Source organism: Kitasatospora sp. NPDC097605, from assembly GCF_040302725.1.
Lineage (GTDB): Bacteria > Actinomycetota > Actinomycetes > Streptomycetales > Streptomycetaceae > Kitasatospora.
The window spans coordinates 52,705-93,908 of record NZ_JBEOSF010000036.1; the positions used below are offsets into that span (position 1 = coordinate 52,705).

The following is a 41,204-nucleotide window of genomic DNA, read 5'->3' on the forward strand; positions in this document are numbered from 1 at the left end:
GACCTGCTCTCCGACGGCAAGTTCACCCTGAACGGCGAGAACGGCATCGTCGTCGAAGTCGACTTCCAGGTGCCGGCCGCGAACCGCCCGACCGCGGCGGTGCCGTGGACCGACCCGACGGCGGACATCCTGCGCGACGAGATGACGTGGATCGCCCACCTGCGGTCCATCGGCGCGCCTCTGCCCACCCGCGTGCTCACCTCCTACAAGGCGGCTGCGCTCATGGCGGGCAACAACTCCTACCGCAACGCCTTCTACAACCCGCAGGGGGCGAACATCCCCAGCGCCGTGCTGGCGCCCGACCAGGTAACGGCGGTCCGCGCCCGCTACGGCCTGCCGCCGATCACCGTCTACGACCTCCAGCTCCCGACCCTGGGCGGCGGCAACGCCCGGGTCCTGCCGGAGAACCAGTACTTCCTCCTGCCCCCGGACAGCCGGGAGTGGGCGGAGACCCAGTACGGCATCACCGCCGACGGCCTGGTGCTCTCCAGTGGCAGCAACCCTGCGATCCTGCGCTCGGAGGCCCCGGGCATCATCGTCACCCACGGCTACAGCGACGACCCGGCGCAGGTCTACACCAAGGCCTCCGCCGTCGCCATGCCGGTGATGTACGTCCCGGACATCTACATGGCTGCGACGGTCTGGTGATGGCCGAGCTGATCAGCAGCGTCTTCCTGGTCGACCCGGACAGCCACGAGCAGATCGTGCTGGCGGCCGGCAGCACGCCGGAGCCCCGTCTGGCCTGCCTGGTCACCAACCCGTCCGCCTGGGCCGGCGGTGTGGTGCCGGACTTCGACCTGGAGCCGGGCCCCGACACGGCGGCCAAGGGCGGTGAGCCGCCGGAGGAACCGGCGGGTGCCGGCGAAGGCAACGGGCCCGGCGCCGAAGCGGGCCCCGAGGCCGAAGGCGCGGAGCAGGGCGAACTCGTCGAGACCGAAGTGCAGCCCGAGGCGGCCGAGGTCGAGGCCGCGCCCGAGGCCGCTGAGACCGAGGAGCAGCCCGCCGAGGCCGCTCCCGAGGAGAAGCCGGCCGCCCGCCGCGGCCGGAAGTCCGCCACCGCGGAGTGAGCCCCTCGGTGGCCGGGCCGGGCCGTCCTCCCCGGCCCGGCCACCGAGGCTCCCGCGCATCCCCCTCACCCTGACCGCCCTTCGACGGGAGGCACCATGGACGACGCCACCCGGGCCTGGCTGCTCGCCGAACTCGGAACGACCACCGACCCGGCCGACCTGGACGCTCGGTACCTTCGCCTGCGGTCCGCCCGCGCCGTTGCCCTCGAAGTCTTGCGCGAGCGGCGCCAGGCGCTGCTCGCCCAGCCCGTCAAGGTCACCATCAGCGGCGTCATCGCCGTCGATTACGGCGCGAACATCGCCGCCCTGGAACGCCAGATCGCGGCCCTCGCCGACCCGGCGGCCGCGCCGGCCCCCGACGAGACCCCGCCGCCCGGCCCCGATGGCGCCAACACCGACCCGGGCATTCTGCAGTTCCATGCCCGGCCCCGCCGATGACCACGCCCACCGCGTGGCGCAACCAGGAGCTCCGGGCCGGCATCGACACCGCGGCCGCCGACCTCGCCGCCGCCTGGAGTGCGCTCGTCCTTGCGCAGCGCGCCCTGCTGGCCGCGCTGCGCCGCTCCACCCGCGGCCCCGTACCCGGGCGCGCCACCGTGCTGCGTGCCGCGATCGCCGCGTTCAACCGTGCTGTCGCCGAGTTCGATCAGGCCGCCGTGGGCGTCGCCGAGCGGTGGGCCAGCCTGGAGCTGCCGATCGCCTACCGCCACGGCGCCGAGGCCGCCCTGCGTACTGCCGTGCTGCGCCCCGGGCAGGTGTGGCCGGCCTTCACCTGGACGCCCGGCCACCAGGGTGCGGTCCAGGTGCTCAGCGCTGGCGCCTACCAGGCGCTGGTGACCCGCATCAACGAGACGGTCCGCCGCGCCCGCGTCTTCGTGCGCGCGGCCTCCGCCGGCACCCTGCGTGCGGCCGCCGTCGACCCCGACCAGCTTGAGCGGGAGCACCGCCTGGAGGCCGTGATCTACGGGGACTCCACCCGCTACCCGGCCGCCGCGTGGGCCCGCAGCGCCCTCGCCGCGCAGGCCGTCACCGCCGCCAACACCGCCGCCGCCCGGACCGCGCTGGACGACCTCGGCACGGAGTGGGTGGAGGTCAGCGACGGTCCGGAGTGCGGGTGGACCGGTCACTCCGACCCCGACCGGGCCGACGGCACCCTGCGCGAAGCCGCCGACGCCGCGGTCCACCCGATCGCGCACCCCGGGTGCATCCGCTCCCTCACCCCCCGCCCCGACCTGGCGGGCCGTGACGACATCGAACCCGGCCAGCCGGCCACCGACGAGGAGGACGACGCCTGATGGCGCTCACCACCATGGGGCTCGGCGTGCCCCTTTACCAGCATCCCGGCCTCGACTCCGCCGCCTGGGACGCCCTGGCCGTCCAAAACGTGCCGCTGCGCTGGGTCGTCCTCAACCAGGCCTCCGGACCCGGCGCGGCCGAGGACAGCGTGCTGTACGACGCCGCCCGCTCGGTCAAGGCCGCCGGCGTGCCGGTGCTCGGGTACCTCAACTACGGGTACGGCGCCGTCGTCGACTTCACCACCTTCGCCGACGCCGACAAGTACGTGGCGCGCGGCATCACCGACGGCATCTTCCTGGACCAGGTGCCCACCGCGGCCGCGAACGTCCAGGCCCTCGGCACGACGCTCCAGGGCCTGCGCAAGCGCGGCGCCCGGCACATCGTCCTCAACTGCGGGACCGTGCCGCTCGACGAGCGCTACCTGGCCATGGCCGACCAGGTCGTCACCTTCGAGGGCACGCTGCCGGAGTACCGGACCGCGATGGCGAACCGGCCGGCCTGGCTGCGCGAGTGGAAGCCGGAGAAGGTGGTGCACCTGCTGCACGGCGTCACCACCTGGGCCGACGCCCGCGATGCCGTCCTCCTCGCCCGCGCGTCCGGCTGCCACACGATCTTCATGCACACCACCCCGTACACCGGGCCGAGCAGCAACCCCTGGGACGGGATTCCCAACGCGTACTGGCAGGACCTCACCGACCTCGTCGCCTCCTTCCCCGCCCGCCCCGCTCCCGGGTGGCCGAAGTGACCCACGACGACATCGACACCTCCACCTACGGCGCCGACGACAGCCCGCTGCCTGAGGCGGTGCGCTCCCTCACCGCCCGCAACCAGCAGCCCGCCACCCTGACCGGCAGCACGGCGGCCCGGACCGACGGCCCGTTCCACATCAGCGAAGGGCGGTTCACCATGACGTTCGGCATCGAGACCACCGACGACACAGCTCCCGGTGCGGTCGCCGAAGCCGTCCGCTACGCGATGAGGGCCCCTGGACGGGCGGCGCCGCCCGCAGTTCCCGCCCGGCTGCGGATCGGCCACCTCACCTACACCGTGCTGCTCGACACCGCCGTAGTGGACGAGGCGTCTGTCCGGGGGCAGGTGGCACTTCACGGCTTCTCCTCCAGCGGTGAGCAGCGGATCGGGGTGCGCGCCGACCTGCCGTCCGACCGTGAGGCGGAGGTGGTGCTGCACGAGGTGCTGCACCAGTGCCTGCGCGTCGCCGGAGTCGACCCCGACGCGGACGCGGCCGCCGGCCTCAAGGACGTCGAGGAACGGGCCGTGAACTCCATCGCCGGGGTGCTGCTCGCCGTGCTGCGCGACAACCCCGCCCTGACTGCCTACCTCACCCACCAGGAGCCCCAGTGAGCAGCTTCGGCGACCCGGACCAGCACCACCTCGTCATCACCAGCGAGGGCCTCCACGGAACCGTGCACCTGGACGGCGAGGACATCAGCAAGCAGATCCGCGGCTACGGTCTGCGCGGCTTCGCCGGCGAGCCGGTGCAGGCCGTCCTCTACCTCGCCGAGGGCCGGGGTACCACGGCGTTCGACGGCCTGGCGCGCGTCGTCGTCGCCGACGAGCAGCCCAACACCGCCGACCTGGTCGCCGAGTTCCTCGGCGGGATCGACGCGGACCTGCTCGCGGCCGCCGTGCTGAAGCGCGACGACCTCGACGGCAAGGCCAACGAGCTCACCCGCGCCGCGCTGCGCCAGCTCACCGAGTGGGCCCGGGGAGACGGCTGATGCTCAACCTCGGCCCGCTGACCGGCCTCGTCCGCGAACTGGTGCTCGGCGACACGATCCGCCTCGAGAAGCCCAGCCCGGGGAAGGTGCTGGACGAGGCGACGGGCACGCTGATCGACGCCCCCGGCATCGTGGTCTACGAGGGGCCGGGGGCGGTCATCGGCCCAGGGTCCCAGCCGATCGGCCTGGTCGTGCCCACCGACCTCCTGGAGCACGTCGACGACCCCAAGGCCGGCTACAAACTGCTCACCCTGCCCGACGCGCCCGTCCCGCCCCGGGACGCCGTCCTCACCGTCACAGCGGTCCACGAGGGCGGCGACCAGTCGCTGCTCACCCGCAGCTGGCGCGTCGCCCGGCCCGGACACGCCAACACCCTCCTCGTCGTCCGGATGTCCTGGTGCGACGAGATCCAGAGCAAGGACCTGGCGGCACCGTGACCCGATCCCGTACCTTCACGGACGCCGACCAGCTCGCCGCCGTCCTTGAGGCCGCCGCCGAGCGCGTCGGCCCGGCCGTCACCGCGCTGGTGCGCCACCAGGCGACGCTGCTGCGCCAGCAGATCCGCGCCAACGCCTCCGGCCGGCCCGGCCCGAACGTCATCACCGGCGCCTACCGGGACTCCTGGACCGTCGCGGTCGACGCGGGCGCCCCAGGCGTCGTTGAGGGCCTGGTCGGCACCACGGCCCCGCAGGGCCGGCGCCTGGAGTTCGGATTCGTCGGCGCCGACAAGCTCGGCCGGCGCTACAACCAGCCGCCGTTCCCGCACGTCGCTCCTGCGCTGGACTCCTTCGGCCGCCAGGTCGAGGGCCAGCTCAAGGCCGTGGGCGAGAAGGTGATCGGATGATCGCCCGGCTTCCCGTCACCCGCTCGGTCCGTGCGCTGTTGGCCTCGGCGACCGGCAAGCCGTGCGGCCTCGGCGCGCTTCCGCGCATGCCCGACGGCAGTCCGGCGCTGCCGCCCTACACGGTCCTGCACCCGCTGCCCTGGCAGGTCGGCGGCGCGCCGTTCAGCGACCTCTCCGAGGACGCCTCAGGCCTCTACCAGGCAGTGGCTGTCGCGGAGAGCGTCGAGCAGGCGGAGTGGCTGGCCGACCGGATCCGCGCCGGGGTCCTGGAGCGCGACCCGGTCACCGGCCGGTGGCTCCACCAGCTGAACGACCTGCCGGCCGGGGTGGTCTGCAAGACCCGGGAAGTGGACACCGACGCGGGGACCGACCCGGTCCCCGCGGACGGTATCGTTAACTACATGATCAGGTTCCGGCTCGGGTTCTCCAGCCGGGGCTGACGCAGCCTCACGAGCTGTGCACCATCCGCACCGCGGCGGCAAGCGCGGACGCTGCCCCTCGGGGCGGCCTGGAGCCCGTACCGCGGCGGCACAGCGCGGACGCTGCCCATCATGGCGGCCACCCCTTCACCGTCCCACCGGGGCCCGGCCGCCCAGGAGCAGAGCCGACCCCTGACCAGACACCTGGGGTCCACATGCCTCTGCCCCCGCTCGTCCCCGTGGAGAAGTACTCCCGGCGCGGCGTCTCCCAGTTCCTGTTCGTGCCGACCATCGCCGCCCCCAGCATGATTCCCACCCGCGCGGAGCTGGTGGCCGGAACCAACCTGACCGCCGGAATCGCCGAGCTGGACGGCTGGAACAGCGAGAACCAGGCGATCGAAGTCCCGGACATGTCCGACACGTTCGACGGCACGATCCCCGGTTCGGACAAGGCCGCCGACTCGTCGCTCACCTTCTATGAGGACTCCACGACCAACGTCACGGAGGAGCTGCTCAAGAAGGGCACGGTCGGCTACATCGTCATCCTCCGCAAGGGTGATGTGCCCACGAACAAGAGCATGGACGTGTTCCCGATCCGGGTCGGCAGCGTCCAGCCGGCCTACACCGCCGACAACGAGGCGGCGAAGTTCACGGTCAACTTCAGCGTGACCAGCAGGCCGGTACAGGGCGCGGCCGTGCCCGCCGCCGCCCCCTGACCGGCCCGGCCCCTTCTGACTCCCGGTCGGGCGTCCTCGCGCGCACGAGGGGACGCGCGAGACGCCCGGCCGGGCCCCATCCCCTCACCGCTCCTCCTGGAGGAACCCCATGCCGCCCAAGACCACCACCACCACCCCCACCGCCGGGACCGTTGACCCGGAGCCGCCGGCCGCCGCCGTCGCCGCCGACGCGCACTGGGCCGCCACGCTGGAGAAGCTGCGCAACCGCAAGCTCGCCGAGAAGGTTCTGCGGCTGTGGGACGACTCCGAGCTCAAGCGGGCGTTCAACGACATCGAGGCGCGGGCCGCCGAGGCGGCGCTGCTCGCCGCCGCCGACCCTGCGGACAAGGTCCGTCGGGCTGCGGCCGTCGCTGCCGAGGCCACCCTCGCCGACGCCGTGAAGGGCGCCGACGCGGTCACCATCAAGCTGCGGTTCCGTGCCCTGCCCGGTGACGCCTTCGTGAAGCTGATCGAGGAGCACCCGCCCACCCCGGAGCAGCTCGACAAGGACTCCGACACGGAGTGGAACCCCGAGACGTTCCCGCCGGTGCTCATCGCCGCCGCCAGCGTCGACGGCATCACCGAGGAGCAGGCCCAGGGGTTCATGACCACCTGGGGGCACCGCGACCGCCAGGACCTGTTCAGCGCCGCGCTCGCCCCGCAGGTCGACCGGCGCGGGGACCTGGGAAAAGGCTGATCGCTGAGCCGCGGTTCCGCCTGGAGCTGGAGTTGTGCGACCGCTGGGGCATTCCGCACAGCCAGTTTCTCGGAGGCGAGCCGGGCCGGTGGACGTCGTACGACCGGGCCAAGGCCATCGCGTACGCCGAGTACGCGCGGACCGTCTGCTCGGGCTGCGGCACCCGCCCAGAGGAGTGGGACCCGGAGGCCGGCGGCGACCGGCACGCCTACACCGCCTCCGACAGCCGGTGCCCGGGCTGCCAGGCGATCGAGCACAAGCAGTCCGAGCTGCCGGAGGGCCGGGCTGGCGCCGGGTTGAAGGTCGGCCTCGTCCCCACCGGCCCGTACCTGGCCTGGCTCGACCGGCGCGAACGCGAACGCGAAGAGCAGCGGCGCCGCCGCGAGAGCACGACCTGACGACCTGACGAAGGAGGCCCAGGGTGGGTGCGGAGTGGAACCTGCTCCTGCGGCTGAAGGGCGACGGCCGCGACATGGCCAACGCCCTCCAGCAGGCAGGGCGGGACGCGCGCGCCCTCGGCCGGGATACGGCGAGCGGCCAGCGCGGTGTACGTGCGCTGGGGGAGGAGTCCCAGCGCTCGTCCCGCCGGGTCCGGGACTTGGGCACGGACGCCCAGTACGCCGGCACCCAGCAGCGCCGCGCGGGGGATCTGGCCCGGCAGTCCGGCAGCGACCTGCGGGCGATGGGCCGGGACGCCCAGTACGCCGGTACCCAGCAACGCCGGGCCGGTGACTACGCCCGACAGGCCGGCACCGACGTCCGGGCCTTCGGCCAGGCCGCCGCCACCGGCCAGCGCGGAGTCCGCTCCCTGGGGGACGAGTCCCAGCGCTCGTCCCGCCGGGTCCGGGACCTGGGCACGGACGCCCAGTACGCCGGCACCCAGCAGCGCCGAGCGGGGGATCTGGCCCGGCAGTCCGGCAGCGACCTGCGGGCCATGGGCCGGGACGCCCAGTACGCCGGCACCCAGCAGCGCCAGGCCGGGGAGGCCGCGAACACGGCGGCCGCCCGGGTGCGCGAGCACGGCCAGGCCGCGAACACCGCCGCCACCCATCTGCGGGAGACGGCGGCCGCCGGTCAGTCCTCCGCCCGCTCTCAGCGCTCCGTCGCCACCAGCGCCCAGGCTGCGAACGCTGAACTGCGGGGCCTGGTCGGGGCGCTGCGCAGCGCCACCCGGGAGGTGCGCAGCCTCGACTCTGCGGCCTCCAGTTCCACCAGCGGCCTGCGGCGGATCGGAGATGCTGGGGACGAGCACCTCGGCCGGGTCGGCAAGGCGGTCGACCGGGTTAAGGACGGCCTGCTGAGCATGGGCTCGATGCTCGCCGGCGGGGCGCTGATCATGGGTGCGCACGACGTTCTGGAGGCCGGGAACGAGTACCAGCAGGGCCTGAACACGTTCGGTGCGGTGACCAACGCCAACAGGGTCCAGATGGTCCGGGCGGCGGCCGCTGCGACCCAGCTCGGCGGGGACCTCAAGCTGCCGACCGCGACGTCCGCCGACGCCGCCGAGTCGATGGTGGAACTGGCCAAAGCCGGCTTCAGGACTGAGCAGGCGATCGACGCGTCGCGCGCGTCCCTGCAGCTGTCGGCCGCCGCGAACCTCAATGCCGCTGACACCGCCAAGTATCTCGGCGACATGATGGACCAGTTCGGTCTCGGCGCCGACCAGGCGTCCCGGGCCGCCGACATCCTCGCGGCGACGGCGAACAACGCATCCGGCGACATTGTCGACATTTACTACAGCATGAAGTACGCCGGGCCGGTCGCCCACTCGCTCGGCATCGGCATGGAGGAAGCCGCCTCCGCTGTCGGCATGATGGGCAAGGCCGGCATCCTCGGCTCCACCGCCGGCACCGCGCTGCGCGGCATCCTCACCAACATGGCGAAGCCGTCGAAGGCGGCCGCCGCCGGCCTCAAGACGCTCGGCATCGAGGCCTGGGACACCGAGGGCCGGTTCAAGGGCCTGCGGTACGTCGTCGAGCGGCTCCAGGACTCCGCGCACACCCTCTCTGAGAAGGACTTCACGGCCGCGATCGGCGCCGCCTTCGGCAAGCCCGCCATGGGCGGGGCCATGGCGCTCGCGCACCAGGGCCTCGACAGCTTCGACGCGCTCAACGAAGCCGTGCGCCAGTCCGGCGCGGCCGCGCAGATCGCCGAGGCCAAGGGCAAGGGCCTGGCCGGCGCCATGACCCAGCTCAAGACGCAGGTCAAGCAGACCGGCATCGAGCTGTACACCGAGATGTCGCCCGGCCTGGAGTGGGCGACCCGCGGCATGACGCGCATGCTGTCCGAGGGCACCCCGGCGCTGCGCGGCGTCATCGCCTACGGCCACGACCTCGTCACCCTGTACGGGCCTGAGGTCGCCGCACAGTTCCGCTCCGGACTCGGCAAGGCTTCCGGGTACGTGAACGGGCTCGGCAGCGCCTTCAAGGACGCAGCGTTCGACGTGGCCGCGTCCGTGCTCCACGCGCTGTTCACCGCCGCTCGGGCCGGCGCGGACGTGCTGCGCAACGTCGGCCGGGCGGTCGAGCCGATCGTTCGCGCCCTTGGCTCGTTCAACCGCGACGGCCAGCAGAGCGTTGGCGTCCTGGACCTTCTCGTCACCGGCTTCGACTACGCCGCCGACGGCATCGTCCAGGTCTCCCGGGTCCTGGTGCCCATCGGTCAGGGCATCGGGCACGTCATCAGCCTGCTCGGTGAACTGCCGTGGTGGGCACAGGGCGCCATCGCCTCCATGCTGCTCGCCCGCCGGGTCGGTCCGGTCCTGGATGACGTGGGCAACCGGGTCGGCGGCCACGTGACCGGCGCCTGGCGAGGCCTTGGCGATGCCATCGCCTACCAACGTCGGCTCGCCGACGACGCGGGGCAGAGCCTCGGCCGTTTCGGCGGAGCCATGGCCGCCCTGGAGAGCCGGATCCCGATCGTCGGGCAGATGGGCGCCGCATTCCGTGACGCGCACGGGCGGGTCGGTGGCTTCACGGGCGGTGTGCTCGGTGCCGGCTCGGCGATCACCACCGGGCTCGTCGGCGCCGGCAAGGGCCTGGTGAACTTCCTCGGCGGGCCGTGGGGCGTGGTCATGCTCGGCGCGGGGCTCGCCCTGTCGATGCTGGCGCGCCACCAGCAGCAGGCCGCGCAGGCCGCGCAGGAGCACCAGCAGCGCGTCAAGTCGCTGACCAGCGCACTGCGGGACTCCGGCGGTGTCGTCGACGACAACGTCCGCAAGCAGGCGGCGATGGTGCTGATGGACACCAAGGTCAAGGACGGGAAACAGAAGCTGGTCGAGACGCTGGAGAAGGCCGGCGTGTCGATGGGCCAGCTGACCGACGCCTACCTCGGGCAGGGCGGCAGCCTCCAGGCGCTCCAGGACCGGCTCAAGGCGACCGCCGAAGCCAACAAGACGATGGTCACCACGTCGGCCGGCGCCACGTACGTGTACAACGACATCGGCCTCAACGCCAAGCGCGCCTCCGACGCGCTCGGCGACGTGAAAGGCGATCTGCAGGAGTCGATCGACAACGTCAAGCGACTGGCAGAGGCCCAGCGCAACGGTGCCAGCGACGGCAGCACCGCGTTCGACAAGCTGAAGAAGTCGGTCCAGGGGCTGGCGGACAAGACCGGTGACGCCGACCAGCGCACCCGCTCGCTCAAGGAAGCGCTGGACATCCTGAACGGCGGGCAGGTCAGCATGCAGGCCGCCGAGGCCCGGCTGAACGCGGCGATCCTGGCCGGCACCGACGCGATCAAGGACGGCATCGAGTCGACCGAAGGGTGGGGCAAGTCCCTCATCGACGCCTCCGGCGCGCTCACCACGACCAGCCGCAACGGCCAGACGCTGTACAACAACCTGAACTCGATCACCGACGCCACCACCTCGGCCTCCGTGCAGGCATTCGAGTTCGCGAAGGCCCACGGCGAGAACGTCACCAAGTCGATCCAGGCAGCCGCGGATCAGATGGCGAAGGGGCGCAGTGCGGCGATCGACCTGGCCCGCTCCTACGGGCTCACGGAGGAGGAGGCCGGGAAGGTCGCCGACAGCCTGGGGCTGATTCCGAACCAGGTGGCCCTGCTGCTGAAGACGGAAGGTGTCGACTCCACCCTCGCTGACCTGCTGGCGGTGCAGTCGCAGGTCAAGGCGCAGCCGAAGGCCGTGGAGATCAAGGTGGAGGCGCTCTCGGAACAGGCGCAGGTGATGCTGCGTTCGCTCGGGCTGACGGTGGAGACGATCCCCGGCACGCGGCAGGTGAAGATCAGCGCGATCACCGACAAGGCGCGCGCGGATCTGGAGCAGGTCATCGTCACGCAGTCCGGCATTGCGGACAAGACGATCACCATGGACGCCAAGACGTTCAACGCGATCAGCGGACTCACCGAGGTTCAGAGGCAACTCCGGGCCACCAACGACAAGAGCGTCACGGTCCACGCGCTGACCGCCGAGGCGCAGCAGGCGCTGAAGGATCTCGGGTTCAAGGTGACCACGCTGCCCGGCGGGGAGGTCAAGGTCACCGCGAAGACCGACAACGCCCAGGACAACATCGACAAGATCCAGGGCGCGCTGAACGGCCTGCGGAACAAGACCGTCACCGTGACCGTGAACGAGGTGGCCGGCACCCGCATGCGCATGACCCAGGCCAACCGCGACATCGAGGCGGACGGCGGGATCCGCGAGGCCTTCGCCAACGGCGGTATCCGGGCCAAGGCGTTCGCCGGCGGCGGCCTCGACGCGGCGGCCGGGCGCCGGCTCGCTCAGGGCGCGAACCGGGAGCGGCACATTGCCCAGATCGCCCGGCCCGGTACCTGGAGGGTGTGGGCGGAGGACGAGACCGGTGGCGAGGCTTACATCCCGCTCGCCGCGTCGAAGCGCGGCCGGTCGGAGAAGATCCTGGACGAGGTCGCCCGCCGGTTCGGCGGCCAGGTCGTCTACGGCCTCGGTGCCCGGCCTCGCGCGTACGCGGACGGCGGCCTGGCCGGGCAGGCGCCGCGCTCCTACGCCACCGCCCGGCCGACGATGCCGCAGCTCCCGGCACCGCTCGCCGCCAAGCTCGTCGCCCGGCCGACGTCGACCACGGTCGTCGTCGTCCGGGACCAGGCGCAGGGGCAGCCGCTGATCGGCCAGCAGACCATCAACGTCCAGCGCCCGGGCGCCTCCGAGCGGGAGATCGCCTCCGCGGTCTCCTACCAGGTCCGCCGGGCCCAGCGGGCAGGAGGCACCCGCCGATGACCGAGCTGATCGACTGGCAGCACGACCTCGCCGGCGTGCGGATCGGCGCCGGCACCAACGTGGTGATCCGCGACATGGTGGCGGCGGGCCTGCCGGAGAAGCGCACCAACGACGTGGAGCCCGCAGGGGAGGACGGCCTGCGGCCGGGTGCCGACCAGTACGGCGGGCGCCTGGTGCGGATCGACTGCGGGATCCGCTGCGTCGGCGACGCGGCGGCCGCGCTGGACCTGCTCGCCGAGCTCCAGGAGCACGCCGATCCGGACGGTGTGCGCCTGCTCGCCGGGGAGACGGTGGAGCTGACGCTGAAGTACCCGGGCCGGGAACCGCGCACCCTGCGCGGCCGGCTGCGGAAGTGCGAGGAGACGCAGGAGGACGCGGTCCACGGCTGGATCCCGCTGGACATCGAGTTCCTCGCCACCGACCCCCTCTTCTACGGCGAGATGGAGCAGCGGCAGATCCCGCTGGGGGCTCTCAGCCGCGGCGGGTTCGTCGCGCCCGTCGTCGCCCCGGTGGTCACTGCGGCCGTGCCGACCGATCAGCTCCCGAAGTCGGTCGCCAACCCGGGCACGGCGCCGACGTGGCCTGTGCTGCGCGTCAACGGGCCGTGCGTCAACCCCGTGATCACCCACATGGAGAGCGACCGCTCCCTCGCGCTGGACGTGGCGCTGCTGGCCGGGCAGTGGATCGAGATCGACACCCGGCCCGGCTGGCGGACTGTCCTGGACGACGCCGGCGCCTCCCGGGCCGTGCTGCTGCGCTGGGGCGACCGCATCGACGAGTTCGACCTTCCGCCCGGCATCAACCACCTGAAGTTCGAAGCCACCGACCCGACGAACACCGCGCAGCTGACCGTCACCTGGTGGCCGGCCTGGAAGACGCTGAAGAAGGAGAGCCTCTGATGGCGCTGGCGAAGACCCCGCTCATGGTCAACGGGGCGACCCACCCCGCGCAGACCTTCAGATTGATGATCCGCGACCTGGCGCAGGGCAACGAAGGCGTCGGCGGCGGCGGCGATCTGAAGGTCAGCGCGCTCGGCGTGCCGGGCGCCCAGGTTCAGGTGGCCGCCGGCTCCGGCATCGCCAAGGGCCGCATGGACACCTGGCAGGGCCACTACAGCTTCTACAACACCGCCGTCGCGAACGTCCCGGTCGCTCCGACCGGTTCCACCGCCCGCTCCGACATGCTGTGTGTGCGCGTTCTCGACCCGGAGTACGAGGGCGGGCGCAACCCGGCGACGGACGCCACGGTGGAGTTCCAGGTCGCCTCGAACGTCGGCTCGGCCGCGACGGTGCCGCCGGCCGGGTGGACGGCGATTCCGCTGGCCCGCTTCGACATGCCGGCCGGGACCTCCGTGATCACGGCCGGGATGGTGAAGGACCTGCGCTCCATCGCCAACCCCCGCCGGGAGCGGCGCCTGATGCCGCACGTCGGCTTCCCCTACGACCCCATCGTCGACACGGGCGGTGCGTGGGTGAACTGGCCGGCCGCCGCGCTGTGGCAGCTTGCCGTCCCGTCCTGGGCGACCACCGCCAACCTCGTCACCACCCTTGCGGGCCTGCGGCTGTCGGGCGGCAATGTGTTCGCCGAGATGCGGCACGTCCTGGGCACGACGGTCGGCGCGTCCGCGCAGATCGATGACGACGGCGGCGCCGGCTTCCGACGCGCGCACCAGATCATCGCCGACGTCCTGGACATCCCCCAGGCGATGCGCGGCACCACCCAGAACCTCAAGCTGCAGACGCTGGTGTACCCGGACCCGGGAACGATCGACACCAACGGCGCCACCGCCGCGGTGCTGGACATCGAGTGGGTGGAGGGCCTGCTGTGACGACCGCGCTGTGGCGGTACGTGCTGGCCGACACCCTGACCGACGAGCTGCTGCACCCGGCCGTGCCCTTCCAGGACGTCGAGTTCGGCCCGGGCCTCAACTCGGCGGGATCCTTCCGGGCCGTCCTCAAGCCGCGGTTCGTGCGCGCCAACCCGGCCCTGTTCACCGATCGGGCGACGACCGTCTACATCGAACGCGACCACCAGCTGCGCGACGGGTACATGTTGTGGCGCCTGGCCCCGGAGGGCGAGGCGTTCGCGGTCGAGGGAGCCGGCTGGCCCAGCTACCTCGAACACCGGCACGACCTGCACGGCGACCTCGCCGGCCGCGGCCCCTACATCGAGGCCGATCCGTGCCGATTGATCCGGGACGCGTGGGACTACTCCCGGGCCGCGCCGGAGGGCGACATCCGGGTGGTCGTCGACGAGGCGTCCAGCCCGGCGAAGATCGGCACCGCCGAGCAGCCCCTCACCTACCCCTGGTGGAACTACGTCAAGCTCGCCGAGGTCGTCTCCACTGCCGTGCAGGTCGCCGACCACCCCGAGTACACCCACGGCGTCGACACCGGGCCGGACGGGCGGCCGATCCGGCGCGTGCGCCTGGCCTACCCGCGGCTCGGCCGCCGCCGCTTCGACATCGCCTTCGCGACCGGCGTGAACATCGTGGAGAACCCCACCGTCGTCTACGACTTCGACAGCTACTCGAACACGGTCATCGGCATCGGCGCGGGGGAGGGCGCCACCGCGGTCCGGGCCGGCGACATCGTCAGCGACGGCCGGCTGCGCCTGGAGAGCGTCCTCACCCGCCCGGACGTCTCGGACCAGGCGCTGCTGAACTCCCTGACCCGCTCCGCCCGGATCGGCCGCCAGCAGTTCGGCACCGTCGAGCAGATCGTCGTGCGCCATCACAAGGCGGCGCCCGCCCTGTCCTGGCAGGTCGGCGACGACGTGCGCGTGATCGTGCACAACAGGTGGGCGGACATCGACACCTGGATGCGCATCGTCGGCTGGACCACCCGCACCGCCACCGACACCTACGTCATCGACCTGGAGCCATCCGGGTCCTTCACCTACGGGAGCACCGTTGCCTGACAACCTCGGCAGGACCCTCGCCGACATCATCCGCCGCCTGGACGTCCTGGAGCGCGCACCCCGCGGCTTCGCCGGCCGGACCGAGTTCGCCCTGGAGGCCGCCACCGGCACCGACCTGACCGGCTCCGCGACCCTCACTGGCAACGCCGCCACCGGCGGTCAGCAGGGCGGCATCGCGCTGGACGTCCGCGACAAGGACAACCCGGCGAAGCACGGCCGGCTCGCGATCGGCCCGGACGGCCTCACCGCCCAGGTCGGGGACGCCCTGCTCACCATCGACCCGGTGGACGGGCTGTTCACCAACCGGCCGGCCAAGTTCCAGCGGGACGTGCAGGTCGGCCCCGGCGGCGACCTCGTACTCGGCGGCGGCTCCCGGATCACCTCCGGCGAGACCTGGCAGAACGTCACCTTCAACCCCGGGTTCGCGAACCTGGCCGGCTACAAGCCGGTGCAGGTCAAGCGGCAGGCCGACGGCTCGGTCAAGATGCGCGGCGCGGCCAGCCTGCCCGCCGGCTTCGCCAGCGGCGTGATCGGCCTCGTGCCCGACGGCTACCAGCCGCTGGCCAATCCCGAGATCTTCCCCCTCGCGGCCGGCCGGACCGGGGCCGTGCAGGCCTTCATCCACCCGGACCGACGCATCGAGGTCGTCGCCCCGAGCACCATCACGGACGGGTTCGTGTCCTTCGGCCGGGTGGTCTGGGACCAGGACTGACCGCCCGGCCGGCAGGGGTTGACGCGAACCGCCGGACCCCTGCCACACCTTATGATTGATCATGGCGGGCGACCCTCCGTCCGCCGCCGCCCTACCGCGGCCGCTCCATCCCCCGAGGGACGCCCGGGCCTTGCCCCGGGCCACCACCAAGCCGTCCGCTTCGGTCCCCGGGGGAGCACACCAGCATGACCACCACGCACGGCGTCCACGTGCGCCTGTACGACCACCACCCCGCGCTCGGCCGCCACCAGGTCCTCGACGCCCGCTCTTTGCGCCACCTGGAGCTGGGCTGCAACGTCCGGCCCGAGGTCGTGCACTGGCAGCCGAAGGTGCCGGTCCTGGACCAGCAGCACCTGCACCAGCAGGGCATCCGCACCAGCCTGCTGGCCGACACCCCCGAGGACGTCGACGCGCTCGGCTCCTGCACCGCCAACGCCGCCACTGCCGCCCTGTCCGCGGTCATCGGCGCCGAGATGTGCGAGACCATCGGCCTCGACCTCACCGACGCCGTCGCCGCCGAGGAGTGGGCGATCCGCCTCTACTCCGAGGCGACCCGCCAGGACGAGTGGCTGGCCCGCCAGTGGCCCGAAGACGACTGCGGCTCGAGCGGCCTCGGCGTCGCCCGCGCCCTGCACGCACGCGGCCTCATCAACTCCTACCGGCACGCCACCGGCGTCTCCGGTCTCCTGGAGCTGCTGCAGCACGGGCCGGTGCTGATGGGCATGCCCTGGCACGACGCGTTCTTCACCCCGCCGTCGAACGGCAACCTCGGCGAGCTCCCCGACTGGCAGCGCTCCCCGGTCGCCGGCGGACACGAGGTCTGCGTGCTCGGGATCGAACAGATCGCCTGGGACGACGTCCCGCACCGCATCCCCGTCCTGGAGCGCACCCTGCTGCGCGTGCGCAACTCCTGGGGCGCCTCCTGGGGCCTGGACGGGGACTTCCTGATGCCGCTGTCGCTCTACGCCGAGCTGCGCCGCGAGATCGACGTCATCCAGCTCCAGCTCCCCGGCGCGGCCTGACCGGCCCGCCGCCGGCCGCACCCCGCTCTCCTCCCGCCTGCCCCTCACCCGCGAAGGGGGACCCCGTGTCCGACCTCCACGCCGCCGTCATCCACCCCGACGGCACCACCACCTACTGCGGCACCGTCGACCAGGCGCACGCCGACACCGTCAGGGCGATCGCCGAAGCCTCCTGGGAGACCGACGAGCCGCGCCCGCTCAAGGAGCACCCGCGGCTGGCCGGCGCCTGGTACGTGCTGCGTCCGGACGGCGACCTCGACTACTACGTGCCGGTCGACGCCGCCCCGTACGAGGTCCGCGAGCCGGCCGATCCGGGCCCGGCCGCCACGACCCGGCGGCCGCGCAAGCTCGCCGGCCCGGCGTACATCGACGGCGCCGAGCGGCTCGGCGGGCAGGCGATCGGCGGCGCCATGGACCACCCGGAGTCCGGGCCGCGCGTCACCTGGCACACCACCGAGTGCCCGTCGGGATCCGGGTACTTCACCTCGATGGGGTCCTACCTGATCTCGGCCGGCACCGAGCCCCAGGTGCTCTACGACCCCGCCTCCGACCGGCTCGGCCAGTTCGGGCCGCTCACCCGCTCCGGCCGGGCGCTGCGCAACGACGGAACCCGGCGCACGAACCGCGAAGGCGCGGTCAACATCCAGGTCGAGGTGGTCGCCCGTGCCGGCCAGCCGTGGACCGACGGCTTCGACCCCAGCCAGAAACCCAACTTCCAGCGGCTGCTCGCGGCCGCGCGGGCGCACGGCGTGCCGGACGACTGGCCGGCCGGGCCGCCCGTCGGCTCGCCGTCCGCGCCGTCCAACCGCTCCCGCCAGGTCTGGCAGACCAAGGCCGGGCACTACGGGCACTGCCACGTCCCGGGCAACGACCACTGGGACCCGGGCGCCCTGGACATCGCGAAGGTCCCCGGCGGCGCGGCCGCGCCCGCGCCGGAGCCGCAGCAGCCGGCCGACCCCAACGCCTACCCCGGCGCAGGGCAGTTCGGCGACGGCGCGAACAACGCACACGTCACCCGGCTCGGCGAGCTCCTGGTCGCCCGCGGCGGCGGCCGCTTCTACAGCGAGGGCCCCGGCCCGCGCTGGAGCGACGCGGACCGGGCGGCGTGCCGCGCCTTCCAGGAGGCCCAGGGCTGGTCCGGCCCGGACGCGGACGGCCTGCCCGGCCCCACCACCTGGGACTACCTCGTCAACCGCAAGGGCAACGACATCCCCGCCCCGGCCCCGGAGCCGCAGCCGGCCCCGGACCCCAACGCCTACCCGGGCGCCGACCAGTTCGGGCCCGGCGCGAACAACTGGCACGTCACCCAGCTCGGCCAGATGCTCGTGCGGCGCGGCGGCGCCCGCTTCTACAGCGAGGGCCCCGGCCCCGCCTGGTCGGAGGCCGACCGGTCCGCCACCGAGGCGTTCCAGAAGGCCCAGGGCTGGTACGGAGCCGACGCCGACGGCATCCCCGGCCCCACCACCTGGGACTACCTCGTCAACGGCAAGGGCGAGAACATCCGCGCCCCGTACGGGGAGCGCGGCACCCTCGGCGCCTGGCCCGGCTCCCCGCCGGTCCGCTACGGCTACACCACCGACGCCATCACCCGCCTGCAGCTGCGCCTGCGCTACGCCGTCGGCGCGGCGAAGGCCGGCGAGCTCAACCCGAACGGCGCGACCGGCTACTACGGCGAGGAGACCCGCGCCCTGGTCCGGTACGCGCTGCGCAACAACCCGGAGACCTGGGACGCCGGCGAGAACGGCCACGACGGCCTGGTCGGCGCCCGCTCCTGGGCGGTCATCGACCAGCTCTGACCCCACCCCTGGGGGCGGCCGGGCCTGCTGAACCCGGCCGGGCCGCCCCAGGGCCCCGCCCAATCCGATCCTCATCCCGCCACGGAGGTACCTGTCATGGACTCGCTGTTCCAGCTCACCGACGCCCAGCTCTGGGCCGCGATCGTCGCCTTCTTCTCCCCGCTGGCCACCTCCGTGGTCCAGCAGCCGACCTGGCCGAAGCCGGCCCGCACCAGCGTCGCCATCGGCACCAGCGCCCTCATCGGCATCGGCATCGCCTACTTCGCCGGCGCCTTCACCGGCCGCGGCGTCCTGTCCACCGTGCTGCTGACCGTGCTGGTGTCCGCGACCGCCTACAGCACGGTGTTCAAGCCGTCCGGCATCGCGCCGGCGCTCGAGCGCGCCACCAGCGCCCGCTCCCGCCGGTAACGCCGGCCTGACTCCGAGGAAGACACCATGCCCACCGTTGCCGAGATCGCCACCGTGGTCGGTTCAGCGGGTGCGGGCGGTCTCCTGACGGCGGTGGGCGACTTCTTCATCCGCCGCCGCACGACCGTCCAGGACGGCTACCGCCTGCTGACCGACGACCTCCAGGAGGAACGCGCCGCCCTCCAGGAGGAGCGGCGCCAGCTCCAGGCGGAGTTCACCGCCGAGCGGGCCCGCCTCAGCCAGCAGCTGGGAGAGGTGCAGCAGCAGCTCGCCGCATCCCTGGCCGAGTCCGCGCGCCTTCGCGAGGAACGGCGGCTCCTGAACGAGCAGCACGCCGAAGCGCAGCGCCAGCTCGTCCAGACCGAACACCAACTGGCGGCCGCTCAGGTCCAGCTCGCCGAGCACCAGCAGTTGCTCGCTGCAGCGCAGGCCCAGCTGGTCGAGGCTGGCCGCCAGGTCGTCGACGCCGTACAGGCCGCGAACGCGATGCGCGGAGAGGTCGTCCGGCTGCGCGAAGAGGTTTCCCGCCTGCGGCCCGACGGTTCCGCTGCAGTCTGAGCAGATGCCGTCAGGCTGTACGGAGCGGGCTCACGGGTTCGACGGGTGCGTTGGCCCTGCCATCTGGCTGCGCAACCCATGCACCGACGCGGCGGAAGTGCATCCGGGCCAGGACGGCGTCCCGCTGAGCATCCGTCAACGTGACCTCCGGGTGATCGCGTACCTCAACGTCGTCCGCGATGACGTCCGCATCGTCGGTGTGGATCTCCACGGTCTCGCTCTGCCCAGTGATCTCATCAGCGGTCGAGGGGTAGAAGTGCGCGGTCAGCATGGGGTGCTCCGTTCGTCGGGAGTCGCAGCGATCCTGACGCTACCGGGCTACCAAGGCCTCTCCCCCACCCCCATGGTTCACACAACCTTGCGGAGCTGCTCGATCGGGGGGATTCGGGCGGCTGTGGTGTTGAACTGGCGGGCGCGGTCGGCGGCGATTCTGTGGGCGGCGCGGATCAGAGCCCGGCGGAACCCCTGCGCTTCGAGCGGCATGCCGGCCGGGCGCAGGGGGGTCCCGCCTTCGGGTGATGGCGTCCCGCCGGTGTGGTTCGGCTTGAGGCTGACGAACAGGAAGTCGTGGTGTGGGTCGACGTCCTGGTCCGGGTGTTGGCGGTGCCAGGCACGCAGTTCGGCGACCAGGCGCTCGCGTTCGGGTAGCCAGCGGCTCAGCGAGTCGCGGGTGTAGGGGTGGAGATCGATCGGGGTGGTGGGGATCCGCTCGGGGCTCGGGCGGCGCTGCGGGTTGAGGCGCAGGATGGCGGTGGCGATCGGCGGCCGGCTGTCGGTGCCGGGCTTCTCGTCGAGGTCGCTTGTGAGCATGGCGGCGAGCTCGCCCGATCGCGCCTTGGTGTCGAGGACCAGACCGAAGGCCAGGACGATCCGGCGGTGGTCCGGGTCCAGGTGGTCGTTCTGGTTCTGCCGGTCGGTGTAGGCGCGCAGGGCCCTGGCCTGGTGCGGGGTCAGGCCGGGCCGGGCTGCGGGTGCTGCCGAGCGGTGCGCGAGGGCTAGCGGGCGGCCGGCGAGGTCGGAGAGGGCGTTGATGCAGCCGATCCGGACCCGGTTGGTGACCTTGGCGGTCTCTCCTTCGCCCCGCGGCGCGGTGCGGTACTGCCCGTCCTCGGCAGCGGCGAAGAAGGCGTCGAGGGCGTCGTCGGTCAGTGCCGCCCGCGCTGGGAGGGTTCTGCCCGCGCCCTGGACGGCCCGGCGCACCTCGTTCATGACGGCGGTGTACTGCCGGGCGCGCTCGGGGGTGAGGTCCGGCGTGCTGAGCAGGGCGGTGTACGCGGCTTCGAGGTCGCGAACGGTGGGGCGTTGGCGGGGCGGGGTGGCCGGCACGCGGGACTCCTTGGGTGTGTCCGATGGCACTGTTCCAATATTAACGGGCCCGGTATATGCATCTTGAGCTGCTGAAATGCCAAGAACTGGGCTGACTGGGGCCGGGGGCCGCGCCGTGTGGGCGGCCCCCGGCGGGGTTCTACCGGCCGTTGCCGAAAGTGCCGGCCGGCTCGGTGGGGCCGGGGTTGGCACAGGACGGGCAGAGGATGCGGGAGTACACCACGGCGGGACCGCGGACCACGGACTCGATGCCGCCGTGCAGCGACTGTGTTCCGGCGGGCGCCTTGCAGAGGTGGCACCGGCGGACGGGGCGGCTCTGCTCGTAGCAGTTCCAGCAGAGCAGCTTGTCCGGCTGCTCTGCGAGCAAGGCCGTGGGCTGGGGGTGCGCGAGGTGGGGGCACTTGCTGGCGGTTCCGTCCCGGCCGGCCTGTTGGAGGGCGGCGAGCGTGTCCTGGTACCAGCGGGGGCTGTCCTGCGGGGTGTTGTGGGAGGTGACGCGGGTGCCGGCCTTGAGGAGCAGGGCCTCGGCGTGCTGGCTGCCGGCGTGCACCCGGTCGATGCGGGCCTGTTCGGCGGGGCCGTGGGCCATGGTTGGGCTCCTTTCCGGGTGGTGGCCTACGGCTGGTCCGCGAGGGCGACCAGGCCCTGGCGGATGAGGAGGGCTGTCAGCTGGGCGGTCCGGGCGAGCGGGATCTGGGCGGCGTCCGCGAGTTCGGCGATGGTGGCGCTGTCGCGTTTCTTCAGCGGCTCGATGATGCGGACGAGCAGGGCGGGGGGTTCGTAGCCGATGCCGTTGGCGTGGAGCTGGGTCTGGCCGGTGGGGGTGATGTTGGTGCGCAGGCGGGTGGCCAGCAGGGTGACCGGGGTGGCGGGGTCGAGGGGGATGGAGGGGACGATGTGGGGCAGGCTCAGGGCCGTTCGGACGGGGGCGGCGCGGTCGGCGGCCGCGGTGAAGCGGCGGACGACGGCCGGGTCTCGGAGGGCTTCGCCGAGTTGGGTGTGGAGGGCCTGGAGGTAGTCGGCGGTGTCCTGGTCGCCGGCGGCGGGCAGGTCGGCGCGCAGCGCGGAGAGGTCGGGGTCGGAGGCGAGCCAGGTGATGAGGTCGAGCCCGGTGTGCGGGGTGAGGCCGCAGGTCAGGTGGAGGCTGGGCCCGTTGGAGGCGCTGACGAGGTGCCACCAGCCGCGCGGGACGTAGAGGGCGTCGCCCGGGCGCAGGGTGAGGTCGAGTTCCTCGTCGCCGTCGGGGCGCGGGGCGAGGGAGCGGGTGGCGGCGGTGGGGTTGGGGAGGGTGGGGCCGTGGATCGTCCAGCGCTTGGTGCCGGCGAGCTGAAGCACCAGGACGGCGTGGTCGTCCCAGTGCTGGCCGAAGGAGGGGTCGGGCTGGATGGAGGCGTAGGCGCTGACGGTGACGTTGGTGCGGAGCTGGGCCTCCAGGCCGGCGGCGAAGTGGTGCAGGCCGGGGTGGAGGTGGTCGACGGCGTCGAGGACGAGCGTGGCGCCGGCGGTGAGGCGCTCGTAGAACGCGGCGGGGTCGATGCGGTGCTGGGTGACGCCGGGACGCAGGGTGACGGGCCGGGTGTAGGTGTCGGCCGGCAGGTAGCGGCCGTCCTTGGCGAGTTGGAGCTGCGGTGGCTCCAGGTGCTGGTGGCCGAGGATGGTGTTGAGCGCGTCCCAGCCGAAGAGGCTGTCGGGCTGGAGGAGGCCGGGGTGGTGCTGGGGACGGTTGCGGTCGTGGGCGGCGAGGAGACGGGGCAGGTCGGCGAGGAACGGCCACCGGGCGGCCCGGGAGAGGGGGGGCCGGTTGGTGTCGGTGGTGAGCACGGCGGGGTCTCCGGTGGTCATCGGGCGCAGGCCGGGCAGGCGGTGTCGCGCGGGTGGGTGATGGTGCGCTGGGTGTTGGTGATCAGGTTGTGCTGCAGCACGGCGCCGGCGGGCCAGGGGGAGGTGCCGGTGAGGTGGGCGAGGGCGGCGTGCGCGGCGTAGGTGCCGGCGAGCATCGCGGTGATGGCGGTGGCCGGGGCGTTCTGGCCGAGGGGGCGCGGGAGCGCGCGGACCAGGTCCTCGCCGGTGAGGTCGCCGAGGCCGCTCTGGGTGGCGTCGGCGCGGCGCAGGCACTCCCAGCAGGCGGTGGCGGTGTCGGGCGCGTAGAGGGTGGTGCTGACGACGGGTCCGTGGTAGCCGGTGTCGATCCACACGGAGCGGGATTCGACGGCGGCGCGGTTGGCGGCCGGGAGGAGGGTGTGCGGTTCGACGCCGGCCAGGATCGTCAGGTCCGAGGTGATCATGTTGTTCTTGAACCCGTCGCCGTGGGTGACGCTGCCGTCGGCGCAGGTGATGGTGACGCCGGGGTTGAGCCGGCGCAGGTGGTCGACGGCGGCTCGGGTCTTGAACTGGCCGATGTCGCGTCGGGTGAAGAGGAGCTGGCGGGAGAGGTTGCTCAGTTCGACGAGGTCGGGGTCGATGAGGTGCAGGCCGACGCCGCTGGCGGCGAGCGCGTAGGCGGCGGCCACCCCGGCGCCGCCGACACCGATGATGGTGACGACCCTCTTGCTGAGGCTCTGCTGGACCTGCCAGGCGGAGCGGTCGTCGTGGGGCTTGACCATCCGCCAGTACTGGATCTGGCGGTCGTAGCGCTCGGAGTCGGTGCCGGGGACGGCGGGTCCCGGGTCGTCGGCGGCGTCCTCGAGGTGGCCGGCCCAGGTGAGTTCCTCGATCGCCTTGGCGATGAGGTCGGCGGGGACCTCGGGGTGGTGGTTGCGGACGCGGTCGATGGCCTGGTCGGGGGTGCGGGTGCCGTCGAGGGCCTCCAGCAGGGTCCAGAGCCACGGGTCGTCGGGGTAGGCGTCGGCGAGCGGCGGGATCGAGGCGAGGCGGATCTCCCCGCGGTGCCGGTAGGGGGCGTGCTCGGTGCGGACGCGGGGCTGCTGGTAGGGCGGCACGTGGTGCTCCTGGGGGGTGGGGCTGTTGGGTGGGCCCGGGCCCGGCCACTACGGCCGGGCCCGGGGCCGAGGTCAGCCGGAAACGTTGCTGAGCGCCGGCAGTTCCTCGGCGGTGAGGGGGCGCAGCGCGGGGGCCGCGGTCTCCTCGTCGGTGTCGTCGTCGTTGGGGGTGGGGTTGACGGCGGGGGTCGTGCTGGTGCGCATGTGCGCTCCTTTCGTAGGCGGGTATTTCCTGGTTTCATGAAATCACCTTCGCGTGCTCTCCGCAGGAGTTTCTTGCAGAACGGCGGAAATTTTCTTGCGGGCATTTTTTGGGCATTGCGAATAGCGCTTCCGCGTTTTGCGGAGCGTTTTTCAGGTCGGCTGGAATGGGAGGGAATATGTTCGGTCTGGTGGGTCCTTCGGAGCGGGTGCCGATGGCGGACGAGGCGGTCATGGAGCTGTACGCGCTGGAGCGCCAGCGTCCGGACCTGTGCCGTGTGCGACGTATCGGCAGGTCACGGCAGGGGCGGGACATGGAGGTGCTGTCGGTGGGCACCGGGCGGCGGGCCGCGCTGGTGGTCGGCGGGGCGCACCCCAACGAGCCGGTCGGGTATGCCACCGTTCGGTGCCTGGCGCAGCTGGTGGTGGAGAACGACACTTTGCGCAGGGACTGGTCGTGGCATTTCCTGCCGTGCACGGACCCGGACGGCGCGGCCCTCAACAGCGGCTGGGCGGGCCGTCCGCTGACCCTGCTGGAGCAGCACCGGCATTTCTTCCGCCCGGCGCTCGCCGAGCAGCCGGAGTGGACGTTCCCGGTGCGATGGAAGGGGCGGGTGCACCGGTTCGGCCTGCCGGAGAACGACGCGCTCGCCGGCCTGGTCGACGAGCTGAAGCCGGCATTGGTGGTGTCCCTGCACAACGCGGACTTCGGGGCGCCGTTCCACATCGTCGACCGGGAGGTGCCGGGGCTGGCCGAGTGCCTGGAGCTGAACGTGCGCCGGCACGGCTTGCCCGGTGGCGGGTGGACGACCGACGTCGAAGGCTGGGCCAGCCTGGGGCCCGGGGTGTACGTCATGCCGCGGGTGGAGGAGCTGGTCGTTCGCGACCACCAGGACGTGCCGGCGCACGGGGCGCACCTGGCGCACTACGCGGCCCGGTACGGCGCGGTGACCCTGCTGCCGGAGGTCCCTCTCTACCAGGTCCGGGCCCGCTTCGACGCCGCCCCCGGCGAGGTGCTGTTGGGCGTCGCGGACCGGCTGGAGGAGTCGATCGCCCTGGTGCGGGCGGTGGCCGCAGCGGCTCCCCGCAGTCCCGGAGGGCTGTTCGGGCGCGCCTTCGCGGACACCGTGGCGATCGCCGAGCACGTCGTGCGGTCGTGGCGGCAGCAGGCCGGGCAGGACGGCGGGCTGCTGACCGCCTCGGCGGTCGCCGAGGCGCACTTCACCCGGGTGCAGCTGGCGTTGCGCGCGGCCGGCATGCTCGCCCGCGCCCTGGAGGAGCAGGGGGAGCGGCACGAGGGGTGGAAGGCCGGGCAGCTGCTGGAGACCTGGGCGGCGGAGGCCGAGAACGAACTGCGGGTGGTGCCGTACCCGCTGCAGCAGCTCGTTGCGGTCCAGGCCGGTGCCGCCCTCGCGGCCGCCGCGGTGCTCGGGTAGGACGGCGTGCTCCCGCCCGGCGCCGGGCGGGAGCTGTTCGGCGCTCACCAGCCGGCCTTCGAGCCGGAGTGCCAGCAGCGGCAGGGGTGCCACGGCCGCAGCAGCCGCATGCCGTGCAGGAGGTAGACGGCCCGGGCCCGGGGCGCCGCGCCACCGGCGCCGATCGCCTGGTAGAAGGTGCCCAGCCACTGGCGCAGGCTGGCCGGCTGCAGGGGGCTGCGGAGCCTCTGCGCGGCTTCGCCGAGGGTGGCGCCGCCGGCGACGAGCTGCATGGCGTCGAGGTCGCGCGCACGGACCCGGTCGGCCTGGTCACGCAGGTCCGGCGGGTCCAGGAGGCCGGTACGGCAGCCGAGGTCGACCGCCTGCGCGCGGGAGGTTGCCCCGGTCAGGGAGAGCACCCGGGCGACCTGGCGGCTGCCGCTGGAGGCCCCCTTGCCGAAGCGCGCGCCGATCTCCCGGTCCGACCTGCCCTCCGCCATGAGGACGAGCGAGTCGTGGTCGTCCAGGCGCATGGAGAAGCCGCGGCCGCAGCGCCGGCAGGGATCGGAGGAGATGAACAGGCCGTGGCCGCACTGGGGGCAGGGCCTGTCGAACAGCAGATGCCGGCTCATGCCGGTGCCGCCGTCTCCCCGGCCGGTGCGCACGGGCAGGGGTGGCTGTCGGGCAGGATGTCGCCGAGGGCGTGCAGGAGGTAGACGGCCTGGGGGTTCAGGTGGCCGTCGGTGATGCCGAGGCGCCGGTTGATGGTGGCCAGCCGGGCGCCCATGCCGCCGTTCGTCAGCTGCACGGATGCCGCCGCGCCCCGGGTGTCCCAGCCGTCGGCGATCCGGATGAGCGCGTCCCTGTCGCGCTGGTCGCTCACCGCCAGCGGCGCCGGAAGGGGTTCGGGCAGGGGGAGGAGGCGGTAGCGCCACCCGACGCTGACGAGCTGGGACCGGTGGGCGGCACCCAGCTTCTTGCGGAGGCTCCTGACACGGTCACCGCCGGAGATCTTGGTGCCGAAGTGCGCGTCGATCTCCGCGTTCGTCCGGCCCCGGGCCACCATGGTCAGCACCTGGTGCTCCTCGGTGGTCAACCGGATGCGGGAGTCGCACCGCGGGCACGGCGCGCCCTGCACGGCGGTCTTGGCCTCTTCGGTCCGGTGGAATGCCTCTTCGGTCAGCCGGACGAGTTCGTCCGGCGAGGGCAGCGGCTCGTCGGGGGTGCACGGGCAGGCGAGGCTCGTGGGCAGGGCCTGCGCGCTGTGCAGCAGGCGGAGCACATGCCTGAACGGAGGCCGGCCGCTGGGAAGCCCCAGGATCCGGTTGACCTGCCGTAGAGCCGTCGTGAGATCCCTGGGGCTGATCCCCAGAATCGTCACGGTCTGCGAGCGGGTGGCGCCGCGGGCGAGGCAGACCACCACGTACGCCTGCAGCGGCGTCAGCGGGGCGGGCAGGCGCGTGTCCGGCTGGAGCTCCACCAGGCCGGCGCGGCACCCGATGTCGACCGCGTGCACGCGGTTGCGGGCGTCCAGGCGAGCCAGGAGCACCGCGGTCTGCTCGTGGACCTGATACCTGGTGAGCGGTGGTACGTGGCGCTGGCCGATCTCGTGGATGGCCAGGCCGTGGGCGTTGTAGGTCAGCAGCGTGTGCTGTGCCGGGGTGAGGTTCAGGCGGTTCCGGCACAGCGGGCACGGGGTACCCGGCCCGGCGGGTCCGCTGGCGGCCCGCTGAGCGGCCTCGGCGGGTGGCCGCTCGGTCTGGGCGTCATCGTGGGTGGTCACGGTTTCGGGTGGCCGTTCGTCGTCGCGATGGTGGACTGAACGTGGGGGTGCCGGCGGGGGCCTGCACGAAAGGCCCCCGCCGGCGGGTTGTCCGCCCGTCTTCCCCGGCGGGCTGGACAGGTGCCGGTTCGCGAAGCCGGCACCGAGGGCCGGCCCTTGCCCCCGGAGGCCGGAGGGGTGCGGGCCGCAGCGGTGAGCTTGACGGTGGGGTGCGCTGCTCTCCCGCTGTCCCCGCCCGTACGCGGCAGCGCGGGGCGAGGACGTTGGTTCCCCGGTGGCGGGAGCAGCGTGCGCTGCTGGTCCCGCCACCCGGGTGATCGAGTGGCCGGTGCTAAGCGGCCGAGGTGGGGCGCAGCCGGGCCAGGCCCCGGTGGTGCGGCGGTATCGCCTCGGGCTGGTCGGGGACGCGACGGGGCCTGGGCCCCAGGCCGTGGGCGCGCAGAACGGCCTGGGGGACCTCGACGTTCGCCAGCGCGGCCTCGATGGACGGGCGGGCGGCGGGCTCCTCCTGGAGCAGCGTGAACCACACCGTCTTGCCGCCGTCGGGCTCGGGGTACCAGCCCGAGTTGGTGGCGAGGCGGCGGACGATGTCGAGGCCGCGGCCATGTTCGTCGCACTGGCCAGCGGTCTCCAAGTGCGGCATGGTGCGGCTCTGGTCGGTCACCAAAACCTTCAGCATGCCGCCCGGCAGCGCGCTCCACACGATCCGCAGCTCGCCGCCGGCCTCCGGGCTGCCGTGCAAGATCGCGTTGGTCACCACCTCGGACACCAGCAGCTTGGCCGTCTCAACCAGGTCCTCGGGGAAGGCCAGACGAAGTTCGGTGAGGGCACGTTCGGTATCCCGGCGGATCGCTCCGACGTTGCTCCTGTCGGCTGCGGTGGTGGTGGTGACGGACGGCATGACACTCCTCGGCGTGGGACTTGGTGCGCTGCTCTCAGGGGTGGTGTGGTGAGGACTCAGCGCGCCACGGAGGCAAGGGCCGGGCGGGGTGGGAGGTGCCCGCCTTGTAGTCCAATCAGACTTGCCCACAAGTCCTGTGACGGTCCGTTGGGTACTTCTCCGTGGCGCACAGGCAGTTCAACACCGCAGGTACATCTCTCGGTACAGTCAGCACCACGGAAAGTGGTTTTCCCGGTTTTCAGCCGAGCACGGGGTGGGACTCATGACGGCATCCACGCAGCCCAAGACCGCACTGCAGCGCTTCATCTCCGAGCACAGCCTGATGCTCGATGCCGTGGCCCGGGCCCACTGCCAGCAGGCCGCCATCAACGGCGATCCGGACATCCGGACGACGAAGTCGACCGTGGCGAACTGGTGCAGCGGCCGGCGCCCGAAGGGGCGCTCCGCAGAGTTTCTGGCTCAGGCGCTCGCTCAGCTCACCGGGCAGGTAGTCACACTGGAGGAGATCGGGTACGGCAGCCAGCCGCAGGATGTCCCCGTGCTGGCGGCGGATCCGATCGCCGCGACCACCGACCTGGGGAGAACCCTGATGGACACCAGCCGCCGCACCTTCCTGCAACGCGCCGTCTACGTCTCCGCCGCTGCCGCGCTTCCCCTGGGCTACGACCATGAGGCCGTCGCCCGGACCCTGCGCGCCAACGAGGGGCGGTCCCGGGTCGGCCGCGCCGACATCGCAGCCGTACGACAGACAGTTCGCGCGTTCCGCGCCGCCGACGAACAGCTCGGCGGCGGGCACGGCCTGACGGCCGCGACCTTCTACCTCACCGACGCTGCGATTCCTCTCCTGCGCGGCCACTTCAGCGACGACACGGTGCGCCGGGACGCCTACGGTGTCACGGCCGAACTCGCCTACCTGCTCGCCTGGAAGCACCACGACCTCGGCCAGGAAGGCGCTGCTCAGCGCTACTACCTGCTCGGCTACCAACTGGCCTGCGAATCCGACTACCACGGGCACGGCGCATGGATGCTCCGTGCCCTCGCCCACCAGGCACTGAACCTCAAGCAGCCCGAGTTCTGCGTCGACCTCGCCGAGGAGTCCCTGCGCCGCTCGGCCGGCCGCATCGACCAGCAGACCCGGGCCCTGCTGCTCATCACCAGTGCCCGTGCCTACGGAGCGACTCGCCAGGGCAGCAAGGCCTCGGCCGCGCTGCTCGCCGCCGAGGATGCCCTCGGCCGGACCGGCGACCCCGTGGCGGGCTACGCGCTCGCCGTCGGGCCGGTGGCCGCAACCATCAGCTCGCACACGGGGAAGACGTTGACCGAACTCGGCGACCACGCGGGCGCCGAGCGCAACCGCCGGGCCGAGCTGTCCGGCCGGGACCCGGAGGAGTTCCGACGGGTCCATGCGCTGAGCACCCACGAACTGGCCAGGACGCTGGACCGCCAGGGCCGCATGGACGAAGCGGTCGCAACATGGGACCAGGCGCTGGACCTGATGGACGGAGTCAGCTCGGCCCGGAACACCGAGTCCATCAAGACCATCTCCAAGACGATGGCCGGATACCGGACCCGTGGTGTTCGTGGAGCCGGTGCCCTCGCCGAGAAGGCCCGAACGGCACTGCTCGTGGCCTGACCGATGGTGTCCTGGAAGTCGGGCTCCCGGGCTACGCTGCCGGGATGACGGTCGAACAGGACAGCACGATCCACATCGACGCGACCGAGGACTCGGAAACCGGCCGCCCGGAATGCATTGTGGCGTGGGGTGGTTGGGCGGGGACCTTCCCGCTGGAGAAGATCCGCAGCACCGCCGAGGCGCTGTTCGCCGCGGCGGCGGCCGCCGAGTGCGACGCCGCGCTCATCGCCGAGCTGCGCGCCGGGCTCCAGCTGCCGGACGAGGTGATCGGCGTGATGCTCGGGAAGGTACGCGAACGCCGGCCCCTGCCCGCAGGAACGTTCCTGCGGATCGAGGCCGGCGTCAGTGCTTCGACCGGACTGCCGTTCGTGAAGGTCCGCCAGGGCAGCAACGCGGGCCAGCTCTCCCCTGACGAGGCCAAGGCGATGGGCCGCCAGTGGCTGGCGAGCGCCGAGGCCGCCGAGCACGACGCCATCACCCGGTACGTCCTGCGCGACTCCGGCCGGAACCCGGTGGAGGTGGAGGACTTCTTCCGCGCGATGGCGGCGCTGCGCCGCGGCTGACCGGGCCCTACCTGGTCCGGCTGAGCAGGGCGGGGCCGACGCCAAGCCAGCGCGGCACCACCGGGTTCCGGGCGATCTCCTCTTGCCCCTTCTCCAGGGCCACGTAGTGGATGAGGCGGCGGATGCCCGCGCGCTCGCTCTCGGGCGCCCGGACGCCGGCGGTGACGTCGGCCTGGATCGGGCGCAGCCGGTGGGTCTGGATCCGGACCTGGCCGTTCTGGGAGTCGGTCAGGTGCCGGTTGGCGATGTGGAAGTTGTCGGCGCAGTCGAGGCCGGCGGCGAGGGCGGCCTGGTCGATGCAGTTGCCGAGTTCCTCGCCGCCCTCGGTCCAGCGGTAGTAGACCCGGGCGCCGCCGTCGGGCTGGCGCACGCTGATCCACAGGAACAGCTCGGGCTCCAGGAGCAGGGGAAGGTCGTCGACGAAGGCCTGTTCGGCCGGCCGCGGGTCGTTGTCGAGGCCGGACAGCAGCAGGAACGCCTCGTACTGAAGCTGCTGGTCCGGGGTGAGGCCGAGGTCGAGGGTCACCGGGTCTCCTGCAGCGTGTTGAGGACGAGGGCGGCCAGGCGCTCGCCGGTGTCGAGGTCGGTGGCGGTCGCGGTGCAGGGACCGGGGACGAAGAAGTCGAGGGTGGCGAGGCCGTCGGGGGCGACGTGCCGGAGCCAACGGCTCCAGCGGTCCGGGTCGTCCGGGGGCCCGCCGAAGGAGCCGATGTTCCAGGGGTAGACGACCACGTCGCGCATCCACAGCTCGATGCCGCTGTCCTGGTCGGTGGCCTCGATGCGGACGGTCTGGGAGGGGACGCCGGTCAGGTTGCGGAACACGACCTGGCCGGCGTCGAACTCGAGCATCCCGTAGGGCCTCGGGTCCGCCTGCGGGTTGTGGCCGGGCTGGCCGGTGACGGCGTTCAGGTAGATCCGGGAGCGCTCGTCGCCCCAGAACTGGGCGTCGGGGAGGGTGCGGCCGTCGGCGAGCTCCATGGTGCTGAGGGCAACGTCGGCGAGCCGGGTCGGCTGCGGGGCGAGGCGCTCGCGCAGGGCCTGCTCGGCGGAGCGCTGGGTGGGCCACCACTCCAGCCAAGTGTGCTGGTCGATCGGCTCGGTGTCGGCCGGGACGGGCCACCAGCGGCCCCACACGCGCGCGCTCACCGCTGGCCCGCCCTCTGGATCGCGTCGGCGAGGTCGCCGGCGAGGTCGCTGAAGGACATGACCTCGACTCCCCCGTCGTCCGCGCGCTCGCGGTCGATCGTCTCCAGCGCTTCCTCGATCACTTCGACCAGGCGGTCGCGGTCCACGTGCTGCTCCTCGTCGGCGGGTTGGGACGGGGCGGGCCCGTCCGGGTGGGTGGTCACTGCCTGGTGGCCTTGGCGGGACGGCCGGGGGTGCGCTGGGCGGCGTAGCGCTCGACGTGCTCAACGACGAAGTACGGGCGGTCGTCGATGGTGGTGGCGACGGGGACGTGGCGCTGGAACTCCGGGGAGGTGACGCGCTTGCGGGCCCCGGCGCCGCTGATGCCGAGGATCCGGGCGACGCCGGGGATGTCGGTCAGCGGCGGGATGGTGGGGAGGTGGTTGCGGCGGTTGAGTTCGGCGCTGGTCATGATCTCGATCCCGGCGAGGGCGGCCGAGCCGTGGACGGTGCGCAGGGCGGTGCCGACGGTCTCCAGGGCGGTGGTGCAGGCCTGTTCGACGGTGGGGGCGGTGATGGTGATGAGCACGCCGATGTTGCCGTTGGGGGCGGTCGTCAGGGCGGGGTGGTGGTCGGCGAGCTGGTCGAGCAGGGCGTCGTGGACGTCGTCGTTGTCGGGGAGGGTGGTGTCGTACTCGACGTAGACGCTCCAGTCGGTGGTGGGGGGCATGCGGGTTGCTCCTCGGGTTGGTTGGTGCGGTGGGGTGTCGGTGTACCGGTGGTGGGCCGGGGGCGCCCGGCGGGCGCCCCCGGAGGGCGGGTTAGGGCTTGAATCCCGCGCGCTTCAGGGACGCGAGGAGATTGGCCATCGCTCGGGGGTCGCTGGGGGTGCTTCCGAAGTGGGCGACTCGGCGGCCATCCTTTCGGACGACGTGGTGGTTGTTCTTGGTGGCCTGCACCTCGAATCCCTGGGCGGTGAGCTTCTTGACCAGAACCCGCAGATCCTTGCGCATCGTATCCCCTCCGGTTGCGTTCCGACAACCATTATGATGCCAAAATGGTTTCGCTAACGCAACCCTTTCTCGGGGGTAACTTACGCACCACCCGTCACCGCTCTCCGTCCAACCGGTCGAGCGCGGCCCGGAACACAGGGAGCGGGTCCGTGTCCTCGCCCATCCCGGGCATCTCCAGGCGCACCAGCGTGCCACCGACGGTGACGCTCTCCACCGGCACCGGAATGCCGGCCGCCCAGTACCCGGCCGCCGCACCCTCACGCACCCGGGCCCCGAACGAGCCCGTACAGCCCCGCAGGCTCCTCCCGCCCTCCCCGCGCAGCGTCTCCGCCGAGCACGCTCCTCCGCCCTCGACGACCTGGCGCAGGATCTGCTGCGCCCGGGGAGGCAGCAACCGAAAGTAGGTCCGCGCCCGCTCCGTCGTCCAGCGGTCGGCCGGCTCCGCCGCGACCCGGGCGGCCGGCAGAGCCGCGAAGGCGCGCACCAGCTCCAGCGCTGCGGGGGTGGGATCGTCAACGGTGATCGTGATTCGCATGGCCGGGACCCTGCCACTCTCCGGCCCATGAACACAAAAAACCACGGTAAACGGGTGATAGACGGCCTCACACAGGGTGTCCGCCGCCAGGGCTACCCTGACGGCGTGACCACCCTGCCGACCGACTGGGCGCCCCCTCCCCTCACCACCGACCGCCTCACCGTCACCGACGTCCGGATGCTCGCCAGGTTCGTGACCCGCCGCACCCGGGAGGCCGCCGGTGCGCCGGGGGCCGGCGAGGAGGTGCGGCGGGCCGCGGCCGCCGATGTCGTGGCGGTCGCGCGCCTGCGGAAGGAGCTCCTCCTGCTGCTGCACGAGCGGGACCGGGCCGCCGGCGCAACAGCGGCCGAGCGCTGCGGGTGCGTCATCGCCGCGGCGTGGGAGGCCCTCGCCACGATGGCCGGCCCGTGGTCGCACCGGCCGGACTGGGACGCCCTGTGGAACTCCCCGAGCACCATCACCGTGCCGGGGCGCCGGCCGCGATCCCGCACCGCCGCCCTGGAGGCGATCCGGGACGGTGCCGCACCACAGCTGACCACCCAGGGCCCGGCCGCGTACGAGCAGGAGTGGCTGCTGTGGCGGGCGCTGCGCCGCGACGACCGGCTGACCGACGCGGAACTCGCCGCCCGGCTCGCGACGTTCGAGAGCGCGTTGCAGAAGTACCGGACTGTGCGCCCCGCCTGAACGGGTGAACCCCGTACGCTGTGCTCCAGACCGCCGGCGGCCTGGCCGTACGCTCCCTCCATGACGACCGAACAGCAGGCGCTCGCACTCCCGACCGAGGACGAGGTACGGGCGCTGAGCGCTTTCGTCTACCGCCGTACCGCAGAGGGCCATTACCGGGGGGACCGTGCGTCCTCGGCGGTGCACAACGCCGCGCTCACGCTGACGGTCTCGCTGTTGGCCTGTCTGAAGGACGATCCGGATCCGGCGTCGGAGTGCTGGCACACCGGGTGGGACGGGCTGGTGGAGCTGGCTGCGCCGTGGCGCGACACCCCGGGCTACTTGCCGGCCTGGGCGAGGTTCGCGAACGGCGCGCCCGTCCCCTCGTGACGTTTGTACCATGGTTCGTGTTGCGTCCTCTAACAGTATTTAGAGGACGCAACACGAAGGTTGGTACAGATATCCTGTGCTCCACGGGCCGTCAGCACCCCTCCCTACGCTGGACCCGTCCGCCGCACCCGGCCCGGGCCGGCGGAACCGCACCGGAAGGGGAAGACCGTGTACATCACCCTGGACGAGATCAACGCCGTTCACGACTTCGTCACCGCCCGCCTGGTGGAGCAGTCGCGGGCCCTGGCCAAGGTGCTGGGCGAGGAGCACCCCGCCCTCGACCTGGCCCGCGCCCTGGAGGCCGCCACCCGGGAGGCCCGCGCCGGCGCCGTCTGCCTGCCTCTGCGGGGCAAGGAAACGTCGTTCACCGGCGAGGGCATGAACATCGGTGCGGGCGGCACCGGCTGGAATACCCTGGCCGCCGCAGCTCGCACCTGGCGCGACCACCCCGACTACCCGGCCACCGCCGACCGCGACTTCCACAACATCCTGCACGCCGAGCTCCAGGCCACCGTCGACCAGGCGAAGGGACAGCGGTGAGCGCCCGGACCCGCACTCTCGGCATGGCCGACACCCCACCGTCCCTGATCGTGCACGAGGCCACGGTCGGTGCCGCCGCCCACGTGCTGGCCGCGCGCGGCGGTACCGCCGGCCTGGCCGAGAACGTCCGGGACAGGCTCCGCTTCCTCCCGTGCACCCCGAACCACGAGACGATCGAGGTCACGACCACGACGGCGGACAACGGGGCCGTCCAGGCGACCGCCCGGGTGGAGTGCGCCGACCGGAGCTGTGTGTTCAAGCAGGAAGTCCAGGTGCAGCGCGAGGTCCTGACGACCATGCTGGACGAGACCCGGGAGATCGTGACAGAAGCGGCCGAGCACGCGCTGCTGCACACCTACGGTGGCGACCGGGAAGCGGCGTGGGCCGAGTACCGGCAGACGCTCCAGCGGGCGCTCGGCGGGCTGCGGGACGCGCTGGAGCCGTACACCGCCGAGCTGGCGGCCGCCCCGGCCCGATCGCCGTCCGTCCGGCACTCATTCGAGCTGCGCCCCAAGACTGGTGTCTTGCGCCTGGAGTACTCGGGCTTCGACGAGCTGGGGCAGGCACTGGATCAGGGCCTGAAGGCCGCCGCTTCGCTGTGCGGGTTGCAGGCCTGCTGCACCGACAGCGTCGGCCCCATCGTTGAGACCTCCCTCAGTGAGGATGCCACCCTCAGCCACCACGTGGGCTACGCCAGTATCTCGGTGAGCTGCACCGATCCCCGGTGCATCGCTCAGGCAGACCAGTGAACGGTGACCGGCTGCCGGTGCTGGCGGACGAGGAGGTGGTCGACGCCGAACTCGTCGAGGACGACGACCAGGCGCTCGTGCAGTTCGCGCTGCCCATCTTCGACCCGGAGGAGCCGCTGACGGCCGAGGCGGCGGAGGACCTGGGGGACGCCCGGCCGGAGCGCACCACCAGCACGTACGACGAGCAGTGGCTGTACTTCGAGCGCTGGTGCGCGCGGGAGGGCCGGCGGCCGGGGCCGCGGACGGCGGAGACGACGATGGTCTCCTACATCTCCCACCTGCGTCGGCACGGCGGCCGGGACGGGACCGGGGCGCCGGTCAGCTCGCTGCGTCTGGCGATGGCGGCGATCCGGGACCGCAACGCGGACGCGGGGTTCCCGAAGTGGCCGCCGACGCGGGCGGCGAACGCGCTGATCCGCAAGCAGGCCGCGCGGTTCGCGCAGGAGAAGCGCACCCCGAAGTCGTCGCCGCCGATCGACCGCGCCCGGGTTGGCGAGCTCCAGGCCGGGGCCACGGCCAGCAGCGAGCTCGCCCGCTACCGGGACTTGGTGATCCTGCACCTGGGCTACCGCACCCGGGCCCGCCGCTCCGAGCAGGCCCGGTACCGGATCGACTCAATCGAGTTCGTGCCGCTCGCGGACGGCGGCGAGGTGATGGTCGTCGGAAAGCGCACGTCGAAGAATGACCACTGGAGCACCGGCAAGGAGTACGAGGTGCGCGACCCGGTGGCGATCGCCGTGGTGCGCCGGTACCTGGAGCTGCTCGCCGAGTACGGCCAGGCCGACCCGGAGATGCCGCTGCTGCGCGGCGTCACCGACAACGGCGCGTTGATGCCGGTGCCGGAGTCCGGGATCGGGATGACCGGGCACTCGGTGAACCGGGCGGTGAAGCGGATGGCCGCCCGGACCCCGGGCTTCGACGCGCCGGAGGTGACCAGCCACGGCCTGCGCGCCGGCGTGCCAACGGACCTCGGCGCCCAGGGCTACAGCGCCCCCGAGATCGTGTCCATCACCGGCGACTGGTCGTCCGAGACCCAGGCGGCGAAGTACGCGAAGGGCGGGGCGCGCCGCGGCGGCCGGGGCAGCGAGGGCAAGGCGCAGCAGGCGCTGGACGCCCTGACGATCGCGGCGCCGGACGGCCTCACACTGGGGTCATGACGGAGAGCCTGGCGGGCCGCTACGAGGGCCCGGTGCCGATCGGCGGGGAGCGGTTCGACCACGCGGTGCTGGTCGAGCGCGGAGGTCGACGACGTCCTCGGCAGCGTGCTGCGCCGCGGGTGGGAGGTCGCTCTGGAGACCCGCGCCGCGCCGGGGGGCAGCCTCGCGGGTCGTGGGCCGGCGGTGGCGGTCGAGGTGCCGGGGTGCGGGCGCGGACAGGCGTGGGTCCGCGAGGTGATCGTGCCGGACGTGTTCGACGACCGTCCGTGGGTGGTCGAGCTGGAGGGGGTCGGTCCGTCGCCGTTGGCCGCCGGCGTGGTGCCGGGCGTTCCTGCGGCCGGGGCGGAGGGGGCTGCGGCCGGTGTGGGCGCCGGGAGGTAGGGTGCTCGGCGGTCCCGAGAAGACCAGGCGGGTGGCCCCAGCGCGAACAGTGCGCCGGGGCCACCTGTCGTTCTACTCGCCCACCGGCACGGCGGGCGGCTCCTTGGCCAGGATCTGCGAGACCGCAGGCTGGCTGATGTCCGCCAGCTCGGCGAGCTTCGCCTGGGTCCAGCGCTTGGGGTCCTCCTTGTACAGCCGGTGGATCTCGCGCGCCCTCGCGTCCCTGGCCTTCTCACCCTCGTTGACCTTGTCCGTGAGGCTGACGAGGAACATCCCCGTGGCCATCTCGTTGCCCTCGGGGCTCTGGAAGTACTGGATGGCCTCCCGGCGGCGCTTCTGCTGCGCGTCTTCGGTCTCGGGGTGCTGCTCGGCGCCCATGGTTGCTCCAGGATCTCATAAGTGACTTCTACAAGGTACTTATATCTCATGGCGCTGCCGCGCGCAAAGACCCGGCGTACGGAGCCCGGGCGCGCCCCGTACGCGCCCCTGCGCCCTCTACCGTCGCGCGGGTCGGACGGTCAGGATGGTCGGGTTCGTCATCCCGTACACGAGAGGGGACTGCGGTGACGCAGCCGATCCGCGGTGATCACGAGAAGCCGGCGGAGGATCTGGGCAAGGGTGTTCCGCCGCCCGGGAACGCGGACGGGAAGGTGCCGAAGCCCGATCCGGGCAGCGATGGGAAGCACCGCAAGCCGAAGGGCGGCTGACCATGGTTGAGGACCGGCGTGCCGCCCTCGATGAGGTGATGGAGGCGCGCGGGGACTGGCCGGAGCGCTCGCCGTGGCTGCGCGAGGCCGTGGCCGCGCTGCCTCGGGACCTGTTCGCGCCGGACCGGTTGTGGCGGTGGGACGGGCACGCCTACGTTCCCGTCGACCGGCATGTCGACCCGGACGGCTGGGCCGACGAGCTGTACGCGAGCCAGGACGCGGCCGCCGTTACCCAGGTGTCGGGCGGCCTGCCGTCCTCCAGCCTCTCCGCCCAGGGCATCGTGGTGGACATGCTGGACGCGCTGCTCCTGGAGCCCGGACATCGGGTGTGGGACATCGGCGGCGGGCAGGGCTGGAACGCCGCGCTCGCGGCCTGGCGGGCCGGGTCGGGCCGGGTGGTCTCCACCGAGATCGACCCGGACCTCGCGGCGTTCGCCCGGGAGCGGCTTGCGGCCGCCGGCCTGGACGTGGAGACGCTCACCACGGACGCCACCGTCACCGCCCCCGCTGGCGGGCGCTTCGACCGGGTGATCGCCACGTACGCGGTCGAGCGCGTCCCGTGGACGTGGGTCGAGGCGGCCGGGCCGGGCGGGCGGATCGTGTTCCCGTGGGGCCGGCTCGGGCACGTCGCGCTCACCGTCGCCGCCGACGGCCGCAGCGCGAGCGGTCAGGTGCAGGGTCTGGCGCAGTTCATGGCGGACCGCACCGGCCCGGTGCCGCCGTCGGCCGGCCCGGCGGCGTTCCGGGCGGTGCGCGGCGACGGACCGGCCGAGACCAAGCGGATCATCGACCGCAGTCTCGCCCCGCTCGAAGGGGACTGGGACCTGAAGTTCGCCCTGCGGGTCGCCGTGCCGGACGCGGTGATCACCACCGGCCGCGACGAGGACGGCGTCAACGCCTGGGTCCACGACGGCACGGCGGGGTGGGCGATGTTCTCCGCCACCGGCGACGGTGGGTCCGCGCTGTTCCAGGGCGGTGGGCGACGGATCGGCGACGAGCTGCTGCACGCGTGGGAGCAGTGGGAAGAGCTCGGGAGGCCGGAGCCGTACGACTACGGCATCACGGTCACCCCCGAGCGCCAGTTCGCGTGGCTGAACAGCCCGGACGACGGGCCCCGATGGCCCCTCTACGAAGCGGCGGCCGCGGCTTCGCGCTGAAGGCGGCGGGCGCCCTGGCGGTCCGGCCGAGCGCGCCACCAGGCGCCGAGGCGCCGGTGGGCCTGCCACCAGCGGACGGCGTAGCCGAGTTCGGCCTGGACCAGGGCGAGGTAGGCGGCTGAGGCGTCCCGGTAGGCCTGGAGCTCGGCGTCGCCGTTGTGGGCGGCGTTGGCGGTATCGGCGAGTGTCTCGGCCCGGGTCCGGACTTCGGGGGTGGCGACCAGGCGGACCTCGGTGAGGGACTGGAGGGTCGCACTGGCGGCCGCGAGGTACTCGGTGAGCACCGGGCGGGCCACGTAGAGGGCTGCCCGAAGTCCGTGGCGGCCGGATTCGAGTTGCCAGCCGGAGGCCAGGACGAGCTGGGCGCAGGCCTGGGCGTGGCGCAGGTAGGCGGCGCGGCGTTCTAGCTTGCTGCCGATGGGGGTGTGCCAGGCCGGTCGGGTGGGTTTGACGAGGGCGGCCAGGGTGCGGCCGGCGGCGCCTATCGCGGCGGACTCAACGGACATGGGGGCATCCAACACCCTGTCCCCTCCGGGATGCCGCCGGGGGGCGTGCGGGCGAGGCTGCACGCCGGGCGAAGTGCATCATGCGCCGGCTCCTCAACGCCGGCAGCGCATGGCAGGTTGATCGTTGAGCAACCGCGGAACGGGGATAGCCCCCTGTTTCGGAGCACGGAACCGCCTTCGCCACAGGCAGGTGCTCCCCGACGGCGGCCCGCGTCCCGGCCGCTACCGGGGACCTGGCAGCTGGCGATGGTGAAGGGCAGCGCAGCCTGGGGCGCGGTTGCGTGGGGCTCGGCATGGACGATGACCCGAAGCTGATCGTGCTCAAGCACGTGTTCTTGCTGCTCCTTGATCGGTCGGTGCCGCCGGCGGCCCGGTGGGCGGCCGCCCGGCTGCGCGTCGCCGCGGCCGGGGTGCGGGCGAAGTTGGCCCGCCGCCGATCGGCCGGGGCTACGCTGGAGATCGTGACCGCAACTGCTGTTGAGACCGGCCCCGCCGCCGTCGCCCGGACCGCGTGCCTGGCCCTGATCACGGAGCGGGCCGACGGCCCGGTCGAGCTGCTGCGGGAGGCGCTGGCCTCGGCATGGTGGGCGGGTGAGCGCGACCTCCAGGAGCTCGCGCGGGCGGCGAAGGTCTCGACGTTCGAGGTGCGCGAGCACCTCGGCGCGATCGGCGTGGACGCCGGTGCCGGGACGTATGGGGGGCCGAGGCTGCCGGAGTACCGTCCGGTGCGGGCGGCCGAGGTGCGGGCCCTGGCCGAGGTTGTGCAGCGGGTGCTGTCTCCGGCGGTGCTGTCTACTGATCCGGAGCCGCTGGTCGAGGCGGCATGGCAGCTCGGCATCGCGCTGAACCGGGTCGCCGGCTCCGTGGACCCGAGCCTCTCCGCGGAGGAGATCGCCGAGGCGGCGCAGGACCTCGCGGACCGGATCGTGGACGCCCTCGGGTACGCGCTGCAGGCCCGGGCCGGCCTGCACACGCCCCTGGAGCTGGCCGCCGAGGCGGATCGGGAGAACGTCGACCGTGTCGTCGAGGGTGCGGTCGCGGCCGGCGCCGTGGTGACGGTGACCCTGCCGGTGGGGCACTCGGTCACCGTGACCGTAGCCCACCAGCCGTACGGCCGACCCGACGCCGGGTACTCGACGCTCACCAGCCCCAGCCCCCTCGTCTCCGACAAGGCCCCGTTGGACGGGGCCGAGCACCTGATCCTGCGCACCGCGCTGGGCCTGATCGACCAGGTGGTGACCGCGCGGTTGGCCGAGGACGCGTTCGAGGACCGCTGACCGGGTCGCCGGGGACACCCGTCATCCGATCGGGTGAATCCTGCGGCCACCGGGCCGGACCCGCAGTCGGCTGTGCCAGAGTGGTCCCAGCGCACCACACTCTCCGCCCGGGCGCTCCCGAGCGGCACCATCGCAGTGCAGCGTGGGCCAGGTTGGATACGACCCACTGAACGACCGGCACCGACGCGTGCCTCTCCGCCCCCGAGGGGGCGGCACCTTTCGAAGGCGGCCCCGCACCTGGTGCGGGGCCGCCTCTCGCCGTTCCGGCCCGGCTACGCGCGGCCGGCGCGGCGCTTGGCCTCGGCGAGGGTGCCCTGCATCTCGACCGTGTGCAGGCCCAGGGTCGCCCGGGCCAGGTCCCGGACGGCCGGGTCGGCGGTGGCGGGACCGGCGTAGAGGAGGTGGCAGGCAGTGCAGGTGACGACTGCGGCCTCCTGCGGGCACGGGGCTTCGTTCCCGCAGCCCTCGCGGGGGCAGGTGCTGGTGGTGGTGTCCGGCACGATGTCGGCGGCCTGCGCCCAGTGGAGGTGGCCGCACTCCGAACACCGGACCTCGGCCGGCCGGCCGTCCCAGGCCGGCGAGCCGTCCGGCGCGGCCGGGTAGGAGGCCGAGCCGGGCCGGGCCACCAGGGCGCAGCCGGGGCACCGGAAGTACAGGCGCATGGGGCTGGGCAGGTTCGTCACAGGGTCTCCTGGGCCGGGACGGCCGGCTGCCCGGCGGTGATCGCGGTGAGCTGGTGTTCTGCGGCGTCGAGCTCGGCGCGCAGGGCGGGCAGCAGGGTGCGTGCGGCGGCGGCGGCCGCGGGGGTGGGGTGGGGGTCAGCGAGGACGGCGTC

The 41,204-nt window shown here is 72.9% G+C and carries 51 protein-coding genes (1 of these 51 running past the window's edge); 33 read left to right on the plus strand and 18 right to left on the minus strand.

What is annotated here, in order from left to right; translation table 11 throughout:
* The 22 genes from ABTX81_RS30570 to ABTX81_RS30675 all read left to right on the plus strand — a co-directional run.
* A protein-coding gene (locus tag ABTX81_RS30570) for a major capsid protein (RefSeq protein ID WP_350552292.1) crosses the window boundary here: on the plus strand, positions 1-648 show its 3' portion. The gene continues 411 nt to the left of window position 1, outside the view; the window shows 648 of its 1,059 coding nt (coding positions 412-1,059); its start codon lies beyond the left edge, outside the window; its stop codon occupies positions 646-648.
* A complete protein-coding gene (locus tag ABTX81_RS30575) occupies positions 648-1,067 on the plus strand; it encodes a hypothetical protein (RefSeq protein ID WP_350552294.1) in 420 nt (139 codons plus the stop codon). Before ABTX81_RS30570 ends, ABTX81_RS30575 begins: the two co-directional genes overlap by 1 nt.
* 96 nt (positions 1,068-1,163) lie before the next feature.
* Positions 1,164-1,505: a hypothetical protein gene (locus ABTX81_RS30580; RefSeq protein ID WP_350552297.1), complete on the plus strand. Its 342-nt coding sequence runs from the start codon at positions 1,164-1,166 to the stop codon at positions 1,503-1,505.
* The gene (locus ABTX81_RS30585; protein WP_350552300.1) at positions 1,502-2,362 is read left to right on the plus strand and encodes a hypothetical protein; all 861 of its coding nucleotides are present in this window, start codon (positions 1,502-1,504) and stop codon (positions 2,360-2,362) included. Before ABTX81_RS30580 ends, ABTX81_RS30585 begins: the two co-directional genes overlap by 4 nt.
* Positions 2,362-3,108 carry a spherulation-specific family 4 protein gene (locus ABTX81_RS30590; RefSeq protein WP_350552303.1) on the plus strand — a complete coding sequence of 249 codons (747 nt, stop codon included), beginning with the start codon at positions 2,362-2,364 and terminating at the stop codon, positions 3,106-3,108. The genes ABTX81_RS30585 and ABTX81_RS30590 overlap by 1 nt, the downstream gene beginning before the upstream one ends.
* Positions 3,105-3,725, plus strand: a complete 621-nt coding sequence (locus ABTX81_RS30595) for a hypothetical protein (RefSeq protein WP_350552306.1) — start codon at positions 3,105-3,107, stop codon at positions 3,723-3,725. Before ABTX81_RS30590 ends, ABTX81_RS30595 begins: the two co-directional genes overlap by 4 nt.
* Positions 3,722-4,102: a hypothetical protein gene (locus tag ABTX81_RS30600; protein WP_350552308.1), complete on the plus strand. Its 381-nt coding sequence runs from the start codon at positions 3,722-3,724 to the stop codon at positions 4,100-4,102. The genes ABTX81_RS30595 and ABTX81_RS30600 overlap by 4 nt, the downstream gene beginning before the upstream one ends.
* Positions 4,102-4,539: a DUF6093 family protein gene (locus ABTX81_RS30605; protein ID WP_350552311.1), complete on the plus strand. Its 438-nt coding sequence runs from the start codon at positions 4,102-4,104 to the stop codon at positions 4,537-4,539. Before ABTX81_RS30600 ends, ABTX81_RS30605 begins: the two co-directional genes overlap by 1 nt.
* Positions 4,536-4,946, plus strand: coding sequence for an HK97 gp10 family phage protein (locus ABTX81_RS30610; RefSeq protein WP_350552313.1), 411 nt, complete (start codon positions 4,536-4,538; stop codon positions 4,944-4,946). Before ABTX81_RS30605 ends, ABTX81_RS30610 begins: the two co-directional genes overlap by 4 nt.
* Complete coding sequence (locus ABTX81_RS30615) at positions 4,943-5,386, plus strand: hypothetical protein (RefSeq protein ID WP_350552316.1); 444 nt, start codon at positions 4,943-4,945, stop codon at positions 5,384-5,386. The genes ABTX81_RS30610 and ABTX81_RS30615 overlap by 4 nt, the downstream gene beginning before the upstream one ends.
* Positions 5,387-5,580: 194 nt before the next feature.
* Positions 5,581-6,081, plus strand: a complete 501-nt coding sequence (locus ABTX81_RS30620; RefSeq protein WP_350552319.1) for a phage tail tube protein — start codon at positions 5,581-5,583, stop codon at positions 6,079-6,081.
* Between the two features lie 109 nt (positions 6,082-6,190).
* Positions 6,191-6,778, plus strand: coding sequence for a hypothetical protein (locus ABTX81_RS30625; protein WP_350552322.1), 588 nt, complete (start codon positions 6,191-6,193; stop codon positions 6,776-6,778).
* 32 nt (positions 6,779-6,810) lie between these two features.
* On the plus strand, positions 6,811-7,176 hold the full coding sequence (locus ABTX81_RS30630) for a hypothetical protein (protein ID WP_350552324.1): 366 nt from the start codon (positions 6,811-6,813) through the stop codon (positions 7,174-7,176).
* Between the two features lie 23 nt (positions 7,177-7,199).
* Complete coding sequence (locus ABTX81_RS30635; protein WP_350552327.1) at positions 7,200-11,993, plus strand: phage tail tape measure protein; 4,794 nt, start codon at positions 7,200-7,202, stop codon at positions 11,991-11,993.
* Positions 11,990-12,892: a phage distal tail protein gene (locus tag ABTX81_RS30640; RefSeq protein WP_350552330.1), complete on the plus strand. Its 903-nt coding sequence runs from the start codon at positions 11,990-11,992 to the stop codon at positions 12,890-12,892. Before ABTX81_RS30635 ends, ABTX81_RS30640 begins: the two co-directional genes overlap by 4 nt.
* A complete protein-coding gene (locus ABTX81_RS30645; protein ID WP_350552333.1) occupies positions 12,892-13,821 on the plus strand; it encodes a hypothetical protein in 930 nt (309 codons plus the stop codon). The genes ABTX81_RS30640 and ABTX81_RS30645 overlap by 1 nt, the downstream gene beginning before the upstream one ends.
* The gene (locus ABTX81_RS30650) at positions 13,818-14,912 is read left to right on the plus strand and encodes a hypothetical protein (protein ID WP_350552336.1); all 1,095 of its coding nucleotides are present in this window, start codon (positions 13,818-13,820) and stop codon (positions 14,910-14,912) included. Before ABTX81_RS30645 ends, ABTX81_RS30650 begins: the two co-directional genes overlap by 4 nt.
* Entirely contained in the window at positions 14,905-15,624 is a 720-nt protein-coding gene (locus ABTX81_RS30655; protein WP_350552339.1) for a hypothetical protein, read from the plus strand. The genes ABTX81_RS30650 and ABTX81_RS30655 overlap by 8 nt, the downstream gene beginning before the upstream one ends.
* Positions 15,625-15,809: 185 nt before the next feature.
* On the plus strand, positions 15,810-16,646 hold the full coding sequence (locus ABTX81_RS30660) for a hypothetical protein (RefSeq protein ID WP_350552341.1): 837 nt from the start codon (positions 15,810-15,812) through the stop codon (positions 16,644-16,646).
* A gap of 65 nt (positions 16,647-16,711) precedes the next feature.
* A complete protein-coding gene (locus ABTX81_RS30665) occupies positions 16,712-18,442 on the plus strand; it encodes a peptidoglycan-binding protein (RefSeq protein ID WP_350552343.1) in 1,731 nt (576 codons plus the stop codon).
* 96 nt (positions 18,443-18,538) lie between these two features.
* Positions 18,539-18,850 (plus strand): hypothetical protein, encoded by a 312-nt coding sequence (locus ABTX81_RS30670; RefSeq protein WP_350552345.1) that lies wholly within the window; start codon positions 18,539-18,541, stop codon positions 18,848-18,850.
* Positions 18,851-18,877: 27 nt separating this feature from the next.
* On the plus strand, positions 18,878-19,408 hold the full coding sequence (locus ABTX81_RS30675) for a hypothetical protein (RefSeq protein ID WP_350552347.1): 531 nt from the start codon (positions 18,878-18,880) through the stop codon (positions 19,406-19,408).
* Between the two features lie 10 nt (positions 19,409-19,418).
* Here the strand turns inward: ABTX81_RS30675 and ABTX81_RS30680 are convergent, their stop codons facing one another.
* The 6 genes from ABTX81_RS30680 to ABTX81_RS30705 form a co-directional block, all read right to left on the minus strand.
* Complete coding sequence (locus ABTX81_RS30680) at positions 19,419-19,679, minus strand: hypothetical protein (RefSeq protein WP_350552349.1); 261 nt, start codon at positions 19,677-19,679, stop codon at positions 19,419-19,421.
* Positions 19,680-19,756: 77 nt separating this feature from the next.
* Complete coding sequence (locus tag ABTX81_RS30685) at positions 19,757-20,734, minus strand: hypothetical protein (RefSeq protein WP_350552351.1); 978 nt, start codon at positions 20,732-20,734, stop codon at positions 19,757-19,759.
* A gap of 139 nt (positions 20,735-20,873) precedes the next feature.
* On the minus strand, positions 20,874-21,323 hold the full coding sequence (locus tag ABTX81_RS30690; protein WP_350552353.1) for a hypothetical protein: 450 nt from the start codon (positions 21,321-21,323) through the stop codon (positions 20,874-20,876).
* 26 nt (positions 21,324-21,349) lie between these two features.
* Positions 21,350-22,576 (minus strand): JmjC domain-containing protein, encoded by a 1,227-nt coding sequence (locus tag ABTX81_RS30695; RefSeq protein WP_350552356.1) that lies wholly within the window; start codon positions 22,574-22,576, stop codon positions 21,350-21,352.
* Positions 22,573-23,673, minus strand: coding sequence for a ThiF family adenylyltransferase (locus ABTX81_RS30700; protein ID WP_350552359.1), 1,101 nt, complete (start codon positions 23,671-23,673; stop codon positions 22,573-22,575). Before ABTX81_RS30700 ends, ABTX81_RS30695 begins: the two co-directional genes overlap by 4 nt.
* A gap of 72 nt (positions 23,674-23,745) precedes the next feature.
* A complete protein-coding gene (locus ABTX81_RS30705) occupies positions 23,746-23,877 on the minus strand; it encodes a hypothetical protein (protein ID WP_350552361.1) in 132 nt (43 codons plus the stop codon).
* A 188-nt stretch (positions 23,878-24,065) separates the two neighbouring features.
* On the opposite strand from ABTX81_RS30705, the gene ABTX81_RS30710 reads away from it, so the two are divergent.
* Positions 24,066-25,310, plus strand: coding sequence for a M14 family zinc carboxypeptidase (locus ABTX81_RS30710; RefSeq protein ID WP_350552364.1), 1,245 nt, complete (start codon positions 24,066-24,068; stop codon positions 25,308-25,310).
* Between the two features lie 44 nt (positions 25,311-25,354).
* On the opposite strand, the gene ABTX81_RS30715 is transcribed toward ABTX81_RS30710, so the two are convergent.
* From ABTX81_RS30715 to ABTX81_RS30725, 3 genes are all read right to left on the minus strand, one after another.
* A complete protein-coding gene (locus tag ABTX81_RS30715) occupies positions 25,355-25,921 on the minus strand; it encodes a hypothetical protein (RefSeq protein WP_350552366.1) in 567 nt (188 codons plus the stop codon).
* A complete protein-coding gene (locus tag ABTX81_RS30720; protein WP_350552368.1) occupies positions 25,918-27,072 on the minus strand; it encodes a helix-turn-helix transcriptional regulator in 1,155 nt (384 codons plus the stop codon). Before ABTX81_RS30720 ends, ABTX81_RS30715 begins: the two co-directional genes overlap by 4 nt.
* Positions 27,073-27,403: 331 nt before the next feature.
* Positions 27,404-27,973: an ATP-binding protein gene (locus ABTX81_RS30725; protein ID WP_350552370.1), complete on the minus strand. Its 570-nt coding sequence runs from the start codon at positions 27,971-27,973 to the stop codon at positions 27,404-27,406.
* 262 nt (positions 27,974-28,235) lie between these two features.
* Between ABTX81_RS30725 and ABTX81_RS30730 the strand changes: the two genes are divergently transcribed.
* Positions 28,236-29,606, plus strand: a complete 1,371-nt coding sequence (locus tag ABTX81_RS30730; protein ID WP_350552372.1) for an NsdA family TPR-like regulatory protein — start codon at positions 28,236-28,238, stop codon at positions 29,604-29,606.
* A gap of 44 nt (positions 29,607-29,650) precedes the next feature.
* Complete coding sequence (locus ABTX81_RS30735; RefSeq protein WP_350552375.1) at positions 29,651-30,169, plus strand: hypothetical protein; 519 nt, start codon at positions 29,651-29,653, stop codon at positions 30,167-30,169.
* A gap of 7 nt (positions 30,170-30,176) precedes the next feature.
* On the opposite strand, the gene ABTX81_RS30740 is transcribed toward ABTX81_RS30735, so the two are convergent.
* From ABTX81_RS30740 to ABTX81_RS30765, 6 genes are all read right to left on the minus strand, one after another.
* Complete coding sequence (locus ABTX81_RS30740) at positions 30,177-30,695, minus strand: hypothetical protein (protein ID WP_350552378.1); 519 nt, start codon at positions 30,693-30,695, stop codon at positions 30,177-30,179.
* Positions 30,692-31,315, minus strand: a complete 624-nt coding sequence (locus tag ABTX81_RS30745) for a hypothetical protein (protein WP_350552380.1) — start codon at positions 31,313-31,315, stop codon at positions 30,692-30,694. Before ABTX81_RS30745 ends, ABTX81_RS30740 begins: the two co-directional genes overlap by 4 nt.
* A complete protein-coding gene (locus ABTX81_RS30750; protein WP_350552383.1) occupies positions 31,312-31,518 on the minus strand; it encodes a hypothetical protein in 207 nt (68 codons plus the stop codon). The genes ABTX81_RS30745 and ABTX81_RS30750 overlap by 4 nt, the downstream gene beginning before the upstream one ends.
* Complete coding sequence (locus tag ABTX81_RS30755; protein ID WP_350552386.1) at positions 31,515-32,024, minus strand: hypothetical protein; 510 nt, start codon at positions 32,022-32,024, stop codon at positions 31,515-31,517. Before ABTX81_RS30755 ends, ABTX81_RS30750 begins: the two co-directional genes overlap by 4 nt.
* 91 nt (positions 32,025-32,115) lie before the next feature.
* Positions 32,116-32,307 (minus strand): hypothetical protein, encoded by a 192-nt coding sequence (locus ABTX81_RS30760; protein WP_350552388.1) that lies wholly within the window; start codon positions 32,305-32,307, stop codon positions 32,116-32,118.
* 94 nt (positions 32,308-32,401) lie between these two features.
* Positions 32,402-32,842, minus strand: coding sequence for a hypothetical protein (locus ABTX81_RS30765; RefSeq protein ID WP_350552391.1), 441 nt, complete (start codon positions 32,840-32,842; stop codon positions 32,402-32,404).
* 105 nt (positions 32,843-32,947) lie between these two features.
* On the opposite strand from ABTX81_RS30765, the gene ABTX81_RS30770 reads away from it, so the two are divergent.
* From ABTX81_RS30770 to ABTX81_RS30790, 5 genes are all read left to right on the plus strand, one after another.
* A complete protein-coding gene (locus ABTX81_RS30770) occupies positions 32,948-33,526 on the plus strand; it encodes a hypothetical protein (RefSeq protein WP_350552393.1) in 579 nt (192 codons plus the stop codon).
* Between the two features lie 60 nt (positions 33,527-33,586).
* On the plus strand, positions 33,587-33,895 hold the full coding sequence (locus tag ABTX81_RS30775) for a hypothetical protein (RefSeq protein WP_350552396.1): 309 nt from the start codon (positions 33,587-33,589) through the stop codon (positions 33,893-33,895).
* Positions 33,896-34,063: 168 nt separating this feature from the next.
* A complete protein-coding gene (locus ABTX81_RS30780) occupies positions 34,064-34,435 on the plus strand; it encodes a hypothetical protein (RefSeq protein ID WP_350552399.1) in 372 nt (123 codons plus the stop codon).
* A 23-nt stretch (positions 34,436-34,458) separates the two neighbouring features.
* Entirely contained in the window at positions 34,459-35,184 is a 726-nt protein-coding gene (locus ABTX81_RS30785; protein ID WP_350552402.1) for a hypothetical protein, read from the plus strand.
* Positions 35,181-36,341: a site-specific integrase gene (locus ABTX81_RS30790; RefSeq protein ID WP_350552404.1), complete on the plus strand. Its 1,161-nt coding sequence runs from the start codon at positions 35,181-35,183 to the stop codon at positions 36,339-36,341. Before ABTX81_RS30785 ends, ABTX81_RS30790 begins: the two co-directional genes overlap by 4 nt.
* Before the next feature lie 453 nt (positions 36,342-36,794).
* Here the strand turns inward: ABTX81_RS30790 and ABTX81_RS30795 are convergent, their stop codons facing one another.
* Positions 36,795-37,100 carry a hypothetical protein gene (locus tag ABTX81_RS30795; RefSeq protein WP_350552407.1) on the minus strand — a complete coding sequence of 102 codons (306 nt, stop codon included), beginning with the start codon at positions 37,098-37,100 and terminating at the stop codon, positions 36,795-36,797.
* A gap of 185 nt (positions 37,101-37,285) precedes the next feature.
* On the opposite strand from ABTX81_RS30795, the gene ABTX81_RS30800 reads away from it, so the two are divergent.
* Both ABTX81_RS30800 and ABTX81_RS30805 read left to right on the plus strand, forming a co-directional pair.
* A complete protein-coding gene (locus tag ABTX81_RS30800; protein ID WP_350552409.1) occupies positions 37,286-37,429 on the plus strand; it encodes a hypothetical protein in 144 nt (47 codons plus the stop codon).
* A gap of 2 nt (positions 37,430-37,431) precedes the next feature.
* Positions 37,432-38,586 (plus strand): methyltransferase domain-containing protein, encoded by a 1,155-nt coding sequence (locus ABTX81_RS30805; protein WP_350552412.1) that lies wholly within the window; start codon positions 37,432-37,434, stop codon positions 38,584-38,586.
* On the opposite strand, the gene ABTX81_RS30810 is transcribed toward ABTX81_RS30805, so the two are convergent.
* Complete coding sequence (locus tag ABTX81_RS30810) at positions 38,556-39,092, minus strand: hypothetical protein (RefSeq protein ID WP_350552415.1); 537 nt, start codon at positions 39,090-39,092, stop codon at positions 38,556-38,558. The genes ABTX81_RS30805 and ABTX81_RS30810 overlap by 31 nt on opposite strands.
* Before the next feature lie 293 nt (positions 39,093-39,385).
* On the opposite strand from ABTX81_RS30810, the gene ABTX81_RS30815 reads away from it, so the two are divergent.
* Entirely contained in the window at positions 39,386-40,369 is a 984-nt protein-coding gene (locus ABTX81_RS30815; protein ID WP_350552418.1) for a hypothetical protein, read from the plus strand.
* Between the two features lie 272 nt (positions 40,370-40,641).
* Here ABTX81_RS30815 and ABTX81_RS30820 read toward each other — a convergent pair whose 3' ends face one another.
* The gene (locus ABTX81_RS30820; protein WP_350552420.1) at positions 40,642-41,052 is read right to left on the minus strand and encodes a hypothetical protein; all 411 of its coding nucleotides are present in this window, start codon (positions 41,050-41,052) and stop codon (positions 40,642-40,644) included.
* Between the last annotated feature and the right edge of the window lie 152 nt (positions 41,053-41,204).

What these genes read in the sequence shown, in the direction of transcription:
- ABTX81_RS30575 (WP_350552294.1), top strand. Translation starts at nt 648, where the DNA reads ATGGCCGAGCTGATCAGCAGCGTCTTCCTGGTCGACCCGGACAGCCAC.
- ABTX81_RS30580 (WP_350552297.1), top strand. Translation starts at nt 1,164, where the DNA reads ATGGACGACGCCACCCGGGCCTGGCTGCTCGCCGAACTCGGAACGACC.
- ABTX81_RS30585 (WP_350552300.1), top strand. Translation starts at nt 1,502, where the DNA reads ATGACCACGCCCACCGCGTGGCGCAACCAGGAGCTCCGGGCCGGCATC.
- ABTX81_RS30590 (WP_350552303.1), top strand. Translation starts at nt 2,362, where the DNA reads ATGGCGCTCACCACCATGGGGCTCGGCGTGCCCCTTTACCAGCATCCC.
- ABTX81_RS30605 (WP_350552311.1), top strand. Translation starts at nt 4,102, where the DNA reads ATGCTCAACCTCGGCCCGCTGACCGGCCTCGTCCGCGAACTGGTGCTC.
- ABTX81_RS30615 (WP_350552316.1), top strand. Translation starts at nt 4,943, where the DNA reads ATGATCGCCCGGCTTCCCGTCACCCGCTCGGTCCGTGCGCTGTTGGCC.
- ABTX81_RS30620 (WP_350552319.1), top strand. Translation starts at nt 5,581, where the DNA reads ATGCCTCTGCCCCCGCTCGTCCCCGTGGAGAAGTACTCCCGGCGCGGC.
- ABTX81_RS30625 (WP_350552322.1), top strand. Translation starts at nt 6,191, where the DNA reads ATGCCGCCCAAGACCACCACCACCACCCCCACCGCCGGGACCGTTGAC.
- ABTX81_RS30640 (WP_350552330.1), top strand. Translation starts at nt 11,990, where the DNA reads ATGACCGAGCTGATCGACTGGCAGCACGACCTCGCCGGCGTGCGGATC.
- ABTX81_RS30645 (WP_350552333.1), top strand. Translation starts at nt 12,892, where the DNA reads ATGGCGCTGGCGAAGACCCCGCTCATGGTCAACGGGGCGACCCACCCC.
- ABTX81_RS30660 (WP_350552341.1), top strand. Translation starts at nt 15,810, where the DNA reads ATGACCACCACGCACGGCGTCCACGTGCGCCTGTACGACCACCACCCC.
- ABTX81_RS30670 (WP_350552345.1), top strand. Translation starts at nt 18,539, where the DNA reads ATGGACTCGCTGTTCCAGCTCACCGACGCCCAGCTCTGGGCCGCGATC.
- ABTX81_RS30675 (WP_350552347.1), top strand. Translation starts at nt 18,878, where the DNA reads ATGCCCACCGTTGCCGAGATCGCCACCGTGGTCGGTTCAGCGGGTGCG.
- ABTX81_RS30680 (WP_350552349.1), bottom strand. Translation starts at nt 19,679, where the DNA reads ATGCTGACCGCGCACTTCTACCCCTCGACCGCTGATGAGATCACTGGG.
- ABTX81_RS30690 (WP_350552353.1), bottom strand. Translation starts at nt 21,323, where the DNA reads ATGGCCCACGGCCCCGCCGAACAGGCCCGCATCGACCGGGTGCACGCC.
- ABTX81_RS30695 (WP_350552356.1), bottom strand. Translation starts at nt 22,576, where the DNA reads ATGACCACCGGAGACCCCGCCGTGCTCACCACCGACACCAACCGGCCC.
- ABTX81_RS30705 (WP_350552361.1), bottom strand. Translation starts at nt 23,877, where the DNA reads ATGCGCACCAGCACGACCCCCGCCGTCAACCCCACCCCCAACGACGAC.
- ABTX81_RS30715 (WP_350552366.1), bottom strand. Translation starts at nt 25,921, where the DNA reads ATGAGCCGGCATCTGCTGTTCGACAGGCCCTGCCCCCAGTGCGGCCAC.
- ABTX81_RS30725 (WP_350552370.1), bottom strand. Translation starts at nt 27,973, where the DNA reads ATGCCGTCCGTCACCACCACCACCGCAGCCGACAGGAGCAACGTCGGA.
- ABTX81_RS30730 (WP_350552372.1), top strand. Translation starts at nt 28,236, where the DNA reads ATGACGGCATCCACGCAGCCCAAGACCGCACTGCAGCGCTTCATCTCC.
- ABTX81_RS30735 (WP_350552375.1), top strand. Translation starts at nt 29,651, where the DNA reads ATGACGGTCGAACAGGACAGCACGATCCACATCGACGCGACCGAGGAC.
- ABTX81_RS30755 (WP_350552386.1), bottom strand. Translation starts at nt 32,024, where the DNA reads ATGCCCCCCACCACCGACTGGAGCGTCTACGTCGAGTACGACACCACC.
- ABTX81_RS30760 (WP_350552388.1), bottom strand. Translation starts at nt 32,307, where the DNA reads ATGCGCAAGGATCTGCGGGTTCTGGTCAAGAAGCTCACCGCCCAGGGA.
- ABTX81_RS30765 (WP_350552391.1), bottom strand. Translation starts at nt 32,842, where the DNA reads ATGCGAATCACGATCACCGTTGACGATCCCACCCCCGCAGCGCTGGAG.
- ABTX81_RS30775 (WP_350552396.1), top strand. Translation starts at nt 33,587, where the DNA reads ATGACGACCGAACAGCAGGCGCTCGCACTCCCGACCGAGGACGAGGTA.
- ABTX81_RS30785 (WP_350552402.1), top strand. Translation starts at nt 34,459, where the DNA reads ATGGCCGACACCCCACCGTCCCTGATCGTGCACGAGGCCACGGTCGGT.
- ABTX81_RS30795 (WP_350552407.1), bottom strand. Translation starts at nt 37,100, where the DNA reads ATGGGCGCCGAGCAGCACCCCGAGACCGAAGACGCGCAGCAGAAGCGC.
- ABTX81_RS30805 (WP_350552412.1), top strand. Translation starts at nt 37,432, where the DNA reads ATGGTTGAGGACCGGCGTGCCGCCCTCGATGAGGTGATGGAGGCGCGC.
- ABTX81_RS30810 (WP_350552415.1), bottom strand. Translation starts at nt 39,092, where the DNA reads ATGTCCGTTGAGTCCGCCGCGATAGGCGCCGCCGGCCGCACCCTGGCC.
- ABTX81_RS30815 (WP_350552418.1), top strand. Translation starts at nt 39,386, where the DNA reads ATGGACGATGACCCGAAGCTGATCGTGCTCAAGCACGTGTTCTTGCTG.